Raw genomic sequence first — 57,069 nt, forward strand, 5'->3', positions numbered from 1 at the left:
ACGAGCGGCCCCAGCACGCTCGAGGCGCCGAACACGGCCATGAAGAAGCCCTGGTAGCGGGAGCGCTGCCGCGGCGGCACGACGTCGCCGATGATCGCCAGCGCCAGCGACATCAGGCCGCCGGCGCCGATGCCCTGGACCGCGCGGAAGGCGGCGAGCTGGTACATGGAGCCGGCCATGCCGCAGAGCACCGAGCCGAGGACGAAGACGGCGATGGCGAACAGGTAGAAGGGCCGCCGGCCGTAGACGTCGGAGAGCTTGCCGTACAGCGGTGTCGAGATCGTCGAGGTGATCAGGAACGCCGTCGTCGCCCACGCCTGCAGGTCGTAGGCCCGCAGGTCGTCGGCGATGGTGCGGATGGCGGTGGCGGCGACGGTCTGGTCGAGGGCGGCGAGGAACATCGCGACCATCAGCCCGGCGATGATCGTGAGGATCTGCCGGTGGGTGAAGGCGCCGTCCTCGTCCGGTGCGGCGGCGGCCGCGCGCGTCTCCCGGCGCTCGGCCGCGCTGGGGGAGTGGCCCCGGGTCACGAGCCCGCCTCGGGCGGGGCGGCCGGTCCGCGGCCCGTCGCACCGGTGGGCCGCGTCGCGCGGGCCACGATCGGGGACGGGTGCCGGGTCATGCTGCTCCTCGGTGCGACCGGTTCGCTGGTGACGACGGGCACGCGTCACGGGCGGCGGCCGGCGTGTCGACGATCTCCCTGGCGGATCCGGCTGCTGCTGCCGGACGGGGTCCGTGGGTCGGGACCGGGCCCCACGCTAGGGCCGCTGTGGAGACGACCACATCCGTCGCAGGTCGCGTTCCGGGCATCCGACTCCCGTGTGGGGGAGGACCGCGGTCGCCTGCGACCCGAGGAGCGGGTGGCCGTCAGGTCCGGCGCGGCGCGAGCGGGACGCCGGGCGCCCGGCGACGGCGCGGACGGGACGTCCGGGGAGTGCGGACGACCGCCTGGGACCCGGCTGTGAGGGCCAGGGCCGGTCAGCAGGCGCGGCCGACCTGGGACGTGACCGCGCGCTGGTCCCACTCGGGCGGGGACGGGACGGCACGAGGTGGCGGTCGGTCCCCCCGCGTCGAACGGGTCCCGCCGCAGTCTCGGGGGCGGTGGTCAGCCGATGCGGTGGCGGGTGAGGAAGGGCACGAGCACCCCGAGCAGCGCCTCGGGGTGGGTCAGCGCGACGTCGTGCCCGGCGCCTGCGACCACCACCTGGTCGGCCTGCGGCAGCCACGCGCGGATCAGCTCGCCGACCCCGTCGAAGAGGGAGCCGTGGTCGCTCCCGGCGACGTGCAGCACCGGACAGCGCACCCGGGCGGCGGTGGAGGCGTCGAAGGGCCAGTCGAGCAGCGCCGGGACGTCGACGTCGAGGAAGGTCCCGCCATCGCGCACCACCTGCGCCGAGCTCCCCGGGACGACGCCGTCGAGCTGCCCGCGCCAATCGGGCCCCGTCATGCGGGTGAGGAAGCGGTCGACGGCGGCCTCGACCCCCCGGGCCTGCCGGTCACCCAGGAGGTCGGCACTGGCGGCGCGGAACGCGGCATCCCCCGGGCCGTGCACCGGGGGCGGTTCGACCAGCGTGAGCGTGCGGACCACGTCGGGGTGGTCGGCGGCCACCTGGAGGGCCACCGCGGCGCTGTAGGAGACACCCAGGACGTGCACCCTCTGGAGGCCCAGCGCCGCCAGCAGTCGTGCGCAGTCACCCGCGTCCTGAGCGATGGAACCGGGCGGCGTGGCCGGGCTGCTGCCGGCGTAGCCGCGCCGGTGGTAGTGGACGACCCGGAACCGGTCCCGCAGCCGCTGGGCCAGCGGCAGGAGCTCGTCCGCAGTCAGCGCGGTGGGCACGAGGGCGACCGGGTCGCCGGAGCCGAGGACCACCGTCTCCAGGTGGCCGCTGTCGATCGCGACCCGCGTCATCGGCTCCCTCATGGCGGCGATGGTGGAGCGCCCACGGGCCGCAGTCCAGGCACCGGGCACGCGGGAGCAGGCGTCGGCCGACAGCGACACGTGTCCTCTCGTCACCCCACCGCGCGGTCGATGAGTTCGGAGCTCCCCGCCGGTCCTCTCCTCGTGACCCCCGAGGAAAGGACACCGCGATGTCGGAGCTCCTCGTCGACTTCATCACCTCCCTCGACGGCTACGCCTCGGGAGAGGGATGGCCCGGGTTCTGGGGCCTCGAGGGCCCGGAGTACCTCGCCTGGCTCGGCGAGCAGCCCGAGGTCACCTACCTGATGGGAGCCAACACCTACCGCCTGATGTCGGGCTTCGCCGCCGGCGAGGTCCCGGGTGGCCAGGACGAGTTCAGGCCCGAGGAAGAGGCGTCCGTCGACCAGCTCACGCGCGCGCCGAAGGTGGTGTTCTCCTCCTCGCTCGAGGAACCGCTGACGTGGGCCAACTGCACGCTCGTCCGCGGCGACGCCGTCGAGGCGGTCCGCGCCATGAAGGAGAACGGCTCGGGGCTCCTCAGCACGATCGGCAGCCTCAGCCTGAGCCGGTCGCTGCTCCGGGCCGGACTCGTCGACCGCTTCCGGGTCGGGATCTTCCCGGTGATCACCGGGGCCACGGGCGCGGAACGCATCTACGACGGCTATCCGGACGTCGCCCTCGAGATGATCGGGCACCGCACCCTCGACGGCCGCATCCAGCTGGTCGAGTACAGACCCCGCGTGCTCGAGCACCCGCCGCTCGGCGCCCCTGCGTGAGGTCGCCGCGTCCGCCGGTCCGGACGGCCGGCCGCGAGTACGGACCGCGGTCGACCGGCTCGGTCACGAGACAGCCGAGCGTCTGACCAGCCCGCTCGGGACAGCGCTGCCGGCGCCCCCGGCACCTCCGCGTCGGTCCTGAGGTGACCGTGTGCAGACAGTGGCTGCCGAGGACGCGCCGCCGCACTCCCGCGGACCGCGGCGGCGCTGAGGGCGTGCTCCCCGGTGACCGGGGGAGGTGGACGTGCAGGTCGGCGGCCTGTCGGCCTGGTGCGCCATCAGGGACTCGAACCCCGAACCCGCTGATTAAGAGTCAGCTGCTCTGCCAATTGAGCTAATGGCGCGTGTCTCCGGGCTGCCCCGGTCACGAGGGAGAACGATACCAGCGCCCGGGTCGGGACCGCCGGGGACCACCCCCGCACGGACCCCACCCCTCCGCCGCAGCGGGGACACTGGGCACGCCGGCTCCGACCGGAGCGGCACAGGGGACAGGGGAGACGACGACGGTGCGACGGACAGCGGCGCTGGTCACGGCAGGGGCGATCGCCCTGCTCGGTGGGTGCAGCGGAGGTGACGACGCGCCGGCGACGGCGGCGCCGACCACCGCCACCACCACCGCGGACGCCGCCCCGGCGCAGGTCGCGCTCGCCCCCGCCGACGGCGCGACCGACGTCGCCCCCGCCGACCCGGTGGAGATCTCCGTCACCGACGGCGAGGTCACCGAGGTGACCGTCACCGACGCCGACGGCGCCGAGGTGCCCGGCGAGCTGACCGACGGCGAGACCGAGGGCACCGAGGTGTGGACCCCGGAGGACACCCTGGAGTACGGCACCACCTACACGCTCACCGCCGCGGCGGAGAACGCCGACGCCGAGCCCGCCGAGGCCACCAGCACCTTCACCACCGTCACCCCGGAGGCGTTCACCACCCCCTCGATCGGCCCGCTCGACGGGCAGACCGTCGGCGTGGGCATGCCGATCCGCGTCTACTTCGAGGAGCCGGTGGTCGACCGGGCCGCCGTCGAGCGCCGCCTGCTGGTCACCAGCTCCACGCCCACCGACGGCGTGTGGAGCTGGACCGACGACACCGAGGTGCACTTCCGCCCGTCGGAGTACTGGCCGGAGAACACCGACGTGACCCTGGAGGCCGACCTCTACGGCGTGCAGATCGGCGACGGCGTGTGGGGCGAGCAGGACCGCACCGTGGCCTTCCGCATCGGTGAGCGGCACGTGTCGATCGCCGACACCGCCACCCACACGATGGAGGTCTACGACGGCGACCAGCTGGTGCAGACCTGGCCGATGAGCGCCGGCAGCCCGGACAACCCGAGCTACAACGGCCCGCACGTGGTCACCGAGATGAACGCCGACCGGGTCATGGACTCGAGCACCTACGGCGTGCCGGTCGACAGCCCCGAGGGCTACCGGACGCCGGTGAAGTGGGCCGTGCGGCTCTCCGACAGCGGCGAGTTCGTGCACGCCGCCCCGTGGTCGGAGGCCCAGCAGGGCCGGGAGAACGTCTCGCACGGCTGCATCAACCTCTCCACCGACCGCGCCCGCTGGTTCTTCGAGTTCTCCCAGCCCGGCGACGTCGTCGAGATCCGCAACTCCTCCGCCGGCACGCTCACCTCCGACATCTCCGACTGGACCGTCCCGTGGGAGGAGTGGAAGGCCGGCAGCGCGCTCTCGTGATCGTGGTTTCTGCCGCCGCGACCGCGGGCACCACCTGGGCGTTTCCTGGGGAGGGGAGCGTCGTGGACACCTGGTTGATCGTGCTGGTCGTCGTCGTCGCGCTGGTCGTGCTGGCCCTGGTCGGGCTGGCTGTCGCCAAGCGCAGCCGCGTGGCCTCGGCCCGCCGCCGGGAGCAGCAGCGCGCCCAGGCGCGCGAGCACCTGGAGGAGGCGCGGCTGCGCGGGGCGCAGGCGGAGAAGGAGCAGGCGCTCGCCGAGGAGCAGGCCGCCCGCGCCCGCCGCGAGCGCGCCGAGGTCGAGGAGCGCACCCGCCTGGCCGAGCAGGAGGCACGCCAGCGGGCCGCCACCGCGCAGGAGCACGCCAGCGCCGCCGAGCGGCTGCGCGCCGAGGCCGAGAAGCTCGCCCCGGGGCTCGCCGACGGCCAGCGCGACGGCAACCACGTCGTCGACCGCGACCCGGCGGGGAACCAGGCCGTCGACCCGGACGCCACCCGCCGCATCGACGGGACCCAGGCACCGGTGGCCGGCGACGGCCGCGGAGGCTCCACCCGCCGCTGACGGCGTCCCCTCCGCTCAGTTCCGGCGGCCACATCGGTCTGTCCTCCGGGAGGGGCCGCACCGGCCCCGGGACGACCGGAGGGGACCGTGGCCGACCTGCTCGCCATCGGCACGCGCAAGGGGCTGTGGCTGGCCCGCAGCGACGACGACCGCCGCAGCTGGACCCTCGATGGGCCGCACCTGCTCGCGCAGGAGGTGGCCGCGGTCGCCGTCGACGTCCGCGGGTCGGCGCCCCGGCTGCTCGCCGGTGTCCAGTACGGCCACTGGGGACCCACGGTCACCTGGTCCGACGACCTGGGTGCCAGCTGGTCGGAGACCGACGAGGGCGCCATCCGCTTCCCCGCCGACACCGGGGCCGCGCTCGCCCGCGTGTGGCAGTTGCGGCCCGACACCGCCGCGCGCCCCGGAGTCGTCTGGGCCGGCTGCGAGCCGCACTCCCTGTGGCGCAGCGAGGACGGCGGCCGCTCGTTCACCCTCGTCCGCGGCCTGTGGGACCACCCGCACCGGCCCGACTGGGCGCCCGGCTTCGGCGGCGGTGCCGTGCACACCGTGCTGCCGCACCCCACCGGGGAGCGCCTGGTGGTGGCGATGAGCACCGGCGGCGTCTACGTCAGCGAGGACGGCGGCGGCTCCTGGCAGCCGCGGAACAAGGGCATCGGCGCCGTCTTCCTGCCCGAGCCCGCACCCGAGTACGGCCAGTGCGTGCACAAGGTGGCGGTCGACGCCGGTGACCCCGACCGCCTGTACGCGCAGAACCACTTCGGCGTCTACCGCACCGACGACGCCGGGGGTGTGTGGACCTCGATCGCCGAGGGCCTGCCGGCCGACTTCGGCTTCCCGGTGGTCGCCTCACCGACGACCCCGGGCACGGCCTGGGTGGTACCACTGGTCGCCGACGCGCAGCGGGTGCCCCCCGACGGCCGGCTGCGCGTGCACCGCACCCGGGACGCCGGCGCGACCTGGACCGAGCTCGGCGCCGGGCTGCCCGACGCCACGTGGACCGCGGTGCTCCGCGACGCCGTCTGCGTGGACGAGGCCGACCCGACCGGCGTCCACGTGGGCACGAGGGACGGCTGCGTCTACTCCAGCCGCGACGAGGGGGAGACGTTCACGCTGGTGGCCGACCACCTGCCCGACGTGCTGTGCGTGCGCGCGGCCCGGCTGCCGTGAGCGTCGAGGTGGTCCTGCCGGGCGTGCTCGCCGACCTGGCCGGCGGCGAGCGGCGGCTGCAGGTGGAGCCCGCGGCACCGACGGTCGCCGGCCTCCTCGACGCGCTCGCGACCCGGCACCCGGTCCTCGAGCGGCGGATCCGCGACGAGGCCGGGGCGCTGCGCCGCTTCGTCAACGTCTACGTCGACGGCGACGACGTCCGGTTCGCCGCCGGGCTGGCCACGGCCGTGCCCGCGGGCGCGGTCGTGCAGGTGCTGCCCTCGGTGGCCGGCGGCTGACCGCCGGTCAGAGCCGGGCGAGGGTGGCGCAGTCGGCGCAGAGCTGCTGCTCCTCGTACCCCTCCGGCGGCCACTGGAGCTGCTCGTCGACGGCGACGTAGGCGCCGCACAGCGACTTGCGGCTGCGGCCGGTGACCCGGCCGATCGTCGCGTGCGCCGGGCCGATCTGGCGGGGCTGGAGGCCGTCGGGGCTGCCGACCGAGCCGACCATGACGACCGCGTGCGCGGTCCCGTAGGAGTAGGCGGTGGTCATGCCGCCAGGGTCCGAGCCCGCGCCGGGACGGGCCAGCACCGCCCGGTGCGTGTCGGGCACGGGGCGGTGCAGGCGTCCCAGCCGCCCCACCCGGCACGGGTGCCGCACCCCGATCGGCCGGCGGGCACGATGGCGGGGCCGGGAGGAAGGGGGATCGGGTGCCGCTGCCGCGCGCGCTGGCGCCGCTGCGCTCCCCGGCCTACCGCCGGCTGGCGGCCTCCCTGGCGCTGTCACTGGTCGCCAACGGCTCGTGGGCGGTCACCGTCGTCTGGCAGGTGGTCGCCCTCGGCGGGGGCCCGGCGGAGCTGTCGCTGGTCGGTGGCCTGTCCGCGGCCGGGACCCTGGGCGCGGCCCTGCCCGGCGGGGTGCTGGCCGACCGCGTGCCGCAGCGACACCTGCTGCTCGCGGTGACGCTGCTGTCGGCGGTGCCGGTGGCCGCGGTGGGTGGACTGTCCCTGGCCGGCGCGCTGCCGCTGCCGCTGCTCGCCGTCGCCGGCCTGCTGGGCGGGGTGGCACTGGGCCTGCACTACCCGGCCTACTCGGCGCTGGTGCCCGCGCTGCTGCCACCGGAGCAGGTCCTGGCGGCCAACGGGCTCGAGGGGGCGATGCGCCCGGCGCTGTACCAGGTGGCCGGACCCGCGGCGGCCGGACTGCTCGTGGCCGCGCTGTCCCCGGGCGCCGCCCTGCTGGCCACCGCGGCCGCCTCGCTCGGCGCCACGCTGTGCGTCCTCGGGCTGCCGCTGCTGCCGGTGCGCCGGGGCGTCGCGGCCGGTCACCCCGCCGCGGCGCTGCTGGCCGACCTGCGTGAGGGCCTGGCCTACCTGCGGCGCACCCGCTGGCTGCTGGCCACGCTGCTGTTCGCCTCGCTGGTGCTGCTGCTCACCACCGGGCCGCTGCAGGTGCTCGCGCCCTTCGCCCTGCGTGACCGCGCCGGTGGCGGCCCGCTGCAGCACGCGCTGGTGCTGGCCGCCTTCGGCGTCGGCGGCGCGCTCGGCTCGCTGGTCGTCGCCTCCCGTCCGCTGCCGCGTCGCTACCTGACCACCGTGGTGGCGCTGTGGGCGCTGGGCTGCCTGCCGCTGGCGGTGTTCGGCACCGCGGAGCGCGTCTGGCCGATGGTCGCCGCCGGGGTGGTGGCCGGGGCCGGCATCCACGGCGGCCTGGTGGTCTGGGGCACCCTGCTGCAGCGACGGGTGCCCGCGGCCCTGCTCGGCCGTGTCTCCAGCCTGGACTTCGTCGTCTCCGGCGCGCTGGTGCCGGTGTCGGTGGCGCTCGCGGGTCCGCTGAGCGAGGGGGTCGGGCTGTCGGCGGCCTTCCTGGCCGCCGGTCTCGCGCCGCCGGTGCTCGCCGTCGTGGTCCTGCTGGTGGCGCGGCTGCCCGCCGACGAGCGCGCCTCCCCGCTGGACGACGGGGCGCCGCCGCGACCCGGCGAGCAGGCGCCCGCCGGACGGTGAGCCGGGCACTCAGCGCGAGGTCGACCGGCAGCCCCGGCCGGCCGACGGCCGCGACCGAGCGCGGGACCCCTTGCCCACGCCGGGCCGGGGCGAGCAGGCTGGACGCGTTCCGGGCCGGGTCGTCAGCCGGGAGGCCGCCGTGGAGGCGCACGTCGGGGACAGGATCGTCGTCCGTTCCACGCACCAGGGGGAGCCGGAGCGCACCGGCGTCGTCCTCGAGTGCCACGAGCCCGACGGCGGGCCGCCGTACCGGGTGCGGTGGGAGCCCGACGGGCACACCGGGCTCTTCTACCCGGCCGGGACCGCGGCCGTCGTCGAGGCGGACCCCTCGCGCCGCTGACGCGCCGCCGTCACCGGGGCCGGGGGATCGCGACGGCGGTGCCGCTGACGCGGATGCCGCTGCCCGGGTCCTCGGGGACGTCGACGGTCAGCCGTCCGGGCCGGCCCATGTCCGCGCCCTGCAGCACGGTGACGGTGACCGGCGGGGTCACGAGCTGCAGCTCGCGCAGGTAGCCGCCCAGCGCGGCGGCGGCCGCCCCGGTCGCCGGGTCCTCGACCACGCCACCGGGCGGGAAGGGGTTGCGCGCGTGGAAGGTGGTGGCGTCCTCGCGCCAGACCAGGTCGACGGTCGTCCAGTCCCGCGCCGCCATGAGTGCCGCGAGGGCGTCCCCGTCGTAGTCGAGGGCGGCGAGCCGGGCCCGTGTCCCGGCGGCGAGGACGGGGTGCCAGGCGCCGGCGTAGGCGACCCGCGGGGGCAGGGCGGGGTCGAGGTCGGCGTCGGACCAGCGCAGCGCGCGCAGCAGGTCGCGGAGGTCGCCGGGCTCGAGGGGGACGGTCCGCGGCGCGACGCTGGTCAGCGTCGCCCGCCAGGACCCGTCGCCGGCCCGGCTGGTGAGCACCTCGACCGGCCCGGCGGGGGTGCGGTACAGCAGCCGGCCGGCCCCGTGGCGCTCGGCGTGCGCGACGGCGGAGGCGATGGTCGCGTGGCCGCAGAAGCTCACCTCGGCGCGCGGACTGAAGTACCGGACGTCGAGGCCGTCCCCGCGGGGCAGCAGGAAGGCGGTCTCGGAGTACCCGACCGCGGCGGCGGTGGCCAGCATCTGGTCGGGGGTCATCGCGGTCGCGTCCAGCACGACCCCGGCGGGGTTGCCCCCACCGGGGTCGGAGCTGAAGGCGGTGTAGCGCAGCACCTCGGGGCCGGGGGAGGTGCCGTCGGTGGGGCTCCGGTGCTCGCTGGTCGCCATCGGGGACTCCTCGGGGCTCGGGAGGCGGGGGCCGGGGAGCCGCCGCCGGGTGGAGGATGCCGGGCCGGCCGTGGTCACGGGAGGACCTCCTGGCGGGCGTCGATCCAGTACTGCGTGATGCGGCCGTCCTCGACCAGGTAGGTGGCGCGTCCGTGCTCGACGACCCGCCGCCCCGGACTCCCGCCGGTCCCGGCCGCGCCGCTCTGCCGCCAGGCCGCCTCGACCCGGCCGGCCGCGGCGGCGGTGACGCCGAGCACCTCGAACGTCCACGGCCCGACGGCGCGCTGCATCTCCTGCACGTGCGCGGCGTACTGGCCGGGGCTGCGCTCCACCACCGCGTGCACCGCTCCCGGGGGTCCCTGGTGCGCCTGCACCCGGGGAGCGAGGTAGCGGTGCACGCGGTCCGGGCGGGCGCCGGACCGGACGTCGAGCAGGAACCCCCGGACGACGTCCTCGGGAGCGCCCGGCTCGCGGGGTGGGGTCACAGCTTGGCCGCCAGCCTGCGGGCCTCCTCGTGCGCGCGCTCCCGGGCGGCGTCGGCGTCGCCGGTCGCCAGGTTGGGGCGGAAGGAGACCTCCTCGACGTCGGTGACCCCCGCCCAGTTCAGCCAGTCGCGCAGGTAGGGGCCCTGGAAGTCCGACCCGAAGGCGGGACCGCGGCCCGGGCCGTAGACCGCGCTGGTGAGCAGCAGGACGGCCTTCTTGCCGGTCAGCAGGCCGGTGTAGCCGTCGGTGGGGTCGAAGCCGAAGACCATCCCGGGCTGGCTGACCACGTCGATGAACTGCTTGAGGACGTAGGGGATGCCGGCGTTCCACATCGGGACGCTGAACAGGTAGCGGTCGTAGGAGTCGAACCGCCGGAAGGTCGCCGTGGCCCGCTCCCACGCCTGCGCCGCGGCCCCCTCGGGCTGCTCGCCGGCGAAGATCGCCATCTTCGCGGCCGCCGCGGCGGGCCCGAACTCCGGCAGCGTGCCGTCCCACAGGTCGAGGGTGTCGACGGTGGCCAGCGGGTCGAGCTCGCGGTAGGTGTCGAGGAACGTGGCCGCCAGGGCCAGCGACTCGGACCGGGCGCCACGGGGTGACGCGGAGACGTGCAGCAGACGGGACATCGTTCCTCCTCGGGTGGACCGCGGCCCTGCGCCGCGTCGGTCCCGACCCTCGGGCCCGGCTCTGTCGCCGCTCTGTCGCGCGGGTGTCACCAGCCGCGACGGCGCCACTCCTCCAGGGAGGGCCGCTCCCGCCCGATCGTGGTCGCCGGCCCGTGCCCCGGGTGCACGCGCACCGCGCCGGGCAGGCGGAGGAGCCGGTGCTCGACCGAGGCCAGCACGGTGGCGAAGTCCGACAGCGGCCAGCCGGTCAGGCCCGGACCGCCGGGGAACAGGGTGTCGCCGGTGAGCAGGTCGGCCCCGGCGCGCAGGCACACCGATCCCGGCGTGTGCCCCGGGGTGTGCAGCACGTCGACGGACAGCCGCCCGAGCTCGAGGGGGACGCCGTCGACGAGCTCGGCGTCGAGGTGCCCGTCCCAGCCGGGGACCGGCACCGGCGCACCGGCGGGCGGCTGCTCCTGGGCCCAGTCCCACTGCCCGTGCGCCCGCAGGTGCGCCAGCTCGTGCGCCCACACCGCGGACTCCGCCGGGTGGGCGAGCACCAGGCAGCCGTGCCGGGCGCGGAGGGCGTCGGCGGCCTGCACGTGGTCCCAGTGGGCGTGGGTGAGGACGGCGGCGACGACGCGGCGGCCGGCCAGGGCCGCGGTGATCCGCGGCTCGTCGTCCCCGGGGTCGACGACGGCGGTGTCCCCGGTCCGTGCGCAGCCGAGCAGGTAGGTGTTGGTCCGCAGCGGCCCGACCACCACGCGGGACAGGACGACGTCGTCGTCGCACCGCAGGACCTCGGCGCTCACCGCTCCGCGTGCCGGGCGTGCGGCGGGTGGGTGTACACGCGCTCGCACCGCACGAGCACGGCGGTGCGGCGCTCGGCCGCCATGACCCGGTCGTGCTCGTCGAGGTCGTCGTGGGTGCCGCCCGCCGCGGCGAGGACGCGCCGCAGCAGCAGCCGCTGCTCCTCGGCGGTCAGGCCCAGGCCGGGGTCGTCCGGGCCGGCGAGGTCGACGTCGCCCTCCACCGCGACCCACTCCCACCCGTGCCGCAGCACGAGGGGAAGCCGGCCGTGCCGGCGCAGGCCGGTGAGCTCGCGCGTGCGGCCGGGCGCGACGAAGGCGACGACCACCGCGGGGCCGTGCTCGGCGGCGGCCAGCCGTCGTACGAGGTCCAGATCGGCGTCCATGCCGGGTAGCTTCGCGCCGTCGCTGTCACGGTCCTGTCGGGGGGAGGCGCCGCGGGTGGACCTCCTCGTGCTCGGCCCGCTGGAGGTGCGGCGCGAGGGGCGGCCGGTCGAGGTGCGCCGGGGCCGGCCGCGCCGGCTGCTGCTGTCGCTGCTGCTGCGCCGCGGCGACCCGGTGCCGCAGGAGACCCTCGTCGACCAGCTCTGGGGGGACGAACCGCCGGTCAACGCCGACAACGCGCTGCACATCCTGATCAGCTACCTCCGCAAGACCGTCGCCGGGGAGCGGCTCCGGATCGACCGCGCCCCGACCGGCTACCGGCTCGTCGTCGACCCCGGTGCCGTCGATGCCTTCCGGTTCGAGGAGCTGGTCGCGCGGGCCGCCGCGACGGAGGGGGACCCGGCCGCACAGCTGCGCCTGACGTCGGAGGCGCTGTCGCTGTGGCGGGGGCCCGCGCTGGCGGAGGCCGCCGACGACGCCTTCGCGCAGGGCGACGTCGCCCGGCTCGACGAGCTGCGGGTGCAGGCGCACGAGCTCCGCGGCGCCGCGCTGCTCGCCCTGGGCCGGCACGACGAGGCGCTGCCCGACCTGGGCCGGCTCGTCCGGGAGCACCCCTTCCGGGAGCGGCTGCACGGCCAGCTGGCCCTCGCGCTGTACCGCGCCGGGCGGCAGGCCGACGCGCTGGCGGCGCTGGACCGGGCGCGCGCGGCGCTGGCCGAGGAGCTCGGTCTCGACCCGGGCCCGCAGCTGCAGGAGCTCGGCCGGCAGATCCTGCGCCAGGACCCGGCCCTGGACGCCGTGCCGGCCCGGCGCGAGGTGCCGGCCGTGGTGGCGGGCCCGCCGTCCGCCGCGGCGGTGCCCCCGCCGGAGGTGCCGGTGGTGCCGGTGGCGCTCACCTCGCTGGTCGGGCGCGGGGACGAGGTGACCGCGGTGCGCGACGCCCTGGCGGCGCACCGGCTGGTGACCCTGACCGGCCCCGGCGGGGCGGGCAAGACCCGCCTGGCCGCGGAGGCCGTCCGCGCACCGGCCCGAGGAGTGGCGGTGTGGTGGGCCGACCTGGGCGCCGTGCCCGCCGGGTCGGGGGTCGAGGGCGCGGTCGCCGCCGCCACCGGCACCGGTCTGGCCTCGGCCGAGGACGCCGCGGTCGAGCTGCGCCGCTGGATCGGCGCGCGCGAGGCGGTGCTCGTCCTCGACACCTGCGAGCACGTGGTCGACGCGGTCGGCCGGCTGGCCGCCGTCCTGCTCGCCGGGTGCCCGGGGCTGCGGGTGCTGGCGACCAGCCGCCGGCCGCTGGGGCTGCCCGGTGAGCTGGTCCGGCCGGTGCCCCCGCTGTCCCTGCCCGACCCCGCCGGCGGACCGGCCGCCGTCGCCGCCTCGCCCGCCGTGCGGCTGTTCCGCGACCGGGCGGCCGCCGTCCGGCCCGGCTTCGTCCTGGACGGCACCAACGCCGCGGACGTCGCCCGGGTGTGCCGGCTGCTCGACGGCCTGCCGCTCGCGATCGAGCTCGCCGCCGGTCACGCCGCGGCGCTGAGCCCACGCAAGATCGCCGAGCTGCTGGACGACCGCCTGCGGCTGCTCGGGGAGGGGGAGGGGAGCGGCCGGCACGCCGGGCTGCGCGCGGCCGTGGACTGGAGCTACGGCCTGCTGTCCGGGGACGAGGCGCGCTTCCTCGACCGGCTCTCGGTGTTCGCCGGGCCCTTCCCCCTCGAGGCCGGCGTCGAGGTGGCCGGCGCCGGTCTGCCGACCGACGGCCTCCGGCTGCTGCTGAGCCTCGTGCGCCAGTCCCTCGTCGCCGCGGACGACGACCACTTCCGGCTCCTGGACACCATCCGGGCCTCCGCCGCCGCCCGGCTGGCCGCCGAGCCCGACGACGCCCTGGCCGCCGCCGACCGGCACGCCGGCTGGTACGCCCGGTTCGCCGAGGACGCCGACCGCGCCATCCGCGGTGCCGACCAGGCCGGCTGGCTCCCCGAGTTGCGCACCGCGCGGGCCGATCTGCGCGCCGCGCTGCAGCACTGCCTGCACGGTGCCCGGCCGCGACCCGCGCTGGGCGCGCGGATCGCGTGCTCGCTGTCGTGGTGGTGGTCCTACGAGGGCTCCTTCGCCGAGGCGCGGACCTGGATCGCCGCGGCCCGGGCCGCCGGGCCGCACGAGCCGCGCACCGACGCCCGGCTGCACCTGGCGGCCGGGATGCACGCCGAGTCCGTCGGCGAGCTCCACGTCGCGGAGCAGGAGTGCGCCGAGGCGGCCGCCGGCTTCGCCGCGATCGGCGACGTCCGCGGGGAGGCGCGCAGCCTCCTGCACCTGGGCACCGCCCGGTGGGCCCTGGGCCGTCCGGGCGAGGCGGCCGCGGCCCAGGACCGGTCCATCGCCCTGTTCCGGTCGGCCCGGCACGACAGCGGTGCCGGACTCGGTCTGGTGCTCCGCGCCCGCACCGCGCTGGACCAGGGGGACACCGCGCTGGCCCGCGACCTGCTCCTCGACGCCCGGCACGTCCTCCGGCGCGCCGGTGACCCGCACCTGGTCGCGCTCTGCCTCGACCAGCTCGCCCGCACCTGCCTGGCCGACGGGGCCGTGGCCGAGGCGGCGGCAACGGCACAGGAGGGCCTCGACGTCTTCGAGACGGTGGCCCACCCCGAGGGCGTCGCCGCGTCGCTGCAGACCCTGGGCCAGGTCCGGCTCGCCCTCGACGACCCGGCGGGCGCGACCCGGTTCCTCCTGCGGGCCGCGACGACGGCGGCCGACCTCGGGCACCGAGCCGCCCTGACCGAGAGTCTCGAGCTCCTCGCCGAGGCGACGGCCGGCCCGGACCCCGTGCTCGCGGCCCGGCTGCTCGGCTCCGCCGAGCACCTGCGGACCACGGCCGGCCTCGCCCGCACGACGGCGCAGCGGAGCCGGCTGGACGGGTGGCAGCCCCGGCTGCGCCGGACGCTCGCGGACCGGTACGCCGCGGAGGTGACCGCCGGCAGCCTGGAGCCGGTCGAGGACCTGCTCGACGCGGCGGGCCGAGACCGCGGGGTCGCCTCCGGCACCGGTCCGGCCGCCTGACCGGTGCCGGGACGGCGTCGCCCGGCCTCAGCGCAGCAGCCGCTCCGCGTCGGCCCACGACCCGGCGACGGCGGACACCCCGGCCTCCCGCAGGGCCTCGGCGCGCTCCCGCCGGTGGGTCTCGGGCACGAACTGCAGGAGGCCGATGGTCGGGTACCCGGCGGCCACCGCCGAGCGCGCCCCGTTCAGCGAGTCCTCGACGGCGACCGCCTCGGCCGGACCCACGCCGAGGGTGGCGCCGGCGTACGCGTACACGGCGGGGTCGGGCTTGCTGGTCGGCTCGGTCAGCGAGTCCTCGGCGCTGAACCGGCGTCCCGGGTCGAACAGCGCGGCGAGGCCGGTGACCTCGAGGCAGGCGGCCAGCCGGGAGGAGGCGCTGGACGTGACCGCGGCCAGCGCGAACCGGCCGGACAGGCGCTCCAGCGGACCGCGCACCTCGGGGTCGGGTCGCAGGACCCTCCGCAGGTGGGCGGTGACGACGTCCTTCTCCTCGGCCACCCAGTCCTCGAGGTCGGCGCGGGTGAGCTCCCGGCCGTGCGCGGTGGCCAGGTCGCCGGCCGCGGCCCGGAAGTTCTTGCCGTTGGTCATCCGCTGCAGTTCGTCGGGTGCGTAGCTGCGCCCGGCGCCCAGGCCGGCGAGGAAGCGGTTGGTGACGTCGGCCGACGCCGCGTACGCCGGCTCCTCGGAGGGGAACAGGGTGCCGTCGGCGTCGCAGAGCAGGGTCGTCACCGCGGCGGGGTCCAGCGGGAGGAACCGCTCGGCGCTCACGACGGCGCCCCGTCGGCGAGGTACTGCTCGACGACCTCCCGGGGTCCCTGCCGGTCGAGGGCGGACAGGGCCTCCTGCACGCAGTCGGCGAAGCGCGGGTCCTGCCCGACGTGGTCGAACACCGACCGCTCCGACAGCAGCGGCGCGGCGTCGCCCCCCGCCTCCTGGGCGATCGGCACCAGGTCGAGGCGCGGCCCCTGCACCGGGACCTCGTCCCCGGCGTAGTCGTGGCCCCGGAGGAAGCGCAGCCAGCCCGCCACCGCCACGCACAGCAGCCGGTGCGGGCGTCCGGCCTCCATCGCCGCCCGCACGGACGGCAGCAGGTAGTTGGGGATCTTGGTCGAGCCGCGCCGGCCCAGCCGGGACAGCTGGTCGGCCATCCGGGGGTTGGCCAGGCGGCCGAGCAGCGTGGCCTGGTACTCGTCCAGGTCGACGCCGGGGACCTCGGGCAGGTGCGGCGCGATCTCCTCGGCCATGAGCCTCGTCAGGTAGTCGCGGAACACCGGGTCGGCCATGACGTCGGCGGTGGTGCGGTAGCCGGCGAGGTAGCCCAGGTAGGCGATGGCGCTGTGCCCGGCGTTGAGCAGCCGGGTCTTCACCGTCTCGTACGGCGACACGTCGTCGACGAAGCGGACGCCGACCTGCTCCAGCGGCGGCCGGCCGTTGCAGAAGGAGTCCTCCACGACCCACTGCCGGAACGGCTCGGTGACCACCGGCCACCGGTCGTCGACGCCGGTCCCGGCCGCGACGGCGTCCCGGTCCTCGGGGGAGGTGTTGGGCGTGATCCGGTCGACCATGCTGCTGGGGAAGGCGACGTGCTCGTCGATCCACTCCGCCAGGCCGTCGTCGCCGGTCCCGTCGCGCAGCCGGGCGAAGGACACCACCGCGGTGCGGGCCGCCGAGCCGTTGGACTGCATGTTGTCGCAGGAGAGCACGGTGAACGGCGGCTGCCCGGCCTCCCGCCGCCGGTGGAGGGCCTCGACGAGGTAGCCGAAGACCGTCTCGGGCGAGCCGGGGTCCTCCAGGTCGCGGGCGACGTGCGGGTCGTCGGCGTCGAACTCGCCGGTGTGCGCGTCGACGCGGTAGCCGGTGCCGGTGATGGTCAGCGTCACCACGCGCGTGCGCTCGTCGGTCAGGGCGGCGAGCACGGCCTCCGGGTCGTCGGGGGCGTAGAGGTACCGGGTCAGCACACCGACGACGGTGGCGCGGTCGCCGTCGGCGCCCCGCTCGACCACGGTCCAGAGGCCGTCCTGGCCGGCGAGGACCTCGCCGATCTCGCGGCTGTGCAGGCCGACGCCGACCACGCCCCAGCCGGTCTCACCGGCGCGGGCGAGCTCGTCGAGGTAGACGGCCTGGTGGGCGCGGTGGAAGCCGCCGACGCCGATGTGCACGATTCCGGGGCGCAGCGCCGCGCGGTCGTAGGTGGGGACCGAGACCTCGGGCGGGAGGTCGGGGAGGGTCCGGTCGGACAGGGGGACGGCAGGAGCCGCGGCCCGGGTCTGGGCAGGCGTCATGAGGGTCTCTCGAGCAGGAGCGGCGGCACGGGGACTCTGTTCACCCCTCGCCGCTCCCGCCCTGTGCCCAGCCGCGGGCTGCGCCAACCGGCGGCGGGTGGATGTGGTGCCCGCCCCGGTGGTGGGTAGGGGACCACGGCCTCGAGCAACCGGGGACGTCCCGCCGCCCCCCGGAGGCACCGTGCCCCTCCCGCCCTCCCTCCGCCCACCCGGTCCCGCCCCTCGCCGGGTGCGCACCGACGTGCCCACCCTCGGCGTCCGGGTCCACGCCCGGACGTGGCCCTCCGGCCAGGGGAGGGACCGGGTGCCCGTCGTCCTGCTGCACGGCCTGGGCCTGTCCAGTCGGTACCTGGTCCCGCTGGGCCGCCGGCTGGCCGCCCTCGGCCACGACGTGCTGGCGCCGGACCTGCCCGGCTTCGGCCGCTCACCCCGTGACCCGCACACCCGCTGGCCGGGAGGTCCCGACGTCGCCCGGCAGACCGAGCACCTGGTGGCCTGGCTGGACGCCGCCGGCATCACCCGGGCCACCTTCTTCGGCAACTCCATCGGCTCCCAGGTCGCCGTCGAGCTCGCCGTCCGCCACCCGGAGCGGGTGGAGCGGCTGGTCCTGTCCGGACCCACCCCGGACCCGCGGTACCGACGGCCGTGGAAGCAGTACCCCCAGGTGCTCCGGAACATGGCCTTCGAGGTGCCCACGCTGCAGGCGCTGTTCCAGGTGGAGTACCTGTCCACCGGCGTCGCCCGGATGGTGCAGCAGCTCGTCCGCAGTGCGGACGACCCGGTCGAGCTGCGGCTGCCCGACGTCAAGGCGTCGACCCTGGTGGTGCGGGGCCGGCACGACCGGACGCTGTCCCAGGAGTGGGCCGAGCAGGTCACCCGGCTGCTGCCCGACGGTCGGCTGGCCGTGGTCGAGGGCGCCGCGCACAACGCCCACTACTCCGCGCCCGACGTGTCCGCCCGGCTCGTGGCGGCGTTCCTCGCCGGCGAGCTGGACGCCGCCGGTGCCGCGGGCGACCCCGTCGTCCCGCGGTCGCAGCCCGGCGACCCGCTGGCCGCGCGTCGCCCGGTGCCGGCGCGGGCGCACGCGGCGCTCGACGTGCTCACCACCGCGGCGCTGCTCACCGTCCCGCGGACCCGGCCCTGGGGACCGCGGACCCGGGCGCTGCTCACCGCCTTCGGCGCGGCGGGCCTGGCCGACACCCTGCTCACCGACCACCCGGCGGGGCTGGTGCGCAGGATCCCGCTGCCGGTGCACCTCAACCTCGAGGCGTCGGCCGGCCTGCAGCTGCTGCTGGCCGCTGCCACCTGGCTGCGTGGGGAACCGGCGGCCGGGCGCCGGGCGGTCGCCGCGCAGGGCCTGTTCGAGCTCCTCCGGGCCGGCGCGTCTTACGCACCCGCGGGACCGGCCCGACTGGTCCCGGTGACCGCGGTCGCGCCGTGACGCCGGACCCGGGCGTTCCGGGTGCGTTTCGTCCGCTCCAGGGCGGGCATGTCCCCCCGGCACGGCAGGGTGCAACACGACGCCCACCGGCCGGCCACGACTCCGGGTGGCGTGCATCGTGTTGATCACCACGTTCCGTGAGACCTCCTGCCCGCGAGGGCCACGGCGGAGCGGGGAGGCGTCCCGTGGTCGCCCGGCCTGACGTGCGCCGGCGGCCGCTGGCGGCGGTCCCGACGATCACCGGTACTCCCTGGCAGCAGCCGTCACAGCACCAGCTGCGCGGCATGGACACCGAGGCCACCCTCGACCTCGGCTGGGGCCGGCTGGTGTTCGGCCAGACGTTCGCCGACCCGCAGCGGCTGGTGGAGGTGCTGCGCGGCGAGGCCGAGGGCCGCCGGGACATCTGCATCTACCCGCGCGACCCGCAGGTGCTGCTCGGCCTGGCGCCCGGCGAGCTGTTCCTGGACCCCTCGCTCACCTTCCGGCTGGACCTGCACCGGTACCGCCCGCGTCGCGAGCTGGTCGAGCACGTCTTCGTGCGCACGGTCACCTGCCCGGACGACGTCGCCGAGATGGGTCGTGTCCTCCGGCGCGCCGGCATGCTGCCCGGGGACCCCGCCACGGTGTGGCACGACCACTCCACCGGCACGGTCCGCTACCTGGTGGCGGAGGACCGGCGCACCGGACGGGTCGTCGGCACGGTCACGGGGGTCGACCACGTCCGCGCGTTCGGTGACCCCGAGGGCGGCAGCAGCCTGTGGTGTCTCGCCGCCGATCCCGACGCGGCCCCGCCGGGCACGGGTGAGGCGCTGGTGCGCGTGCTCGCCGAGCGCCACCTCGCCCGGGGGCGCGCCTACCTCGACCTCTCGGTGCTGCACGACAACGCCCCGGCGATCGCGCTCTACCGCAAGCTCGGCTTCCGCCAGGTGCCCGCGCTGGTGGTCAAGCGCTGCAACGCGAGGAACGCGCCGCTGTTCGTCCCCGGCCCGCCCGGGCTCGACCGGCTCGCCCCCTCCGCCCGGGTGATCGCCGACGAGGCCCTGCGCCGCGGCATCCGGGTCGAGGTGACCGACGCCGCCTCCGGCGAGATGCGGTTCACCCTCGGCGCCCGCAGCGTGCTGACCCGCGAGTCCCTCTCCGAGCTGACCACGGCGGTGGGGCTGGGCCGCTGCGAGGACGGGCGGGTCACGCGCCGGGTCGTCGCGGGGGCCGGCGTCCGCGTCCCCGTCACGGCCGAGGCGCCGGAGGACGACCTGGCACCGGCCCTGGCCCTGCTCGGGCGGTTCGGGGAGCTGGTGGTGCGGCCGGCCCGCGGGGATCCGGGGAGGGGGGTCACCGCCGGGGTGCGCGACCGGGCAGGCCTGCTGTCGGCGGTCGCGCGGGCGCGGCGGCACTGCACGGACGTGCTGCTCGAGGAACCGGTGGCGGGCGAGGAGGTGCGGGTGGTCGTCGTCGACGCCGAGGTGGTCGCCGCTGCCGTGCGCCGGCCGGCCACGGTGGTCGGCGACGGCGTCTCCGACGTCACGACGCTGGTCCGCCGGACCGGCCGGCGCCGGGAGCGGGCGACCGCCGGGCGGTCACGGATCCCGCTGGACGACGCGACGGTGGCTGCCGTCGCCGAGGCGGGCTGGGCGATGGACGACGTGCCGCCGGCCGGAGAGCGGATCCGCGTGCGGCCCACGGCGGACCTGCGCTCGGGCGGGACCGTCGAGGACGTCACCGACCGGCTGCACCCCGAGATCGCCGCGGCCGCCGTCCGGGCCGCCCGGGCCATCGGCGTCCCCGTGGCCGGCCTGGACCTGCTCGTCCCCGACCTCGACGGACCCGGGTGCGTCCTCCTCGGCGCCGACGCGCAGCCGGGGCTGGCCGACCACGGGGCCCGGCCGACCGCTGCCCGCTTCGTCGACCTGCTGTTCCCCGAGACCCGCTCCCGCTGACCCCGCCGTCACGGCCGACGGCCGTGGTCGGTCGAGAGGTGGTCGTCACGTGCGGGTCGGCGCGGTCCTCGACGTCGTCGGCGGCGGACCCCGGCGACCGTCCGGCGGGCCGGACGAGCGAGAGGCCCCGGTCAGTTCCCTGACCGGGGCCTCTCGGGGTGGGGTGAGTGACGGGGCTCGAACCCGCGACACCCAGGATCACAACCTGGTGCTCTACCAGCTGAGCTACACCCACCGCGTGCCCGCCCGGAGCGCGCGGCGCCGGGGAGCAGGGACGAGGATACCGGAGCCGGTCAGCTGCCCGACGCGGCCGGGGGGTCCTCGCCGGCCCCGGTGGCCGGAGGGGTGGCGTCGGCGGCGGCGAGGACGTCGGCGAAGCTGCCCGCCACCTCGCCGGCCGCGCGCTGGGCCTGCGACGTCGAGGGGCCGGGGGCGTCGACGAACAGCGTCCGCCGGTAGTAGGCCAGCTCGCGGACCGACTCGATGATGTCGGCCAGCGCCCGGTGCGCCAGGCCCTTGGACGGCTGGGCGAAGTAGACCCGCGGGAACCAGCGGCGGGCCAGCTCCTTGATCGAGCTGACGTCGACCATCCGGTAGTGCAGGTGGTCGTCGAGCTCGGGCATGTCGCGGGCCAGGAAGCCGCGGTCGGTGCCGATCGAGTTGCCGCACAGCGGAGCGGTGCGGCGCTCGGGCACCCACCGCTTCACGTAGGCCAGCACCTGCTGCTCGGCCTCGGCCACCGTCAGCGTCGAGGCGCGGACGGCCTCGGTGAGCCCCGACTTGGCGTGCATCTCGGTGACCACGTCGGCCATGCCCTCGAGGTCGGCGTCGTCGGCGGAGATCACCAGGTCCAGGCCCGGGTCGAGGACCCGCAGCTCGGAGTCGGTCACGACCACCGCGACCTCGATCAGCTTGTCCCTGGTGAGGTCCAGCCCGGTCATCTCGCAGTCGATCCAGACCAGGTGCCCGCCGCTGTCCGCCACGACGGTCGACCCTACGTCCCGTCCGTCGGGCCCGCCTCGGGGAACCGTCCTCTACCGCACCCGCCACACCGGCGCCACTCAAGGGGTCGGCCGGAGCGGTCCGCGCCGCTACCCTCGGCCCGGTCCCACCCCGCACCCCTGGAGCACCCGTGCCGCAGCCCGTCGTCCCCGCCCGAGCGGTGCCCGCGGCACCGGTCCCGCCGGCCGCCGGGTTCCGGCACCCCGTCGCCCTGGTGCGCTGGCTGTGGTCGGCCTACGGGACGCCGGGCCGGCCCGGGCGACCGACCGGCCAGACCGAGCTGCGGTGGATCTACACCGCGTGGCTCGGGGCCTTCGCGCTCAAGATGCTCGGCTCGTCCTGGGACGTGTCCTGGCACTTCAAGTGGCTGCGCGACGACCTGGCGCCGCCGCACCTGCTGAACTCGGCGGGCACGGCCGTCGTCATCGCGCTCGTGGTGTTCCACAGCTACAGCGGCTACGGCGTCGACCGCCGGGCGCTGCGGCTCATGCAGTGGGGGATCGGCACCTTCCTGGTCGCCGTCCCGGTCGACATCGTCAACCACCGGGTCAACGGGCTGGACATCACCAGCTGGAGCCCCAGCCACGCGCTGCTCTACCTCGGGACGGCGATCATGCTCGCCGGCGCGGTCCGCGGCTGGTGGCTCTACGCCGCCCCGGGCCGGGTGCGCGAACTCGTCTCGCTGGGCCTGTGGCTGTTCTTCGTCGAGAACGTGCTGTTCCCCAACCAGCACCAGGAGTACGGCGTCCTGTCGCTGCGCGCCTACGAGGCCGGGCGGACGACGGCCGAGCCGCAGCTGCTCGACTTCGCCGTCGCCCAGGGCCAGACGCCGACGACGTTCATGCTGCCCGTGCCCTCGTGGGTGCACCCCGCGTGGCTGGTCTGCGCGGGCCTGCTGTCGCTGGTCGCCGCCCGCCGGGTCGTCGGTCTGCGGTGGACGGCCACCGCGATCGCGGGCAGCTACCTCGCCTACCGCGCCGTCGTGTGGGTCGGCCTGGTGGCGCTGGACTTCCCGCCGTCGGTGCTGCCGTTCGTGCTGCTCGTCGGCGCGGTCTGCGTCGACCTGGCGGTCACCCTCCGGCTGCCGGGCTGGGTCGCCGCCCCGGTCACCGCGGCCGCCGTCTACGCCGCCGGCGGGCTGCAGGAGGCCGCCGGGCTGCTGCCACCGTGGGACCTCGGCTGGTGGTCGATCGGTCTGGTCGTCCTCGGCTTCACGGTGCTGTGGACGGGGCTGGACCTGGTGGCCCGCAGCTCCTCCTCCGCCCGCTGGCGCCGGCCGCTCGAGCCGGGCCGGCCGGACGACGTCCTCCCCGCCGGCGCGTCCGCGGCCGACGGCGCGTCGCCGCGTCGAGGACCGGGACCGGACCGTCACATGTCGTAACGTCGGCCCCGGCCGACACCGTCGCCGGCCCCCGGGCCCCGACGAGCCCTCCTGCGCGCCCCGAGGCGCCTGCCCCCTGCACCCGACCCCCGGAGGACGACGTGCTGGCCCTGACCCCGGCGCCGCTGCAGACGGCAGGGGAGCACGCGCTCTTCGCCGAGCTGACCCGCTGGGACCGCGGCGGCACCGTCCGCGGCGCGGTCGTCGCGTCGATCCCCGTGGTCGACGGACCCGTGGACCGGCGGGTCGCCGACGCCGTGCTGTTCGTGCCCGAGGGCCTGGCCGTGGTGCGCGTCGTCGAGGTGGTCCGCCAGAGCGGCGTGGTCACCGCGACCCCCGAGGGGTCCTGGACCATCGGCCCCGGCGCCGGTCCCGGCGAGGTGCTGCAGCTGGCCGGTGGCGGGTCGACCACGCTCGACGGGCTGATGCGCGCCGGCATGGACGCCGCCGTCCGGCTGCGCCGCGCCGGTCTCGAACCCGGCCGGATCGCCCGGCTCACCGTCCTCGTCGGGGACCTCACCGGCCTGGTGCCGGCCGACGGCGACCTCGGCGAGGGCGACCAGGTCGCGCTGCTGGAGTCCCGCTCGCTGCTGCTCGGCATCGCCCGGTCGGCCCGCTACGCCGGCGTGGACAACCCGCGGCTGTGGACCACCGCCGACGTCCGGGCCGCGCTCACCGCGCTCGGCCTGCCCGGCCGCGGCCCGACGGTCGAGGAGCTCAACGGCGAGGGCTTCCCCTACTCGCCCTACGTGCTGCGCAAGCGCGAGCTGCTCGCCCCGGCGGCCATGGCCGCGAGCCCGGCGATGGGCGGCGGGAGTGCTGCTCCGGCCGCGGTGCCGCTGGTCGACCCGGTCGCGGCCGCCGCGGTCGCCGCCGCCGCGATCCGCGCCGACGAGGAGGCCGCGGCCCGGGCGGCGGCCGGCCTCGTCCCGGCACCCGCCGCGGAACCGGCCCCGGCTGCCGTGGCCGCCGCCGTCCCGGCTGCCGTGCCCGCCGCGGTGCCCGCCGCCGTGCCTGCTCCCGCCCCGCACCCGCCGACCGCCCGGTTCTCCGCACCCGCCGCGCAGTCGGGTGCGCCCGCCGTCCTCGCCCCGGCGCCGGCCCCCGTTCCCCGCGCCCCCGCGGTCGCCGCTCCCGTGGCGCTGGCCGAGGCGCCCGCCGACGAGACCGGCGGCCTCGGCGGGCTCTTCGGCGACCCCGACCCCGGCCCGCCGCCCGCGCCGGAGCACGTCCCGGCGCCGGCCGACGCCGGCCCGCCGGGCCCGCCGATCCCGCTGGTCGGACCCCGGCGACGCTCGCCGGCGGCTCGGCGGCGGCTCGCGCTGCTGGCGGCCGGGTCGGCAGCGGTCATGGGCGCGCTGGTGGCCGGGGTCGCCGGCCTCACCGGGGGCGACGACGACGTCCCGGCCGCCGGGACCGGCCCGGCGGTGGCGAGCGCCAGTCCCGCGGCCCAGGCCTCGGCGCCGCCGCGGCCGGGGGACCGCAGCGTCGTGGGCGGGCGCGACTACGTGCTGCAGCAGGTGCTCACCGAGGACACCTGCACCGGCAACGCCTACGGCGACGTGGCCGACTTCTTCGAGGCCGGTGACTGCGCCGGCCTGTCGCGGGCGCTGTGGTCGACCGACGTCGGCGGCCGCGCGGTCGTCGTCTCCGTCGCCGCCGTCGACATGGGCGACGACGCCGGGGCCCGCGCGCTGCGGGCCCTGACCGACCGCGACGGCAGCGGCAACGTCAGCGACCTGCTGCGCGAGGGGCTCGGCTACCCGGGCGGTCCCGCGGGGCTCTCCGGCGCGGAGTACGCCAGCGCGGTGGAGGGCCCGGTCGTCACCGTCGTGGAGACCGCGTGGGTGGCGCCGGGGGGCACCGGCGGCGTGGCCGACCTCGACGTCGTCGCCGGCGAGGGCCTGTCCCTCCCGATGCCCGCCGCCTGACGCAGGCATGGGAGCCATTCCCCACGTCCCGGGGGCCCGGGACGTGGGGAATGGCTCCTATGCCGTGACGTCGACGAGGACCTTGCCGACCGCGCCCTCCTCGACCGCGCGGTGCGCCTCGGCGGTCTGCGCCAGCGGGTGCACGTGCAGCGGCAGCCCGGCCTCCTCCCCGACCCGCACCGCGCCGTCGAGCACCGCGGCGTTGACGTCCTCGACGGCGAGCACCTTGGCGCGCTCCGGCTCGGTGTAGACCAGCACGAAGTGCCACTGCGCGTTGGGCGTCATCTGGGTGCGCACCGGGAGGGTCACCGCGTCACCGCCGTTGTTGGCGTAGATCGCGACCGCCCCGTGCGGGCCGACCAGCTGCGCGTCGACGGCGGCGTTGGCCGCGGGCGCCACCTCCACGACGACGTCGACGCCCTTCGGCGCCACCTTGCGCACCTCGGTCACGACGTCCTGCTGCCGGTAGTCCACGACGTGCGAGGCGCCGGCCGCCGCGGCCAGCTGCGCCTTGCGCGGGCTGCTCACGGTGGCGACGACGGTGGCGTCGGCCCAGCGGGCGAGCTGGATCGCGGCGTTGCCCACCGCGCCGGCGCCGCCCTGGACCAGCACGGTGCGGCCGGTGAGCGCGCCCGGGCCCAGCCGGTCGGGCAGCGACTCGCCGAGGGTGAGGCAGCGGTGCGCGGTCAGGAAGGGGATGCCCAGCGCCGCACCGAGCTCGAACGGGGTGCCCTCGCCCAGCAGCACCGCCTGCCGGGCGGGTACGACGGTGTACTCGGCGGCGGTGCCCCAGCGCCGCTGCCAGGCCGCCTCCCACACCCACACCCGCTGGCCGGTGACCGCCGGGTCCACGCCCTGGCCCACGGCCTCGACGGTGCCCGCGCCGTCCTGGTTGGGGATCTGGTGGTCGTCGGCCAGCGCGCCGGCGGTGGCGCCCGAGCGGGACTTCCAGTCGGTGGGGTTCACCCCGGAGAAGGCCAGCCGTACCAGCACCTCGCCGGGGCCGGGGTCGGGCACGGGGAGGTCGACCAGCTCGAGGACGTCGGGGCCGCCGGTGCGGCGGTAGCTGATGGCACGCACCCCGCCACCTTGCCCCGCTCAGGCGGTCGGCACGACCTCGGGGCCGGTGGCCACGCGCTCCCGCTGCACCCGCCGCCAGTGGTAGACGTACAGCGGCCCCGCGATGAGCAGCGTCGTCCCGGCGGCGACCACCTCGAGCACCTCGAACCGGCGCTGGGAGGCCAGCGACTGCTCGGCCAGCCGCTGTTCCTCCTCGTCGTCCAGCGTCGGGTCCCCGTAGTAGCCCACACCGGGGTCGGGGTAGGCGATGCCGACCACCCCCCGCACCAGCTGCACGGCGGCGAAGATCGAGATGACCAGGGTCACCAGGCAGACCAGGTAGAGGTAGACGTTGCGGAGGGTCAGGCGCTCGGCCACGGGGGCTCCCGTCGTCGGCCGGCGGGGGCTCACCGGCGGTGACCGTCATCGTCCGCACCCCGGCGTCGCCGCGGCGCCGACGTCCCGCCGTGCGGCCGAACCGTTATCGGGGGGACGCGCTGGTAGGACGGCGCTGCCCGCACGAGATCACCGCTCCCGAGGCGATCGCCCGCCCATGGCCACGGGAGCGCCGATCTCGTCGCCGCGGGCGGCGGGATGATCGGGCGGTGCTCCAGCGCGTCGGGACGGCGGCCGTGGTCGTCGTCGTGCTGGTGAGCGTCCTCGTGGGCCTGCTCTGGACCCTCCAGCGCCGCCTGGTCTACCTGCCCGACGCCGGGCCGGTCGGTCCGGCGGCCGCGGTGCTCCCCGGCGCCCGCGACGCCACGCTGAGCACGGAGGACGGCCTGGAGCTGGCCGCCTGGTACCTGCCCGCGGCCGACCCGGACGCCCCGGCGGTGCTCGTCGCCAACGGCAACGGAGGCCACCGCGGGCTGCGCGCGCCGCTGGCGCGGGCGCTGCACGCCGAGGGGTTGTCGGTGCTGCTCTTCGACTACCGCGGCTACGGCGGCAACCCGGGGAGCCCGACGGAGGCCGGCCTGGCGCTCGACGTGCGGGCCGCCCGCGAGTACCTCGTGGCCGACGCCGGGGTGCCGCCCGCGCGGCTGCTCTACCTCGGCGAGAGCCTCGGCGCGGCGGTGGTGACCGAGCTGGCCGCCGAGCACCCGCCGGCCGGGCTGGTGCTCCGCTCGCCGTTCGTCGACCTCGCCGCGGCGGGGGAGGTGCACTACCCGTTCCTGCCGGTGCGGGCGCTGCTGCGCGACCGCTACCCGGTGGCCGAGCGGATCGCCGGGGTCCGGGTGCCGACCACCGTCGTCCTCGGCAGCCGGGACACGATCGTCCCGCCCGAGCAGAGCCGCGCCGTCGCCGGCGCGGCCGCCGACCTGCACCGGCTGGTCGAGGTGCCGGGCGCCGACCACAACGACGCGGTGCTGCTCGACGGCGAGGAGCTCGTCGCGGCCGTCGTCGAACTCGCCCGTCGCGCCTGAGCGAGGTGAGATCCGTGCGCGGTCGTGCTCTGCCCCCCACCTGGGGGCAGAGCACGAGCGACCGCGGGAGGACTGCCGTCCGCTCCGGTCCGGCACCGCCGACCCCGTGCGGACCGGCTCGTTCAGGCCGGCGCGATGGACAGCGTCAGCCGGCGGCGGCCCTCCTCGGAACGGGCGGTGCGCAGCCGCTCCTCCGACGGGGTGCCGTACTCGGTGGTGCGCTGCCGGGCGGGCCGGCCGATCGCCGCCGCGATGGCCTCGAGCTCGGCGATGGTCTTCAGCGAGCCGTTCTCGCTGCCGGCCATCCGGCTGATCGTCTCCTCCATCAGCGTGCCGCCGAGGTCGTTGGCCCCGCCGGTCAGCACCGCCCTGGTGCCGGCCTCGGCGAGCTTCACCCACGACGTCTGGATGTTGGGGATCCGGCAGTGCAGCAGCAGCCGGGCGACGGCGTGCACCGCCCGGTTCTCCCGCACCGTGGGCCCGGGGCGGGCGACGCCGGCGAGGTAGATGGGCGCGTTGTGGTGCACGAAGGGCAGCAGCACGAACTCGGTGAACCCGCCGGTGGCGTCCTGCTGGGCGGCGATGGTGCGCAGGTGCGCCACCCAGTGGGCGGGGGTGTCGACGTGGCCGTACATCATCGTCGACGTCGTCGGCAGGCCGACCCGGTGCGCGGTGCCGATGATCTCCAGCCACGTCGCCGCCGGCAGCTTGCCCTTGGTGAGCACCCAGCGGACGTCGTCGTCGAGGATCTCCGCGGCCGTCCCGGGCACGCTGTCGAGGCCGGCCTCCTTGGCGGCGGTGAGGAAGTCGGCGAACGACAGCCCGGTGCGGGCCGCGGCGTTGACGATCTCCATCGGGCTGAACGCGTGCAGGTGGATGTCCGGCGCCCGGCGCTTCACCTCGGCGATCAGGTCGAGGTAGGCGGTGCCGGGCAGGTCGGGGTGGATGCCGCCCTGCATGCAGATCTCGGTGGCACCGGCGGCCCAGGCCTGGTCGACGCGGTCGCCGACCTCGCTGAGCGACAGCGTGTAGGCGTCGGCGTCGGTGCGCCGCTGGGCGAAGGCGCAGAACCGGCAGCCGGTGTAGCAGACGTTGGTGAAGTTGACGTTCCGGTTGACCACGTAGGTGACGTCGTCGCCCACCGTGTCGCGGCGGACGGCGTCGGCCAGCGCGCACAGCGCCTCGAGGTCGGCGCCGTCGGCCCCCAGCAGCGCCAGGTACTGCGCGTCGGACAGGCCGGCGGGGTCGGCCTCCGCGGCCCGCAGCGCGGCGTGCACCTCGGGGACGCCGACGGCCAGCGCGGTGGAGTGCCCGTCCCGGGCGGCCGTCGTGCGCTCGCGCAGGTCGGCCCAGTCGCCGTAGACGGCGTCGAAGTCGCTGCGCCGGTCGCTGCTGCGCCCGACGGTGTCGACCTCGACGTGCAGGTCGGTGCGCCCGGTGGAGACCCAGGCCTCGTCGGGCTCCTGCCACGGCAGCCCGGTGGGGACGCGGCCCTCCACCGCCAGTCCGTCGGGCCCGGCGAGGGCGGCGACGTGCGGGCGGACCCGCGGGTCGAGCCACGGCTCGGGCTCGAGGACGTAGCGGGGCTGGGCGGCCAGCCGCTCGCGCAGCGTGAACCCGCCCTCGGCGCTGAGCGCGGCCAGCTTGTCGGTGTTCGGCCAGGGCCGCTCGGGGTTGACGTGGTCGGGGGTGAGGGGGGAGACGCCGCCCCAGTCGTCGACGCCGGCACGCAGCAGCAGGCCCAGCTCGGTGGAGTCCGACAGGTTCGGCGGCGCCTGCACCCGCGCCCTGGGCCCGAGCAGCAGCCGGGTGACGGCGACCGCGGCCACGTACTCCTGCAGCGCGAGGTCGCCCGAGCCGGCCATCGCGGTGCGCGGCTTGGCGCGGAAGTTCTGCACGATGACCTCCTGCACGTGACCGTGCCGCTGCTGCGCGGCGCGGATCTGCAGGACGGCGTCGACCCGCTCCGCCGGCGTCTCGCCGATGCCCAGCAGCACCCCGGTGGTGAACGGGACGGCGGAGCGGCCGGCGTCCTCCAGCACCCGCAGCCGCACGGCGGGCTCCTTGTCGGGGGAGCCGAAGTGCGGGCCGCCGGGCTGGGACCACAGCCGGGTCGCCGTCGTCTCCAGCATCATGCCCATCGACGCCGACACCGGCTTGAGCCGCTGGATCTCCTCCCAGCTCAGCACCCCGGGGTTGAGGTGCGGCAGCAGGCCGGTCTCCTCCAGGACCCGGATCGCCATGGCGCGCAGGTAGGCCAGCGTGGAGTCGAAGCCGTGCGCCTCGAGCCACTCGGCGGCGACCGGCCAGCGGTCCTCCGGGCGGTCGCCGAGGGTGAACAGCGCCTCCTTGCAGCCCAGCGCCGCGCCGTCGCGGGCGATCTGCAGCACCTCGTCGGGGGAGAGGAACGGTGCCTTGCCCTCCCGGCGCAGCTGCCCGGGCGTGGTGACGAACGTGCAGTAGTGGCAGCGGTCGCGGCACAGGTGGGTCAGCGGGATGAACACCTTGCGGCTGTAGGTGACGACCCCCGGCCGCCCCGCGCTGGCCAGCCCGGCGTCGCGGACCCGGGAGGCGGCGGTCAGCAGCCGGTCCAGCGGCTCGCCGTCGTCCAGCCCGCGCGCCGAGAGCAGCACCTCGGCCTCGCCGGCGTCGAGGGTCACACCCCGCTCGGCGCGGACGAGGGCGCGGCGCAGGGCGTGGTCGGGAACGGGCGCGGCAGTCATGGTGCCTGCACGTTATCCCCGGACGCGGTGGTCAGGACCGTGCCGGTCCGGCCGCTCCCCGCCGCCGCGGCGACCGCCGGCTCGGTCCGGTAGTCGAACAGGTCGGCCTCGTGGGTCATCCGCCAGTACTCGACGATCCGCCACGGGAGGACGGCGACGACGCGCCCGTCGGCGTTGCGGTACCAGTTGGTCATGCCCGGATGGGTCCAGACCATCCGTCCGTGTGCCTCGTCGACGGCCCGGTTGTAGGCGTCGTGCACCTCCTGGCGCACCTCCACCGCGCCGAGGTCCTGCTCCACCATCGTGCTGAGCACGTCCATGACGTAGCGGACCTGGCACTCGAGGATGGTGATGAAGCTGCCGCCGTGGCCCAGGGCGGTGTTGGGGCCGGTCAACACGAACAGGTTGGGGAAGTCCGGCACGGTGATGCCCAGGTAGGCGGTCGCGTCGTGCTCGCCCCACACCTCCCGGGTGGTCCGCCCCGAGCGGCCGGTGATCTCCATGGGGTGCAGGTAGCGGTCGGTGTGGAAGCCGGTGGCCATGATCACGACGTCGAACTCCCGGTGCCGGCCCGCGGAGTCGACCAGCCCGGTCTCGGTGACCTCCGTGACCGCCTCGGTGACCAGGTCGACGTCGTCCCGGCGCAGCATCGCGTACCAGCCGTTGTCCAGCAGCATCCGCTTCCCGAAGGGCGGGTAGTCCGGTAGCGACTTGTCGACCAGGTCGGGCCGGCCGGCCAGCTGCTCGGTCAGGTAGCGGGTGTAGAAGCGACGGTGGCCGTGGTTGGCCGCGTTGATCGAGGCGCGTTCCTCTCCCCAGTCCGGATCGACCTGCAGGGTCGGGTGGACCTTGTCGTTGAAGATCCACGACAGCCGGGCCCGGTACCAGGCGGCGTAGTAGGGCACGTGCTCCATGAGCCAGTGCACGTCCTCGCCGACGGGCGAGAAGTAGACGTCGTTGGGAGCGATCCACTGCGGTGAGCGCTGGAACACCGTGAGCGACGCGACCCGGCCGGCGATCGCGGGGCCGATCTGCATGGCACTCGCGCCGGCACCGACCAGGGCGACCCGCTTGCCGGTCAGGTCCAGCCCGGTCGGCCAGCGGGCGGAGTGGAACAGCGGGCCGGAGAAGGAGTCCAGCCCAGGGAGCGGGGGGATCCTCGGCCGGTTGAGGACCCCCACGGCGGAGATGACCGCGTTCGCGGTCAGCGTGTACGGCACGCCGTCCGGGCCGACGGCCGTGACCTGCCAGCGCTGGGTGTCGCCGTCCCAGCGTGCGGCGGTGACCTCCGTGCCGAAGCGGACGTTCGACCGCAGGCCGAAGGCGTCGGCGAAGTCCTCGAGGTAGGCCTGCACCTCGTCGCGCTTGCCGAAGTGGGTCGACCAGTTCCGCGGGAAGAACGAGTAGCTGTACAGGTAGCTCGGGGTGTCGACGCCCGCGCCGGGATAGGTGTTCTCGTACCACCCGCCCCCGACCTCGGAGTTCTTCTCCAGCACGACGTGACCGACGCCGGCCTCGCTCAGTCGCGCGGAGGCCAGCATGCCGGCGACGCCCGCCCCGACGACCACGACGGAGAACCTCCCCGCGTCCCCCGACACGGGGACGCGCGCCGGGGCCGCCGTGAAGCCCATGACCTCGCTCAGCATCGGCGCGAACTCGGGCGGCACCGGCTCACCCATGACGACGTCGATGAGGCCGGAGAGCCGGTCACCTGCCGGCCGGTCGATCGCGGCCGGCCGGCCGGCGGACCACGCCAGGACGGCGTCGACCACGCCGCGGCGGATCTCCTCCTGCACCTCCTCGGGCAGCCCGCCGGTGCGGTTGTCGTCCATGCCGCGACTGCGGGTGGGCCGGTAGCGCTCCGTCAGCCAGCGGGGATCGCCCGTGAGCTGGTGCACGACGGCCAGCAGGGTCGGGACGTTGCCGTGGGCCACGGCGGCGCGCAGCCGGCCGGGGTCCACCGGGTGCGGTGCGATTCCGTCGGTCATGGGACCTCCTCGTCCGTACGAGGCTAACCACGGGTAGTCACATCTGACCAGAGGCCAGGGGTGTTGTCCGGACTCGCGAGGTGACCGTTGACAGCGGGCGCGAACCCTCTCCATGCTGTGGTCCGCGCCATACTAACGGTCGTCAGCCAGTGCGGCCGCGATCCCGGGAGGACGTCATGGAACTCGTCGAGGCGATGCGCACCACCGGCACGTGCCGCTACTTCACCGACGACCCGGTGCCCGACGAGGCCCTCCATGCGGCCTTCGACGCCGCGCGGTTCGGACCGCAGGGTGGCAACCGCCAGCCGGTGCGCTGGATCGTCGTGCGGGACCAGGCCAAGAAGCAGGCGCTCGCGGACCTCTACCTGCCGTACTGGGACGAGTACTTCGGCGCGATCGCGTCGGGAGGGGTCGACGTCGGCGCGCTCCCGGAGACGGTCCGGAGCGCCGACCACTTCGCCCGGCACCTGGCCGAGCACCCCGTGCTGGTGGTCGTCTGTGCCGAGATCGCCGGCCTGCACGTGACCGACGCCGATCTGGACCGGACCCCGGTCGTCGGCGGTGCCTCGATCTACCCGACCGTGCAGAACTTCTGCCTCGCGCTGCGTGACCAGGGGCTCGGCAGCGCGGTCACCACGCTCCTGTGCCACGAGGAGCCGAAGGTCAAGGAGCTGCTGGGCATCCCCGACGGTTTCCTCACCGCCGCTCACCTGGCGGTCGGCTACCCGGCCCGCGGCTTCCCGCGCAAGCTCACCCGCTCGCCCGTGGAGGAGATCGTCGGTCTCGACGACTTCTCGACCCCGATGTTCCGCTGAACCGGGCAGGGCCTGAGGAGATGACCGACGCGATCACGACCACCCCCCTGGGCCGGGCGACGCTGGGCGACCAGCTGCGGCGCCACGCCAGGACGCTGCGCGACAAGCCGGCCTTCGTCGCCTACGGCGCGGACGGCGCCCGCCGGGTCACCACCTACGCCGAGCTGGACGAGCGCGCCAACCGGTTCGCCTCCGTGCTGGTCTCCCACGGCGTGCGCCGTGGTGACCGGGTCGCGGTGATGGCGCGCAACGGGGTGGAGTCGGTGGTGGCCTACTTCGGGGCGCTCAAGGTCGGCGCGGCGTTCTCCGGCGTCAACGTGCTGTTCCGCGAGACCGAGGTCGCCGCCCAGCTGGCCCACCTCGAGCCCGCCGTGGTGGTCGCCGGCGCCGAGTTCGTCCCGGTCGCCGACGCGGTGCGCGCGCAGGTCGACGTCCCCACGTGGCTCGTGCTGGGCGACGCGCCGGAGGGCTGGGAGTCCCTCCCGGAGCTGCTCGCCGGCGCCGACGCCGGCGAGCCGGACACCCAGGTGGACGAGAACGACCTGGCCCTGGTCGTCTACACCTCCGGCACGGAGGCCGCGCCCAAGGGCGTGATGATCACGCACCGCAACTACCTCATCTCGACCGCGCCGGCGTGGGGCTGGGGTCTGCGGACGGGCACCGACGACATCTGGCTCTACGTCATGCCGTTCCACACGATCGCCGGCATCGGGTCGATGACCTCGCTGCTCATGATGGGCGCCACCCTGGTGCTGCCGGCCACCACCGAGGCCGGGGCCTCCCTGGCGATGATCCGTGACGAGGGGGTCACCGTCATCGCCCAGACCCCCACCTTCTACATCGCGCTGGCCGGCCACGAGACGTTCGGTGCGGCCGCGGTCGGCACGGTGCAGCGCTGCATGACCTACGGCGGACAGGTGTCGCCGCACGCGATCAAGGCATGGGCCGAGGCCGCCCCGGGCGTCACTTGGGGGACCTACTGGGGACAGTCCGAGCTCTCCCAGCTGGGCTCGGTGGGCTGGTTCCGCACGCTGGAGGACATCCCCGACGGCGACCCGACCTGGATCGGCAAGCCGGTCTCGCACCTGGAGGTCCGGGTGGTGGGGGCCGACGGCGAGGAGTCGGGGACCGGTCAGCTGCTGTGCCGCTCGCCCTCGGTCATGCGCGGCTACTTCAAGGACCCCGAGCGCACCGCCGAGGTGCTCCGCGACGGCTGGGTGCACACCGGTGACATCGTGCGGCAGGACGAGCAGGGCAACCTGTTCTTCCTCGACCGGCTCAAGGACATGATCAAGACCGGCGGGCTGAACGTGTCCTCGCAGGAGGTGGAGCGTGCGCTGCAGGCCCATCCCGACGTCGTCCGCGCGGCGGTGGTCGGGCTGCCCGACGACTACTGGTCCGAGGCGGTGACCGGGTTCGTGGTCGTGCGCCCCGGGGCGGCGGTGACCGGCGAGGACCTGAGGGGGCACTGCCGGGAGTCGCTGGCCGCCTACAAGGTGCCGAAGGCCGTCCACGTCGTCGACGAGCTCCCCGTCGACCCCCAGGGCAAGCTCCTCAAGCGCGAGCTGCGCCGGGTCCACGGTCGGTGACCGGGGTCCCGGAGCCGGCCGTCCCGGACGGGGACGGCCGGCGCCCCCCGTCCGTGCGTCCGCGGACCGTCCCGGGGCGGCGCAGGGCGGAGATCGCCGAGGCCGCGGCACGGTTCTTCGCCGAGCACGGCTACCACACCGTCGGCATGCGCGAGATCGCCGAGGCGGTCGGCATGCGCGGGGCCAGCCTGTACAACCACTTCTCGTCCAAGGAGGAGATCCTCTACGCCATCGCCCTCGCGATGACGGAGGTGCCCGTCGAGCAGCACATCCCGCTCCTCGACGCGGAGGGCAGCCCGGCCGACCGGCTGGCCGCCCTGCTGCGGGCGCACATCCGGCACCTCGCCGACCACCGGGTCGAGCACCTCGTCGGGCTGCGCGAGCTGGCCGCCCTCACCCCGGAGCACCGCGCGGTGATCACCGACCACCGGCGGTACTACCAGCGGCGGGTGCGCGACGTGGTCGCCGCCGGGGTGCGTGCCGGTCAGTTCGCCGTGGACAGCCCCGGGCGGGCCGCCGTCGCGGTCCTGGACATGGTGAACGGCATCAGCTGGTGGCTGCGGCCCGACACGGACGTCGACGAGCTGGTGGAGACCTACCTCGGTCTCGCGCTCGACGGGGTGCTGCAGCACGCACGGGAGGACCGGGCGTGACGGCCCCCGGGCCGCTGGCGGGGCTCCGCGTCGTGGAGATGGCCGGCATCGGACCCGTGCCGCACGCGGCGATGGTGCTGGCCGACCTGGGGGCCGACGTCGTGCGGGTGGAACGGCCGGGGACGGCGTCCTCGCCGGACGGCGTCGTCGACGCCGACGCGGCGCTGTACCGCAACCGGCAGCGGACCGCCGTCGACCTCCGGAGCGACGCCGGCCGGACGACCGTGCTGCACCTGGTCGCCGCGGCGGACGTGCTGCTCGAGGGCTTCCGCCCGGGGGTCATGGAGCGTCTCGGCCTCGGCCCCGAGGAGTGCCTGGCGGCCAACCCCGGGCTGGTGTACGGCCGGATGACCGGCTGGGGACAGGACGGTCCCTGGGCGCGGACGGCCGGACACGACATCAACTACCTGGCCGTCACCGGCGTCCTGGAGACCATGGGACCGGCCGGTGAGCCCCCGCTGCCGCCGTTGAACCTCGTCGGGGACTTCGGTGGTGGGTCGATGTTCCTGGTCACCGGCGTCCTCGCCGCGCTGCACGACCGCGGCCGAGGGGGTGCCGGCCAGGTGGTCGACGCGGCGATGGTCGACGGTGCCGGGGTGCTGGCACAGCTGCTGTGGTCGTGGCGCGCCGCCGGCCGGTGGTCCGACCACCGCGGCGCCAACCTGCTCGACGGCTCCGCGCCCTTCTACTCGACGTACCGCTGCGCGGACGGGCGGTTCGTCGCCGTCGGTGCCCTCGAGCCGCAGTTCTGGGCGCTGCTGGTGACCGGCCTGGCCCTCGAGGAGGCCGACCTGCCCGACCGCTGGGACCGGCGGCGCTGGCCGGAGCTGCGCGCCGTGCTCGCCGGCCGCTTCGCCGAGCGCACCCGTGACGCCTGGGCCGAGCACTTCGCGGACACGGACGCCTGCGTGACACCCGTGCTCTCCTTCGCGGAGGCGGGCGCCCACCCGGCGGCGCGGGCGCGGGGGACGACGGTGACGGTCGACGGGGTGGAGCAGGCTGCCGCGGCGCCCCGGTTCTCGCGGCACCCCCAGCGACCTCCCTCGAGGGTCCGGGAGGTCGGGCCGGCCGACGTCCTCGCACGGTGGCGGACGGGGCCCGGAGCGGATCAGGACGCCGGGGCGTCGACGTAGCGGCCGCGGAGGCGGAGCAGGGGAGCGGCGTCCTCCCGCAGCACCGGCACGCCGACGACCCGCAGCAGCGCCAGCACGTGGTCGCCGGCCGGCACCAGGCGGTCGACCCGGCAGTCCAGGGCGACGACGCCGCCGTCGAGGACGATCGCCTCGCTGCCCGGCGCCCGCGACCACGGCACCGACTCCAGCAGGTGCCGGGCGCCGGGCCGGCCCGCCGAGGAGAACCGGCTGGCCAGGATCGCCTGCCCGGCGGCGAGCACGGTGAGCGCGCACGACCCCACCGCCTCGAGCACCTCGGCGGGGTAGCCGTCGGCGGCCAGCCCCACGGCCACCAGCGGCGGGTCGGCCGAGACGCTCATCACCGAGGTGACCGTCGTCCCCACGTCGTCGGTGTCGTCGCGGACGGTCATCAGCGCGACCCCCGCGGGGTGCTGGCGCAGCGCGGCGGCGAAGTCGGCGGGCGACACGGACATGGCCGCCAGTCGACCACACCGAGCAGGATGGGCCGGGTGAGCAGCGCAGCGCAGACCTACGACGTCGTCGTGCTGGGAGCCGGGTCGACCGGGGAGAACGTCGCCGACGTCGTCGTCCGCGGCGGCCTGTCCGCGGTGCTGGTGGAGGAGCACCTCGTCGGCGGGGAGTGCTCCTACTACGCGTGCATGCCGAGCAAGGCCCTGCTGCGCGGCACCGAGGCCATCGAGGAGGTGGCGGCGGTCAAGGGCGCGGCGGCCGCGGTGACCGGCGAGCAGGACGTGGCCGCGACCCTCGAGCGCCGCGACTCCGTCACCCACGACTGGGACGACAGCGGCCAGGTCGGCTGGGTGGAGGGCGCCGGCATCGGCCTGCTGCGCGGCACCGCCCGGCTCGACGGCGAGCGCACCGTCGTCGTCACCGGGCCCGACGGCGGGACCACGCGGCTGACGGCGCGGCACGCGGTCGCGGTGTGCACCGGGTCGGAGGCCGCGGTGCCGCCGGTCGAGGGGCTGCCCGACGTGCAGCCGTGGACCCCGCGCGAGGCCACCAGCGCCGAGGCGGCACCGCGCCGGTTGCTCGTGGTGGGCGGCGGCTACGTCGGCTGCGAGATGTCCTTCGCCTGGAACGCGCTCGGCTCGCAGGTCACCCTGTTCCAGCGCGGCGACCGGCTGCTGCCCGGCGCGGAGCCGCAGGCCGGTGACGCGGTGCTCGCGTCGCTGCGCGCCCACGGCGTCGACGTCCGCCTCGGTGCGCACGTGGGCGCCGCCCGCCGCGACGGCGACGAGGTCGTCCTCACCGTCGACGGCGAGGAGGTGCGCGGTGACGAGGTGCTCGTGGCCGTCGGCCGGCGGGCGCGCACCACCGCCGTCGGCGTGGACACCGTGGGCCTCGAGCCGGGCGAGTACCTCGACGTCGACGACACGCTGCAGGTGCGGGGCCTGCCGTGGCTCTACGGCGTGGGCGACGTCAACGGCCGCCGCCAGCTCACCCACATGGGCAAGTACCAGGCGCGCCAGGCCGGGGCGGCCATCGTCGCCCGCGCCCGCGGCGAGGAGGTCCGCGCCGAGGACTGGTCGCCGCACACCGCCACCGCCGACCGCGCCGCCACGCCCTCGGTCGTGTTCACCCTCCCGCAGGTGGCCAGCGTCGGGCTGACCAGCGCCCAGGCGCAGGAGCGGGGCCTGCCGCACCGAGTGGTCGAGTACCCGATCGGCTCGGTCGCCGGCGCCTCGCTGTTCGCCGACGGCTACGAGGGCACCGCGATCGCCGTCGTCGATCCCGAGCGCGAGGTGCTGCTCGGCGTCACCTTCGTCGGCCCGGCGGTGGCCGAGCTGCTGCACGCGGCCACGATCGCCGTCGTGGGGGAGGTGCCGATCAGCCGGCTGTGGCACGCGGTCCCGGCCTACCCGACGGTCAGCGAGATCTGGCTGCGCCTGCTCGAGGCGTTCCGCGGCTGAGCCGGTGCGCGGTGGTCCCGATCACCGTGCTGGAGTGGAGGCGTGCCCGCACCGTCCCGTTCCTCCTGGCGGCGCTACGTCGCCCTCGGCGACTCCTTCACCGAGGGGCTGGCCGACCCCGACCCCGACCGTCCCGGCGAGTACCGCGGCTGGGCCGACCGGCTCGCCGACCACCTCGCCGCCGCCGGTCCCGGCCTGGAGTACGCCAACCTCGCCATCCGCGGCCGGCTGCTGCACCAGGTGCTCGCCGAGCAGGTGCCCGTGGCCCGCGCCGCGCGACCGGACCTGATCAGCCTGGTGGCCGGCGGCAACGACCTGCTGCGGCCCGGCGCCGACCCCGACCGGCTGGCGGCCGCGCTGGAGGAGGCGGTGGCCGGGTTCCGGGCCGACGGCGCCGACGTGCTGCTGGCCACCGGCGTCGACCCGCGGCTGACGCCGATCATCCGGCGCACCCGCGGCCGGGTGGCGGTGTTCAACGCCTCGCTGTGGTCGATCGCCGCGCGGCACGGCGCCGTCGTCCTCGACCAGTGGGGTGCCGGCTGGCTGCTGGACTGGCGGCTGTGGGACGGCGACCGCATCCACCTCACCGCCGAGGGGCACCGCCGCACGGCCCTGGCCGCGGCCGCGGCGCTGGGCGTCCCGGTCGCCGACGACGGCGACTGGCGCACCCCGCTGCCCCCGGCACCGCCGCGGGCGCTGCGGGCGGCGCTGGCCGAGGAGGCCGCGTGGGTGCGCGGCTTCGTCGGGCCGTGGGTCGCCCGCCGGGTGCGCGGGCGCTCCTCCGGTGACGGCCGGTCGCCCAAGCGCCCGGTGCCGCTCGCGCTGCCCTGAGACGTCAGGAGCGGCGGCCGCGTCCCTCACCGGCGGGCGGGTCGTCGTCGACGACCTTGAGGAACATCCGCCGCGAGGGCGGCGGCAGGGTGTCCTCGATCGGGAACAGGTCGATGCCGTCGGCACCGGCCGGGACCGCCGGGACCGCGGGGACCTCGCCCGTCACGGCCTCGAGCTCGCCGGTGACCGCCTCCAGGACGGCGGCGGCCTCCTCGGCGGCCCGCTCGACGAGGGCCTCGGCCGCCCGCGGGCCGGTGCGGCTGGGCAGCGGCGCGGGCCGGCCGAAGGCGTAGCCCTGGGCCATCGCGCAGCCGTGCCGGCGCAGCCAGTTCGCCTGGTCGAGGTCCTCGATGCCCTCCGCGATCACCTGCAGGCCCATGCCCCGGCCCAGCTGCAGCAGGCCGTGCACCAGCGCGGCGGTGGAGGGCTGGGTGACGACGTCGGCGACGAAGGAGCGGTCGATCTTGACGGTGTGGATCGGCAGCCGGTGCAGCGCGGTGATCGCCGAGTAGCCGGTGCCGAAGTCGTCGAGCGCCAGCGTCACGCCGCGCTCGGTCACCTCCGACACCGCCTGGAGGGTGGCCTCGGCGGCGAACAGCGCCGTCGACTCGGTGATCTCCAGCTCCAGCCGCTCGGGCGGCAGGCCGGACTCGTCCAGCGCGGCGGCGACCAGGTCGCTGAACCCGGGCTCGGCCAGGTGGCGGGCCGAGACGTTGACGTGCACCCGCAGCCCGGCCGGCCAGCCCGCGGCGTCGTTGCACGCCTGGTGCAGCACCCAGGCGCCGAGCCGGGAGGTCAGCCGGTTGTTCTCGGCGGCGTCGAGGAAGGCCCCGGGCGGGAGCAGCCCGCGGGTGGGGTGCTGCCAGCGGATGAGCGCCTCGTAGCCCAGCAGCGTCTCGTCGGCCAGGGACACGATGGGCTGGTAGAACAGCCGCAGCTCGTCGCCGTCCAGCGCCCGGCGCAGGTCGGTCTCCAGCTGCAGCAGGTCGACCTCGTCGTCGGTCAGGCCGTCGTCGTGCACCTCGATGCGAGCCCGGCTGCCGTCCCGCTTGGCGCGGGTCAGCGCGTTGTGCGCCTGGCGCAGCAGGTCGTCGGGGCCGACGTCGGAGCCCATGGTCAGCCCCACGCTGGCCGACAGCACGATCTCGCGGCCGCCGAGCTGGAACGGGTCGTCGAGGACGGCGAGCAGCCGGTCGGCCAGCGCGCGCAGCCCGTCGAGGTCCTCGACGTCCTCGGCGAGGATGAGGAACTCGTCGGCGCCCAGCCGGACGGCGGTGTCCTCGACGCGGGTGCTCCAGCGCAGCCGGTCGGCGACCTGGCTGAGCAGCTGGTCGCCGGCCTCGGTGCCGAGGGTGTCGTTCACCGCCTGGAACCGGTCGAGGTCCAGGTGCACCAGGCCGACCTGCAGGCCCCGGCGGCGGGAGAGCGCGAGGGCGTGGTTGAGCCGGTCGGTGAGCGCCCGGCGGTTGGGCAGGCCGGTGAGCGGGTCGGTGAAGGCCCGGCGGACCAGGTCCTCCTCGGCGCGGCGGCGGTCGGTGACGTCGACCAGGGACAGGACGACGAACTGCGGCTCCCCGGTGCTGCGGTGCACCACGTCGTGCGACTGCTGCACCCACAGCTCGCTGCCGTCGGCGCGGCGCAGGCGGCGCTCGCCCTCCTGGCGCAGCCACGGGTCGAGGCCGGGCACGGCGCCGGTCCCGCCGTCGCGGACGGGGGCCTCGTCGGGGTGGGCGAGCAGGTCGACGTGCCGGCCGACCATGTCCTCGACGCCGCGGCCGGACAGCGCGCACAGCGCGTCGTTGACCACGAGCAGGCGCCCGTCGAGGTCGACGAGGGCCTGCGGGACCGGCGAGGACAGGAACAGGGCGCGGAAGAGCTGGCCGCGGTCGGCCAGCAGCGTGTCGATGGCCCGCAGCCTCGAGCCCGCCGGGCTGCCGGGCCGCCCGGGCTGGCCGGCCCTCGGCTGCGGCGTGCGGGGGGCGCTGAGAGTCACCCCGACAGGGTGGCCGACCGGGCGCCGGGAGTGACGGAACCCGTCGTCGGAATGTCGTGGTCGACCGATCACACCGGGTGATGGGAGCGTCCCACCGGGAACACCCGTCCCGGCGGGCGCGCTGGTGCCTGCGTGACCCCTGGCACGGACAAGCGGATCGGGTTCCTGTCGTTCGGCCACTGGCAGCCGATCGCCGGCTCGCAGGTGCGCAGCGCGCGGGACGCGCTGGTGCAGAGCGTCGAGCTCGCGGTGGCCGCCGAGGAGCTCGGCCTGGACGGCGCGTTCGTGCGCGTGCACCACTTCGCCCGCCAGCTCGCCTCGCCGTTCCCGCTGCTGGCCGCCATGGCCGCGCGGACCTCGCGGGTCGAGATCGACACCGGTGTGGTCGACATGCGCTACGAGAACCCCCTGTACATGGCGGAGGAAGCCGCGGCCACCGACCTGATCAGCGGCGGGCGGCTGCAGCTCGGCGTGAGCCGCGGCTCGCCGGAGACGGCGCTGCGCGGCGCGGAGGCCTTCGGCTACGTGCCGCCGGAGGGGTCCTCGGACGCCGACCTGGCGCGGGAGAAGACGGCGCTGTTCCTGGCCGCCGTCCGCGGCGCGACCGTCGTCGACGCCGACCCCGGGATGACCGGTGGCGCGCGCGGCCGGCTGGCCGTGCAGCCGCAGTCGCCGGGCCTGGCCGACCGCGTCTGGTGGGGCGCGGGCACCCGGGCCACGGGGGAGTGGGCGGCCCGCCAGGGGATGAACCTGATGAGCTCCACGCTGCTGGTGGAGGACACCGGCGTCCCCTTCGACGAGCTGCAGGCCGAGCAGATCACCCGGTTCCGCGCCGCGTGGGCCGAGGCCGGGTGGGACCGCCGGCCGCGGGTGTCGGTGAGCCGCAGCGTGATCCCGGTCGTCACCGACCTCGACCGCGCCTACTTCGGCGAGCGCTCCGGGGAGGACCAGGTCGGGCTGCTCGAGGGCGTGCGCGCCCGCTTCGGCAAGAGCTACGTCGGTGAGCCCGACCAGCTGGCCGAGGAGCTGGCCAAGGACGCCGCCGTCCGCGAGGCCGACACGCTGCTGCTCACCGTGCCGAACATGCTCGGCGTGGAGTACAACGCGGCCCTGCTGGAGAACGTCGCCCGGCACGTCGCCCCGGCGATCGGCTGGGCGCCCGCCGGCTCCCGCTGACCGGACGCACGCGAGCGGCCCAGGACCGGATCGGTCCTGGGCCGCTCGTCCTCCGGAGGGAGTGCCCGGGGTCAGGGGGCTCCGCTCAGCTGGCGTCGAAGGAGACGTTGCCCTCGGCGTCGATGAGGGCGGTGACGGTGCCCACGTCGGTCGGGTCGTCGACCAGGGCCGCCTCGCAGGCGATCTCCAGCCCGTCGGCGGCGACCAGGACGGTGCGGTCCCCGGCGTCGCAGGTCGAGGTGACCGTCAGGCCGGCCTCGGTGGCGAACTGCTCGGTCAGCAGCGCCTCCACGTCGGCGACCGAGACGAAGACCCCGGTGCTGTCGATGCGGACGTTGCCCTCGTCGTCGGTCTGCTCGACGGTGTAGCCGACCTCCTGGCCCTCGACCATCGCGGTGCAGGTGGTCACCGTGCCGGCGGCGAGCTCGACGTCCTCGGGGCAGCTGACGTCGGTGACCGTGACGCCGGCCTGCTCCTCGGTGATCGAGACGATCTGCCGCTCGGCCTCGGCGGTGTCGAGGTAGCTCGTGCTGAACAGGAAGAAGGCGCCGACGCCGAGGCCGGCGAGGACCAGCACGGCGACGATGCTGCCGACGATCGCGCCGGTGCGCTTCTTCTGGGTGGGCTGCGGCTGGCCGTAGCCGCCGGGGGCGCCGTGGCCCGGGGCGGGGAAGGGCGGCGGCCCGTAGGGGCCCGGGCCCTGGGGGTTCGGGGTGCCGTAGCGGGGGTCGTGGATCTGGGTCACGTGGGACTCCTCGATCGGTCCCGGGCCGTCCCCGGGTGCTCGGGAGCACCGTGCCGCCGCCCGCTTGCAGTCCTCTGGCAGGCCACTTGCAGGTCCTGTCGGGGCGCTGTCCTGCGCCTTCCCTCCGGTCCGGCGAGCGCGCCCGGCAGGGATCGAACCTGCGACCAAGTGCTTAGAAGGCACCTGCTCTATCCGCTGAGCTACGGGCGCTCGGGCGCCGATGATGACACCTCCCCGCGGCCGGCCGCGCTCCGCCACCGACACAGCGGAGTCGCGTCGTCCACAGGGCCGGCCCCGTCCACAGTCCGCGCCCGGTGCCGCCCGCGGTGCCCACGCCGGGGAAGGGTCGACCCGGGCCGGCGCGGTGCCGGTCCCCGAGGAACCGAGGAGCACCGTGAACGACACCCACGTCACCGTCGTCGGCAACGTCGTCGACTCACCCCGCCGCGTCAGCCTGCAGAACGGCGCGGTCACCAACTTCCGCCTGGCCTCCACCGCCCGGCGCTTCGACAGCCAGACCCAGGCGTTCGTCGACGCCGGCACCTTCTGGGTCGACGTCGAGTGCTGGAACGACCTGTCCGGCAACGTCTCCGGCAGCGTCAGCAAGGGCGACCCGGTGATCGTCCAGGGCACGCTCACCACGCACAGCTGGGAGGGCGAGAGCGGCCGGCGCAGCACCCCGCGCATCCGCGCCCTGGCCGTCGGCCACAACCTGAACCGCGGCACCGGCGTGTTCCGGCGCACCCGGTCGGAGCGGTCGGCCGAGCCGCTGCCCGCCGGGGGCGGCGACCTGCGCGGCGACGACCTGTCCGGCGAGGCCCTGACCGAGCACGAGGCCGGCCTCGTCCGCGGGCGGGACTACGAGACGGCCCCCGAGACGTTGCACGGGGTGGACGCCCGCGACCTCACCGCGGAGCCCGCGCACGTCTAGTCGCCCGGGCTGGGAGGATCGGCGGGGAGAACGCACGCGGGCGGGCCGGCACCCCCGGCCCGCCCGCCACTCGCGAACCGACGGAAGGCCTGCGAAGCCCAGTGGCTCAGTACATCTACTCCATGGTCCGTGCCCGCAAGGCGCACGGCGACAAGGTGATCCTCGACGACGTCACCCTGTCGTTCCTGCCCGGCGCGAAGATCGGCGTCGTCGGGCCCAACGGCGCCGGCAAGTCGACGGTCCTGCAGATCATGGCCGGCCTGCAGCAGCCCTCGAACGGCGACGTCGTGCTGGCGCCCGACGCGACCGTCGGCATCCTGCTGCAGGAGCCGCCGCTCAACGAGGAGCTCGACGTGCGCGGCAACGTCGAGGAGGCGGTCAAGCCGCTGCGCGACGCGCTGACCCGCTTCGAGGAGGTCAGCGCGGCGATGGGGGAGCCCGACGCCGACTTCGACGCACTGCTGGCCGAGCAGGGCGAGCTCATGGAGGTCATCGAGCAGCACGACGGCTGGGAGCTCGACGCCCGCATCGAGCAGGCGATGGACGCACTGCGCTGCCCGCCCGGCGACGCCGACGTCACCGTCCTCTCCGGCGGTGAGCGCCGCCGCGTGGCGCTCTGCCGGCTGCTGCTCGAGGCGCCCGACCTGCTGCTGCTCGACGAGCCCACCAACCACCTCGACGCCGAGAGCGTGGCGTGGCTGGAGCAGCACCTGGAGAAGTACGCCGGCACCGTCGTCGCCGTCACCCACGACCGGTACTTCCTCGACAACGTCGCCCAGTGGATCCTCGAGCTCGACCGCGGCCGGGCCTACCCCTACGAGGGCAACTACTCCACGTACCTGGAGACCAAGGCCGCCCGCCTGAAGGTCGAGGGCGCCAAGGACGCCAAGCGGCAGAAGCGGCTCAAGGAGGAGCTGGAGTGGGTCCGCTCCGGCGCCAAGGCCCGCCAGGCCAAGAGCAAGGCCCGCCTCGCCCGCTACGAGGAGATGGCCGCCGAGGCCGACAAGTTCCGGAAGCTGGACTTCGAGGAGATCCAGATCCCGCCGGGTCCGCGCCTGGGCAACGTCGTCGTCGAGACCGCCGACCTCACCAAGGGCTTCGGCGACCGGCTCCTCATCGACGACCTGACCTTCACGCTGCCGCGCAACGGCATCGTCGGCGTCGTCGGCCCCAACGGTGCCGGCAAGACCACGCTGTTCAAGATGCTGGTCGGCGAGGAGAAGCCCGACGACGGCGACATCAAGGTCGGCGAGACGGTCAAGATCTCCTACGTCGAGCAGAGCCGCGGCGGCATCGACCCCAAGAAGACGCTGTGGGAGGTCGTCTCCGACGGTCTCGACCACATCAAGGTCGGCAACGTCGAGATGCCCTCGCGGGCCTACGTCGCGGCGTTCGGGTTCAAGGGACCCGACCAGCAAAAGCCGGCCGGCGTGCTCTCCGGCGGTGAGCGCAACCGGCTGAACCTGGCGCTGACCCTCAAGCAGGGCGGCAACCTGCTGCTGCTCGACGAGCCGACCAACGACCTCGACGTCGAGACGCTCACCAGCCTGGAGTCGGCACTGCTGGAGTTCCCCGGCTGCGCCGTGGTGGTCAGCCACGACCGGTGGTTCCTCGACCGCGTGGCCACCCACATCCTCGCCTACGAGGGCGAGTCGAAGTGGTTCTGGTTCGAGGGCAACTTCGCCGACTACGAGAAGAACAAGGTCGAGCGGCTGGGGCCGGAGGCGGCGCGGCCGCACCGCGCCACCTACCGCAAGCTGTCCCGCGACTGAGGAAGGACCCCTCCGCCCCCACCGCTCGCGAGCTCGCGGCGGGCTCCTGCGGAGGGGCCGTTCCAGCACGTCGCCAGGCCCCGGCAGCGGGGCCGTTCCAGCACCTCACCGACGGCCGGCCGGAGCACCGCTCCGGCCGGCCGTCGGCGTCTCGTCGGCGTCCCCACGGCGGCTGGTCCGCGCTGTGTGCACATCCCGCGCTTCGACCGCCGCCCGGGGAGCGGTGCGTGCACATCTCGCGCCGTCCGGCGGCGGCGCGGAGCGCGTCGGCCGCCGAACCCACCCTGCAGCGGGCCTGTCGGTCCGGCGTCCCGACGGCAGCACCGCGACGCCGGCTGCGTCGTCCCGGCCGGCCGGGACGGCACCCCGGGCGACCACCGGGCGGGATGCGGCAGGGTGGGCGCCGTGCGGTTCACGGTGCAGGTCCCGATGCGGTGGTCGGACATGGACGCCTACGGCCACGTCAACAACGTCGTCCACCTGCAGTACTTCGAGATGGCGCGCGTCGCGCTGTTCTTCGAGCGCGCCTCGCTGGAGGAGCGCACCGGCCTGCGCCGGGGGACGGTGGTCGCCGCCCACGACATCCAGTACAAGCGGCCGGTCGTCTACTCCGCCCGCCCGCTCGACGTGCAGGTCTGGGTGTCGGGCGTCCGCGCCGCCGCCTTCACCTGCCACTACGAGGTCTTCGACCACGACCAGCTCGCGGTCACCGGCAGCACGCTGCTGGTCCCGTTCGACTTCTCGATCGACCGGCCGCGCCGGCTGACGCCCGACGAGAAGGAGTTCCTCACCCGCTGGACCGACGAGCCCGCCGCCCCGTGACCGCGCAGCCGGGAGCGTCCCCTGCGGTCGTCGACGTCTCCGCCGCCGCGGACCCGGTCGCGGCCTTCCTCGACGCCCACGAGCGCGGCCACCTCGTCGCCCTGCGGACGTCGGGCACCACCGGCCGGGCGCGGGCCGTCGTCCGCACCCCCGCCTCGTGGACCGGCTCCTTCCCGCACGTCTCCCGGCTGGCCGGCCTGGACGCCGGGGCCCGCGTGTGGGTCCCCGGCCCCCTCGCGGCGACGATGAACCTCTTCGCCGTCGTGCACGCCCGCTGGGTCGGCGCCGCGGTCGTGACCGCACCCGAGCAGGCCACGCACGCGCACCTGACCCCCGCCGCGCTCGTCGCCGCGCTGGCCGCGGGGACCGACCTGCGCGGCCGCACCGTCGTCGTCGCCGGTGACCGGCTGGCCCGGCAGGTGGCCGGCCGCGCCGCGGCGGCCGGTGCCGCGGTGCACCACTACTACGGGGCGGCGGAGCTGTCCTTCGTCGCCTGGGGCAGCGCCGAGGACGACCTGCGGCTGTTCCCCGACGTGACGGCGCAGGTGCGGGCCGGCCGGCTGTGGGTGCGCTCCCCCTGGCTCGCGCTCGGCTACGACGGCGCCGACGGCCCGTTCACACGGGACGACGACGGGTTCGCCACCGTCGGCGACCGCGGCAGCCTCGACGGGGCGTCGCTGACCGTCCGCGGCCGCGGCTGCGACGCCGTCGTCACCGCCGGCGCGACGGTGCTGGTCGACGACGTCGAGTCGGTGCTGCGCCGCGCCACCGGCGGCGACGTCGTGGTGGTGGGGGTGCCGCACGCGCGCCTGGGCGCGGTGGTCACCGCCGTGCTCGCCGACCCCGCCCTGCTGCCGGCCGCCCGGGCGGCTGCGCGGGCCGGTCTCGGGCCGGCGGAGCGGCCGCACCGGTGGCTGCACGCACCCGCGTTCCCGCTCACCCCCGGCGGCAAGGTGGACCGGGCCGCGCTCGCCGCGCTGGCGGCCTCGGGGGCCCTCGCGCCGGCGGCCCCGAGGTGAGCGGGTCCGCCGCCGACGCGCCGGTGGTCGTGGACGCGCTGCGGACGCCGATCGGCACGGCCGGCCGGTCGCTGGCCCGCCTTCCCGCCCCGGACCTCGCCGCGCCGCTCGTCGCCGCCCTCGCCGGGCGGCTCGACCGGCGCAGTATCGCCCCGGGAGACATCCGCGACGTCGTCCTCGGCAACTGCACCGGCCCCGGCGGCGACGTGGCCCGGGTGGCCGCGCTGCAGGCCGGCCTGCCCGTCTCCGTCCCCGGTCTCACCGTCGACCGGCAGTGCGGCAGCGGGCTGGCCGCGATCGCCGTGGCGGCGGCACTGGTGCGCAGCGAGCCGGGCGCGGTGCTCGCCGGGGGCGTGGAGTCGGCCTCGACCGCGCCGTGGCGCTCCTGGCCCCCGGAGGACGGCGGCGGGCCGGTGCGCTACGAGCGGGCACCGTTCGCGCCCGCCGCCCTCGGCGACCCGGACATGGGGCCGGCGGCCGACCTGCTCGCCCGCGACTGCGGCGTCTCCCGGGAGGAGCAGGACCGGTACGCGGCCCGGTCGCACGCCCGCGCCGTCACCACCTGGCGTGACGGCGGCTTCGACGCCGAGGTCCTCCCCGTGGCCGGTGTCAGCCGCGACGACCGACCCCGCGCCGGGCTGACCGTCGAGCGGCTGGCCCGGCTGCGCCCCGCCTTCCGGCCCGGCGGCACCGTCACCGCCGGCAACGCCTGCGGCGTCAACGACGGGGCCGCGCTGGTCACCGTGGTCGACGCCGGCACGCACCGCCGGCTCGGCGTGCCGGGCCTGCGGGTGCTCGCCACCGCGACGGCCGGGGTGGACCCGAACCGGCCGGGGCGCGGCCTGGTGCCCGCCACCCGGCTGGCGCTCGACCGGGCCGGGGTGACCCTCGACGAGATCGACGTCGTCGAGCTCAACGAGGCCTTCGCCGGTCAGGTGCTCGCCTGCTGCGCCGAGCTGGGCCTGGACCCCGAGCGGGTCTGCCCCGAGGGAGGAGCGCTCGCCCTCGGCCACCCCTGGGGCGCGTCGGGCGCCGTCCTCGCCGTCCGGCTGTTCTCCCAGCTCGTCCGCCGCCCGGGTGGCCGGCTCGGCCTGGCGGCCGTCGCCGTGGGCGGCGGGCAGGGCGTCGCGATGGTCGTCGAGGCCTGCGGCTGAGGCCGCCGGCTCAGCGGGCCGGCGCCCCCTGGACGACGCCGCCGCCGGCGTGCAGCCAGTCGCGGGGCGGCGTCGTGTCGACCACCCGCTTGCCCAGCGGGAACAGGCCGACCGCGGCGAGCTTGAACGACGCGACACCGAACGGGATGCCGACGACCGTCAGGCAGAAGCCGATGCCGGCCACGACGTGGATGAGTGCCAGCCACCAGCCGGCCACCAGGAACCAGACCAGGTTGCCCAGCGCCGAGGCGACCCCGGCGCCGGGCGCGCGCACCGTCGTCCGCCCGAAGGGCCAGACGACGAAGCCCGCGAGGCGGAACGCCGCGATGCCGAACGGGATGGTGACGACGAAGACGCAGGCGACGACCCCGGCGAGGGCGTAGGCCAGCGCGAGCAGCCAGCCCTGCAGGACCAGCCAGACGAGGTTGAGCAGCGTGCGGAGGGTGTCCACGCCTGTTCCACGGGCCGCGCGGCGGAGAGGTTCCGCCCGGGCACGGTGGCGCCCCCCGGTCAGCCGGGCACCAGGCGGGGGACCGGCCGGCCGGCGCCCGTGGGCGCCCCGCGCCCGGCCGCCTCCTCCTCCGGCACCGGCCGGACGACGGCGCCCTCGGCGACCTCCGCGCCGACGAACACGCCGGCGTTCACCCCGCCGCGGTGCACCATCGCCTTGACCAGCCGCGCGCCGGTCAGCCGCTCGAGGTGGGTGCACGGCGGGCAGCGCTTCGCGCCGAAGAGCAGCGCGTCGCCGACGGCGAACCAGCGGCCCACCAGCGCGGGCAGGTCGATGCCGGTGGTCACCAGGTTCCGGCGGGTGTCGCCCGGCGTGAGGGGGACGCCCGCCTCGGCGGCGACCGCGGCGACGTCGGCGGCGTCGATCAGCGTCAGCTGCTTCTCCAGGTCGGGGTACTGCGCCCACGTGCCCCCGCCCAGGGCGTAGCGGTCGCCCTCCAGCCCCCGGCCGGCCAGCAGCCGCGCGGAGGCCACCCGCCGCATCGGCGCGGCCGCCGTGGGGGTCAGCCAGATCTCGGTGAGCGTGCCGGTCACGGGGCCTCCTGGGCGCGGCGGCGGGGGGACGGGTCGTCGTCGGCGCCGCGGGCGTCGAGCGCCTCGCTGACGTCGTGGGCCATCTGCAGCACCTGCACCAGCAGCGGCGCGACCGTCGTCCGCAGGGCCCGGACCCCGCGTGGCGACCCGCCGCGGGCGGCCTGGGCGGCGCGGATGCGGTCGGCGCGCTCGACGAGCACCGGGATGAACCGCAGCGCCATCGCGACGGCCAGTCCCACCCGGGCCGGCCGCACGCCGACCAGCCGCAGCGGGGCGCACACCGCCTCGACCACCCGGACCATCTCGCTCACCCGGGTCGTCGCCGTCACCACGGCCGCGGCCAGCACCAGCGTCAGCAGCCGTAGCGCGACGTGCGCGCCGGTGCGCAGGTCGGTGGTCAGCGCGTGCACCGCCAGCAGCGCCACCAGCCACCACACCACCGCCCGCGCCTGCCGGGTCAGCACGGCCACCGGCAGCCGGGCGAGGAGCAGCCCGACGGCCACCACCCCCGCGAGCGCCGCGCCGGCCGCCGCCAGCGAGGGCAGCGCGAACAGCGCGACCGCCAGGACGGCGAGGGCGAGCAGCTTGGCCGCGGCCGGCAGCCGGTGGACGACGCCGGTCCCGGGGACGTAGAGCGCGAGGGTCACCGGACCGCCATCAGGGCGCGGTAGGCGGCCACCGCCGGGCCGGGCGCGGCGTCCTCGACCACCCGGCCGCCGTCGACCACCAGCACCCGGTCGAAGCCGTCGAGCAGGTCGAGCTGGTGGGTCACCACGACCACCTGCTGCTCCAGTCCGGCGATCAGCTCGGCCACCCGGCGGGCGTTGACCAGGTCCAGCAGCGTGGTCGGCTCGTCGAAGACGACGCGGGCGGGGCGCATGACCAGCACGCCGGCGATGGCCAGCAGCTGCTTCTGGCCGCCGGAGAGCAGGTGCGCCGGGTGGTCGGCGTGCCCGGCCAGGCCGTAGCGGGCCAGCACCTCGGCGACGCGGGCGGCGCGCTCGTCGGGCGGCACGCCCTGGTTCTCCAGCCCGTAGGCGACGTCCTCGGCCACCGTGGGGTGCACGATCTGCGCGTCGGGGTCCTGGAACACGAAGCCGACCCGGCGCCGCACGGCACGCACCTGGGTGCGGGTGTCCAGCCCGTCGACGAGCACCCGCCCCTCGGTGGGCACGACCAGGCCGTTGAGCAGCCGGGCGAGGGTGCTCTTGCCCGACCCGTTGGCCCCGACCACGCCGACCCGTGCCTCGGTCAGCGTCAGGTCGACGCCGTCGAGCACCACGCGCTGCCCGTAGCGGTGCCCGACGCCGCGCAGCTCGATGCCGCGCGCGGGGTCGGCGACGTCGTCCGCGGCGGGCGCCGCGCCGGGACGGCGGAACCTCACCGGGTGCCGGCGGCCCGCCGGGGACGCTCGATGACCGGGTAGCTGCGCCGGACGACGTCGGCGACGGCCGCGGCGACGAACGCCTTGAACAGGTCGCCCGGGACGAACAGCGCGGCGCCGGTCCAGAACGCCTCGCCCCACGGCAGCCCCACGACGGCCTTGAGCACGGGGACGCCGACGGCGTAGATCACGACGATGCCGCCGACGACGTTGACCAGCGTGCCGACCAGGACGTTGTAGCGGTCCCAGGTGCGCTCGGTCAGCCGGCCGATGACGAACGCGGCGACCGGCCAGCTGAGCAGGTAGCCGGCCGTCGGCCCGGCGAAGGGACCCAGGCCGCCCCGGCCGCCGGCCAGCAGCGGCAGGCCGACCGCCACCAGGACGAGGAAGAGCAGCACCGCCAGGGAGCCGCGGCGGCCGCCCAGGACGGCGCCGGCCAGCATCACGCCGAGCGTCTGGGCGGTGATCGGCACCGGGCCGACGGGGATGGCCGGCAGGGTCCCCAGCACCGCGATGATCGCGGCGAAGAGGGCGACGTAGGCGAGGTCCCGGGTCTTCACGGTGTCTCCTCCACTGGCGGCGGGCGGGCCCGCGCGGACTCGGCGGAAGGTACCCGAGGGCGGCGCGGCAGCGGCGGCCGGGCACGTCCCGGGGTCGCCGGGACGCGGTCGCCGACGGTGGCGGCGCGCTCACCTGCAGACACGCCGGTCGGTTTGCCGGGCCCGTCCGGTCCGTGTTGTCTGGGGTTCCCGAGCCCCTCGGCGAAGGCGGGACACGGCATGGCAACCGGGTGGTGGGCGTCCCTGTGGTCCCGGGGACGCCCCGCACCGCACGAGGCGCCGCGCGAGCTCCCCCCGGGGCCGCCGCGGGGGCCCGACGGCGGGACACCCCCGGCCGCGGTGCCCCGCCCGCCCCCCGCCGACGACGAGGGAGCCGCGCGTCGCGCCCCGGCCGGTGCGACGCGCGCCCCTACGGCAGCGGCGCCGCCGGTGCACACCGCCCGACGACAGACGTCCGGCCCGTCCGGTCGAGCCGGGTCGCCCCGCGACCCGGTCAGCAGCACCCCGCTGCGCTTCCCCCTCCACAGGACAGGAGCTCCATCCGTGGCACAGCTCGACAACGTCATCGCCGACCTGCTCGCCATCGAGGGCGCCAACGGCGCCGCCATCGTCGACATCGACAGCGGCATGGCCCTCGCGACCGGCGGTACGCCCGGCTTCGACCTCAACGTCGCCGCCGCCGGCAACTCCAACGTCGTGCGCGCCAAGCTGCGCACGATCAACGACCTCGAGCTCAAGGACGAGGTGGAGGACATCCTCATCACCCTGCAGAGCCAGTACCACCTGATCAACGTGCTCAAGGGGCAGGGCAACGCCGGCCTGTTCATCTACCTCGTGCTCAACCGCGTGACCGCCAACCTGGCGCTGGCGCGGCACAAGCTGCGCGCGGTCGCGGCCACCGTGGCCGTCTGACGGCCCTCGGCACCCGCCCCGGACCGGACCGGGGCGGGTGCCGGCCGGGCGGACCAGCCGCGGACGGCTAAGCGGCGGCGGTGGCGGCCTCGACGATGCGCTCCCGCACCGAGTCGAGGGCGAGCTCGCCGGTGTCGATCCACCGGGCGACGCGGCCGCCGGCCACGATGCCGACGCGGTCGCAGCACTCGGCCAGCTCGTCGGGGTCCACCGACACCACGACGACCGAGGTGCCGTGCGCGGTGGCGTCGTCCAGCAGCCGGCGCACCTGGCGGCGGGCCCGGACGTCGAGCCCGCGGGTGGGCTCGTGCAGCACGACGACGTCGCGCGCGGAGGACATCCAGCGGGCCAGCGCCAGCTTGTGCTGGTCGCCGCCGGACAGCGCCCCGAAGACGGTGCGGATGCTCAGCGTCTTGACGTCCATCTGGTGCACGGTCCGGATGACCTCGCGCAGCGTCGCGATCTCCTTGCGCAGGTCGGTGAGCGAGCCCCACGCCTCCTGGGTGAGGGTGCGGGCGATCGTCTCGCCGGGGTCGACCCCGTAGGCGTCGTCGTCGGGGCGGTAGGCCGGCAGTCGCAGCGTCCCGGTGTCGGGCGAGGGCTCGCCGTGCAGCTCGATCTCGTCGGTGATCGCCGGCAGCTCCCCGGACAGCGCGTCGGCGATCTCGCGGACGCCGGAGGAGCGGTGCCCGGTCAGCCCGACCACCTCGCCGCGGCGCAGCAGCAGGTCCACGCCCTCGACGCGGCCGGGCACGCGCAGGTTGCGCACCCGCAGGGCCACCTCGTCCGACGGCGCCGGGCGGGCCGGCGCGGGCGCCGCCACCTCCTCGGGCACCGCGCTGTCCTTCAGAGCCGCGGCCGCCGTCTCCCGGCGCACTGGCACCGACACCGGCTCACCCACCGTCTCGGCGGCCAGCCGGACCGGGTCGAGCTCCGCGCTCGGGCTGTCCAGGGCGATCCGCCCGTCGCGCAGCACCAGCACCCGGTCGACCACCTCGAGCATCTCGGGCAGCCGGTGGCTGATGTAGAGCACGCCGCGACCCTGCCTACTCAGCCGGCCGGCGACGGCGTGCAGGCCGGTGACCTCCGAGGGCAGCAGCGCCGCCGACACCTCGTCGAGGACGACCAGCCGGGTGTCCTCGGCCAGCACGCGCGCGGTCTCGATCAGCCCGTGCACGAAGTGCGGCAGCTCGCCGACGAGGGTGTCGGGGTCGACGTCGAGGGTGACCTCGGCCAGCAGCACCTGGGCCTGCCGCCGCAGCTCCTCCTGCGGGCGGCCGGCCTGCGCGGTGCCGCGGAAGACGGCCTGGGCGACGGTGAGCGACGGGTCGATCCGGACCAGCTGCTCGACGACCCCGACGCCGACGTGGCGGGCGTCGGCGGCCGACAGCGGCGCGTAGGGGTGGCCGAGCAGCGTCATGCGCCCGGAGTCGGCCGGGGTGATGCCGGCCACGACGTCGCCCAGGGTCGACTTGCCGGCGCCGTTGGTGCCGACGAGACCGACGATCTCACCCTCGGCGATGCTGAAGGAGACGTCCCTCAGGACGCGGCGGGCGCCGAACGACTTCGTCAGGCCCTCGACCTGCAGCAACGTCATCGACGAGCGGACCTCCCCCGACAGGGTCTCCGAACAGGCGTCGGCCGACCCGTGTGTCAGCGTCCCCCGCGACGCTCTGTCACGGCACGGATGCTACCCGCGGGCCGCCGGGCCGGCTCCGTGATCAGGCCGGCCCGGGCCTAGCGGTTCTGCATGCTGCGGGCGGCCATCTCCATGTACCCCCACAGCGTGGCGTCCTGCTCCTCGGTCAACTCGAGGGAGTCGACGGCGTCGCGCATGTGCCGCAGCCACGCATCGCGCTCGACCGGGCCGATGGCGAACGGCGCGTGCCGCATGCGCAGCCGCGGGTGCCCGCGCTCCTGCTGGTAGGTCGTGGGCCCGCCCCAGTACTGCTCGAGGAACCGGCGCAGCCGGGTCTCGGCGCCTTCCCAGTCGTCCTGGGGGTACAGCGGGGCGAGCACCGGGTCGGACCGGACGCCGGCGTAGAACCGGGCGACCAGCCGCCGGAAGGTCGGCTCACCGCCGACCTCCTCGTAGAAGGTCCGTGCCGAGGGCAGGGACCGGCTCGCCTGGCTCATGACACCGATGGTCCCCCAGCCGGGCCGTCCCCTGCCACGGCGGGCCGGGTCCGGGCGAAGCCCAGCAGCGGCGGGACGACGGCGAGCAGGCCGAGACCGCCGGCCAGCGCGACCACGGCGCCCGGCGGCACCCGCTCGGCGGCCAGGCCCGCGCTCAGCGCGCCCAGGCCCTGGACGCCGTACAGGCCGCTGACGGCGACCCCGAAGGCCCGCCCGCGGTAGGCCGAGGGCACCGCCTGGACGAAGGCGACGTTGAGCGGGATGGACCACGAGGCGCCCAGCCCGGCGACGAACAGCAGCGCGACGACGAGCGCGTAGGCGCCCCGCCCCGGGCCGGCGGCGACGGCGACCAGGCCGGCCAGCAGCAGCGGCGCCAGCGACGCCGCCACCAGCACCGGCATGAGCCGCTCGCTGCGCGCCGTCCCCAGCACGCGGGCGACGACCAGCCCGCCGATCGTGACGCCGAGCGGGTTGGCCGCCAGCAGCACGCCGAGCTGGGCGGCCCCCTCGCCGAGGGAGTCGGTGAGCGGGACGGCGATGCCCTCGGCGGCGTTGGCGAACATGGTGCCGGTCCACAGCAGCCCGATGATCGCCAGCAGCCGCGGGTTGCGGCCGATGAGGCGCAGGCCCTCGGCGGTGTCCTGCCACACCGACGCCGGTTCCGCCGCCTCCCCGGCCGGTGTCGGCCGGCGCTCCAGCGTGGCGGTGAGCCAGACGGCCGAGACGACGAAGGTGGCCGCGTCGAGCAGCAGCACCACCGACGGGCTGAGGACGGTGACCAGCCCGCCGGCGACGACGAAGCCGACCACCTGCGCCACCTGCAGGCTCACGTTGGTCAGCGACGTCGCCACCGCGTAGCGCTCGCCCTCGAGGACGTCGGCCATGAGCGCCGACCGCGCCGACTCGAACGGCGGGGCGAGCAGCGAGACCAGCAGCAGCAGGACCAGCAGCACCGGCAGCGGGGTCCCGGGGACCGCCATCCCGGCGACCAGCACCGCGCGGGCGACGTCGCTGGCGATGAGCACCCGGTGCCGCGGGAACCGGTCGGCGACGGTGGACAGCAGCGGGCCGCCGACCGCCCACGGCAGGAAGCTCATCGCGAACGTCAGTGCGGCCAGCAGCGGCGACTCGGTGCGCTGGTAGACCAGGACGGTCAGCGCGACGCGGGCGAGCTCGTCACCGATCGTCGACAGCGTGTAGGTGCCGAACAGCGGCCGGAACTCGCGGACGGCGAAGACCTCCCGGAAGGTGGCTGGCCGTGGGTCGGGCTCGCTCACCGGGCGCCGGCCGCGGTGCTCGCGGCGCCGATCAGCGGCGGGGGCGTCCGGATGCCCTCGGCGAGGAAGCGCTCCTTGAGGCGCATGCGCAGCTCGCGGGCGACCCGCCACTGGTCGGCGTTGGTCGAGCGCACCTGCAGGCGCATGAACACGCCCTCCGCGGTGATCTGCTCGACGCCCAGGGACTCCGGCTCGGCCAGCAGCACCGCCGCCCACTCCTCCTCGCCGTACATCGCGTCGGCGACCTCCTGCATCGCCCGGCGGCAGCGCTCGAGGTCGGTGTCGTGGGCGACGGGCATGTCGATGACCACCTGGGCGTAGCCCTGGCTCTTGTTGCCCACCCGGAGGACCTCGCCGTTGCGGGCGTACCAGACGACGCCGTTGACGTCGCGCAGCCGGGTGATCCGCAGGCCCACCGCCTCGACGGTGCCGCTGGCCTCGCCGAGGTCGACGACGTCCCCGACGCCGTACTGGTCCTCGAGGATGATCCCGATCCCGGCGATGAAGTCCTTGATGAGGTTCTGCGCGCCGAAGCCCAGGGCCACGCCGACCACGCCGGCGCTGGCCACGATCGGCGCGAGGTTGATGCCCAGCTCGCCGAGCGCGACCACGACCGCGATCCCCATGATCACGAACGAGGCGAAGCTGCGCAGCACCGAGCCGATCGCCTCGGCCCGCTGCGTGCGCCGGGCGGTGAGCTGCTCCAGCGGGTCGACCGCGCCGGCCGAGCGGGTGCGCAGCGGCCGCAGGATCGTCGGCATCGCGCCGGTGGCGGTCCGGTCGGTGAGCCGGCGGATCGCGCGGTGCACGAGGTGGCGGACGCCGACGGCGAGCAGCAGGACCAGCAGGATCTTCGCCGGCTTCTCGATCAGCGCCTCGGCGTTGTTGGCCAGCCAGTCCAGGCCGGACAGCTCGTACACCTTGGCGCACAGCGTCGTCGTGTCCTCGACGCAGTCAGGGACGCTCTCGGCGAGCACGCTGTCGGCGGCCATCACAGACGGTAGAGCACTCATCACTCACCATCGTGTCAGAGGGACGCGCTCCTGCCGGGACCCGCCGCACCCCAGTCGGTCACACCCGTGGCGGCGGCGAGGAAGGCCAGCTGGTCGGCGGCCAGGCCCACCGTGCGGCTGACCGCCCGGGTTCCGTGGCCCACCGACGTCTCCCGGCGCAGCACCACCGGCGCCTCGGCGGAGGTGGCCGCCTGCAGCGCGGCGGCGAGCTTGCGGGCGTGCAGCGGGTCGACGCGGGTGTCGGACTCGAAGGTGGTGAACAGCGTCGCCGGGTAGGCGGTGCCCTCGCGGACCGCGTGGTAGGGCGAGTAGCCGAGCAGCCAGCCGAGCTCGACCGGGTCGTCG

The 57,069-nt window shown here is 76.0% G+C and carries 54 protein-coding genes and 3 tRNA genes (2 of these 57 cut by a window edge); 26 read left to right on the forward strand and 31 right to left on the reverse strand.

The window, feature by feature from the left end:
• Positions 1-530 carry the beginning of an MDR family MFS transporter gene (locus tag LY71_RS23960; RefSeq protein ID WP_245887662.1) on the reverse strand. The gene continues 2,092 nt to the left of window position 1, outside the view, so 530 of the gene's 2,622 nt are visible here — the first part of the coding sequence; the start codon lies at positions 528-530; the stop codon falls past the left edge of the window.
• Positions 531-1,105: 575 nt separating this feature from the next.
• Positions 1,106-1,921 carry an alpha/beta fold hydrolase gene (locus LY71_RS04720; protein WP_146146055.1) on the reverse strand — a complete coding sequence of 272 codons (816 nt, stop codon included), beginning with the start codon at positions 1,919-1,921 and terminating at the stop codon, positions 1,106-1,108.
• Between the two features lie 167 nt (positions 1,922-2,088).
• Here LY71_RS04720 and LY71_RS04725 point away from each other — a divergent pair, with 167 nt between their 5' ends.
• Positions 2,089-2,694 carry a dihydrofolate reductase family protein gene (locus LY71_RS04725; protein WP_106275786.1) on the forward strand — a complete coding sequence of 202 codons (606 nt, stop codon included), beginning with the start codon at positions 2,089-2,091 and terminating at the stop codon, positions 2,692-2,694.
• 268 nt (positions 2,695-2,962) lie between these two features.
• Here the strand turns inward: LY71_RS04725 and LY71_RS04730 are convergent.
• Positions 2,963-3,038, reverse strand: a tRNA-Lys gene (locus LY71_RS04730).
• Between the two features lie 162 nt (positions 3,039-3,200).
• Here LY71_RS04730 and LY71_RS04735 point away from each other — a divergent pair.
• The 4 genes from LY71_RS04735 to LY71_RS04750 all read left to right on the forward strand — a co-directional run bounded on the left by LY71_RS04735 (position 3,201) and on the right by LY71_RS04750 (position 6,390).
• On the forward strand, positions 3,201-4,385 hold the full coding sequence (locus LY71_RS04735) for a L,D-transpeptidase (protein WP_245887663.1): 1,185 nt from the start codon (positions 3,201-3,203) through the stop codon (positions 4,383-4,385).
• Positions 4,382-4,942 (forward strand): hypothetical protein, encoded by a 561-nt coding sequence (locus tag LY71_RS23685; RefSeq protein WP_211297139.1) that lies wholly within the window; start codon positions 4,382-4,384, stop codon positions 4,940-4,942. Before LY71_RS04735 ends, LY71_RS23685 begins: the two co-directional genes overlap by 4 nt.
• Before the next feature lie 87 nt (positions 4,943-5,029).
• Positions 5,030-6,112: a sialidase family protein gene (locus LY71_RS04745; protein WP_106275787.1), complete on the forward strand. Its 1,083-nt coding sequence runs from the start codon at positions 5,030-5,032 to the stop codon at positions 6,110-6,112.
• A complete protein-coding gene (locus tag LY71_RS04750; protein WP_106275910.1) occupies positions 6,109-6,390 on the forward strand; it encodes a ubiquitin-like small modifier protein 1 in 282 nt (93 codons plus the stop codon). Before LY71_RS04745 ends, LY71_RS04750 begins: the two co-directional genes overlap by 4 nt.
• A 7-nt stretch (positions 6,391-6,397) precedes the next feature.
• On the opposite strand, the gene LY71_RS04755 is transcribed toward LY71_RS04750, so the two are convergent.
• Complete coding sequence (locus LY71_RS04755) at positions 6,398-6,643, reverse strand: hypothetical protein (RefSeq protein WP_106275911.1); 246 nt, start codon at positions 6,641-6,643, stop codon at positions 6,398-6,400.
• Between the two features lie 158 nt (positions 6,644-6,801).
• Between LY71_RS04755 and LY71_RS04760 the strand changes: the two genes are divergently transcribed.
• Complete coding sequence (locus tag LY71_RS04760; protein ID WP_106275788.1) at positions 6,802-8,094, forward strand: MFS transporter; 1,293 nt, start codon at positions 6,802-6,804, stop codon at positions 8,092-8,094.
• A gap of 139 nt (positions 8,095-8,233) precedes the next feature.
• Positions 8,234-8,434: a DUF1918 domain-containing protein gene (locus LY71_RS04765; RefSeq protein WP_106275789.1), complete on the forward strand. Its 201-nt coding sequence runs from the start codon at positions 8,234-8,236 to the stop codon at positions 8,432-8,434.
• Positions 8,435-8,444: 10 nt separating this feature from the next.
• Here LY71_RS04765 and LY71_RS04770 read toward each other — a convergent pair whose 3' ends face one another.
• The 5 genes from LY71_RS04770 to LY71_RS04790 form a co-directional block, all read right to left on the reverse strand.
• Positions 8,445-9,338, reverse strand: a complete 894-nt coding sequence (locus LY71_RS04770; RefSeq protein ID WP_106275912.1) for a PhzF family phenazine biosynthesis protein — start codon at positions 9,336-9,338, stop codon at positions 8,445-8,447.
• Between the two features lie 74 nt (positions 9,339-9,412).
• Entirely contained in the window at positions 9,413-9,823 is a 411-nt protein-coding gene (locus tag LY71_RS23330; RefSeq protein ID WP_106275790.1) for a nuclear transport factor 2 family protein, read from the reverse strand.
• Positions 9,820-10,446: an FMN-dependent NADH-azoreductase gene (locus LY71_RS04780; protein ID WP_106275791.1), complete on the reverse strand. Its 627-nt coding sequence runs from the start codon at positions 10,444-10,446 to the stop codon at positions 9,820-9,822. The genes LY71_RS23330 and LY71_RS04780 overlap by 4 nt, the downstream gene beginning before the upstream one ends.
• An 86-nt stretch (positions 10,447-10,532) precedes the next feature.
• Positions 10,533-11,237 carry an MBL fold metallo-hydrolase gene (locus LY71_RS04785; protein WP_170121217.1) on the reverse strand — a complete coding sequence of 235 codons (705 nt, stop codon included), beginning with the start codon at positions 11,235-11,237 and terminating at the stop codon, positions 10,533-10,535.
• Entirely contained in the window at positions 11,234-11,620 is a 387-nt protein-coding gene (locus LY71_RS04790) for a pyridoxamine 5'-phosphate oxidase (RefSeq protein WP_106275793.1), read from the reverse strand. The genes LY71_RS04785 and LY71_RS04790 overlap by 4 nt, the downstream gene beginning before the upstream one ends.
• A gap of 55 nt (positions 11,621-11,675) precedes the next feature.
• On the opposite strand from LY71_RS04790, the gene LY71_RS04795 reads away from it, so the two are divergent.
• The gene (locus LY71_RS04795) at positions 11,676-14,666 is read left to right on the forward strand and encodes an ATP-binding protein (RefSeq protein ID WP_170121218.1); all 2,991 of its coding nucleotides are present in this window, start codon (positions 11,676-11,678) and stop codon (positions 14,664-14,666) included.
• 27 nt (positions 14,667-14,693) lie between these two features.
• Here LY71_RS04795 and LY71_RS04800 read toward each other — a convergent pair whose 3' ends face one another.
• The gene (locus LY71_RS04800; RefSeq protein WP_106275795.1) at positions 14,694-15,434 is read right to left on the reverse strand and encodes an HAD family hydrolase; all 741 of its coding nucleotides are present in this window, start codon (positions 15,432-15,434) and stop codon (positions 14,694-14,696) included.
• Entirely contained in the window at positions 15,431-16,948 is a 1,518-nt protein-coding gene (locus tag LY71_RS04805; protein ID WP_106275796.1) for a mannitol dehydrogenase family protein, read from the reverse strand. The genes LY71_RS04800 and LY71_RS04805 overlap by 4 nt, the downstream gene beginning before the upstream one ends.
• Before the next feature lie 304 nt (positions 16,949-17,252).
• Here LY71_RS04805 and LY71_RS04810 point away from each other — a divergent pair, with 304 nt between their 5' ends.
• Both LY71_RS04810 and ngg read left to right on the forward strand, forming a co-directional pair.
• Positions 17,253-18,389 (forward strand): alpha/beta fold hydrolase, encoded by a 1,137-nt coding sequence (locus tag LY71_RS04810; RefSeq protein WP_170121219.1) that lies wholly within the window; start codon positions 17,253-17,255, stop codon positions 18,387-18,389.
• A 185-nt stretch (positions 18,390-18,574) separates the two neighbouring features.
• Positions 18,575-20,326, forward strand: a complete 1,752-nt coding sequence (gene ngg, locus LY71_RS04815) for an N-acetylglutaminylglutamine synthetase (RefSeq protein ID WP_106275798.1) — start codon at positions 18,575-18,577, stop codon at positions 20,324-20,326.
• A 159-nt stretch (positions 20,327-20,485) separates the two neighbouring features.
• On the opposite strand, the gene LY71_RS04820 is transcribed toward ngg, so the two are convergent.
• Positions 20,486-20,561 (reverse strand) — tRNA-His (locus LY71_RS04820).
• A gap of 58 nt (positions 20,562-20,619) precedes the next feature.
• Complete coding sequence (orn, locus tag LY71_RS04825; protein ID WP_106275799.1) at positions 20,620-21,309, reverse strand: oligoribonuclease; 690 nt, start codon at positions 21,307-21,309, stop codon at positions 20,620-20,622.
• A gap of 149 nt (positions 21,310-21,458) precedes the next feature.
• On the opposite strand from orn, the gene LY71_RS04830 reads away from it, so the two are divergent.
• Positions 21,459-22,709 (forward strand): hypothetical protein, encoded by a 1,251-nt coding sequence (locus tag LY71_RS04830; protein WP_245887664.1) that lies wholly within the window; start codon positions 21,459-21,461, stop codon positions 22,707-22,709.
• A 101-nt stretch (positions 22,710-22,810) separates the two neighbouring features.
• Positions 22,811-24,640 carry a hypothetical protein gene (locus LY71_RS04835; RefSeq protein ID WP_106275800.1) on the forward strand — a complete coding sequence of 610 codons (1,830 nt, stop codon included), beginning with the start codon at positions 22,811-22,813 and terminating at the stop codon, positions 24,638-24,640.
• A 57-nt stretch (positions 24,641-24,697) separates the two neighbouring features.
• On the opposite strand, the gene LY71_RS04840 is transcribed toward LY71_RS04835, so the two are convergent.
• Entirely contained in the window at positions 24,698-25,720 is a 1,023-nt protein-coding gene (locus LY71_RS04840) for an NADPH:quinone reductase (RefSeq protein ID WP_106275801.1), read from the reverse strand.
• An 18-nt stretch (positions 25,721-25,738) separates the two neighbouring features.
• The gene (locus tag LY71_RS04845; protein ID WP_106275802.1) at positions 25,739-26,077 is read right to left on the reverse strand and encodes a hypothetical protein; all 339 of its coding nucleotides are present in this window, start codon (positions 26,075-26,077) and stop codon (positions 25,739-25,741) included.
• A 227-nt stretch (positions 26,078-26,304) separates the two neighbouring features.
• Here LY71_RS04845 and LY71_RS04850 point away from each other — a divergent pair, with 227 nt between their 5' ends.
• On the forward strand, positions 26,305-27,123 hold the full coding sequence (locus LY71_RS04850; RefSeq protein ID WP_245887665.1) for an alpha/beta hydrolase: 819 nt from the start codon (positions 26,305-26,307) through the stop codon (positions 27,121-27,123).
• 122 nt (positions 27,124-27,245) lie between these two features.
• Here the strand turns inward: LY71_RS04850 and LY71_RS04855 are convergent, their stop codons facing one another.
• Together LY71_RS04855 and LY71_RS04860 are read right to left on the reverse strand one after the other, a co-directional pair.
• Entirely contained in the window at positions 27,246-29,846 is a 2,601-nt protein-coding gene (locus LY71_RS04855; protein ID WP_106275803.1) for a bifunctional FO biosynthesis protein CofGH, read from the reverse strand.
• Positions 29,843-31,834 (reverse strand): flavin-containing monooxygenase, encoded by a 1,992-nt coding sequence (locus LY71_RS04860; RefSeq protein WP_106275804.1) that lies wholly within the window; start codon positions 31,832-31,834, stop codon positions 29,843-29,845. The genes LY71_RS04855 and LY71_RS04860 overlap by 4 nt, the downstream gene beginning before the upstream one ends.
• Positions 31,835-32,010: 176 nt before the next feature.
• Here LY71_RS04860 and LY71_RS04865 point away from each other — a divergent pair, with 176 nt between their 5' ends.
• Genes LY71_RS04865 through LY71_RS04880 form a run of 4 tightly spaced genes read left to right on the forward strand, consistent with a single transcriptional unit; the run spans position 32,011 to position 36,024 of the window.
• Entirely contained in the window at positions 32,011-32,649 is a 639-nt protein-coding gene (locus tag LY71_RS04865; protein ID WP_106275805.1) for a nitroreductase family protein, read from the forward strand.
• A 20-nt stretch (positions 32,650-32,669) separates the two neighbouring features.
• The gene (locus LY71_RS04870; RefSeq protein ID WP_106275806.1) at positions 32,670-34,238 is read left to right on the forward strand and encodes a class I adenylate-forming enzyme family protein; all 1,569 of its coding nucleotides are present in this window, start codon (positions 32,670-32,672) and stop codon (positions 34,236-34,238) included.
• A 53-nt stretch (positions 34,239-34,291) separates the two neighbouring features.
• Entirely contained in the window at positions 34,292-34,891 is a 600-nt protein-coding gene (locus LY71_RS04875; protein WP_211297140.1) for a TetR/AcrR family transcriptional regulator, read from the forward strand.
• Positions 34,888-36,024 carry a CaiB/BaiF CoA transferase family protein gene (locus LY71_RS04880; protein ID WP_170121220.1) on the forward strand — a complete coding sequence of 379 codons (1,137 nt, stop codon included), beginning with the start codon at positions 34,888-34,890 and terminating at the stop codon, positions 36,022-36,024. Before LY71_RS04875 ends, LY71_RS04880 begins: the two co-directional genes overlap by 4 nt.
• Here the strand turns inward: LY71_RS04880 and LY71_RS04885 are convergent.
• Entirely contained in the window at positions 36,000-36,497 is a 498-nt protein-coding gene (locus tag LY71_RS04885; RefSeq protein ID WP_106275808.1) for a flavin reductase family protein, read from the reverse strand. The genes LY71_RS04880 and LY71_RS04885 overlap by 25 nt on opposite strands.
• A 27-nt stretch (positions 36,498-36,524) precedes the next feature.
• Here LY71_RS04885 and LY71_RS04890 point away from each other — a divergent pair, with 27 nt between their 5' ends.
• On the forward strand, positions 36,525-37,955 hold the full coding sequence (locus LY71_RS04890) for a dihydrolipoyl dehydrogenase family protein (protein WP_106275809.1): 1,431 nt from the start codon (positions 36,525-36,527) through the stop codon (positions 37,953-37,955).
• Positions 37,956-37,997: 42 nt separating this feature from the next.
• Positions 37,998-38,786, forward strand: coding sequence for an SGNH/GDSL hydrolase family protein (locus tag LY71_RS04895; RefSeq protein ID WP_106275810.1), 789 nt, complete (start codon positions 37,998-38,000; stop codon positions 38,784-38,786).
• A gap of 4 nt (positions 38,787-38,790) precedes the next feature.
• Here LY71_RS04895 and LY71_RS04900 read toward each other — a convergent pair whose 3' ends face one another.
• Entirely contained in the window at positions 38,791-40,779 is a 1,989-nt protein-coding gene (locus tag LY71_RS04900) for a putative bifunctional diguanylate cyclase/phosphodiesterase (RefSeq protein WP_245887666.1), read from the reverse strand.
• 132 nt (positions 40,780-40,911) lie between these two features.
• On the opposite strand from LY71_RS04900, the gene LY71_RS04905 reads away from it, so the two are divergent.
• Entirely contained in the window at positions 40,912-41,955 is a 1,044-nt protein-coding gene (locus tag LY71_RS04905) for an LLM class flavin-dependent oxidoreductase (protein ID WP_106275811.1), read from the forward strand.
• Between the two features lie 85 nt (positions 41,956-42,040).
• Here the strand turns inward: LY71_RS04905 and LY71_RS04910 are convergent, their stop codons facing one another.
• Together LY71_RS04910 and LY71_RS04915 are read right to left on the reverse strand one after the other, a co-directional pair.
• Positions 42,041-42,700 (reverse strand): DUF4333 domain-containing protein, encoded by a 660-nt coding sequence (locus tag LY71_RS04910; RefSeq protein ID WP_106275812.1) that lies wholly within the window; start codon positions 42,698-42,700, stop codon positions 42,041-42,043.
• A 137-nt stretch (positions 42,701-42,837) separates the two neighbouring features.
• Positions 42,838-42,910: transfer RNA gene (locus tag LY71_RS04915), tRNA-Arg, on the reverse strand.
• Between the two features lie 184 nt (positions 42,911-43,094).
• On the opposite strand from LY71_RS04915, the gene LY71_RS04920 reads away from it, so the two are divergent.
• The 5 genes from LY71_RS04920 to LY71_RS04940 all read left to right on the forward strand — a co-directional run bounded on the left by LY71_RS04920 (position 43,095) and on the right by LY71_RS04940 (position 48,398).
• Positions 43,095-43,631, forward strand: coding sequence for a single-stranded DNA-binding protein (locus LY71_RS04920; protein ID WP_106275813.1), 537 nt, complete (start codon positions 43,095-43,097; stop codon positions 43,629-43,631).
• 101 nt (positions 43,632-43,732) lie between these two features.
• The gene (gene ettA, locus LY71_RS04925) at positions 43,733-45,403 is read left to right on the forward strand and encodes an energy-dependent translational throttle protein EttA (protein ID WP_106275814.1); all 1,671 of its coding nucleotides are present in this window, start codon (positions 43,733-43,735) and stop codon (positions 45,401-45,403) included.
• A gap of 405 nt (positions 45,404-45,808) precedes the next feature.
• A complete protein-coding gene (locus tag LY71_RS23335) occupies positions 45,809-46,225 on the forward strand; it encodes an acyl-CoA thioesterase (protein WP_211297141.1) in 417 nt (138 codons plus the stop codon).
• Positions 46,222-47,244 carry an AMP-binding protein gene (locus LY71_RS04935; protein WP_106275815.1) on the forward strand — a complete coding sequence of 341 codons (1,023 nt, stop codon included), beginning with the start codon at positions 46,222-46,224 and terminating at the stop codon, positions 47,242-47,244. Before LY71_RS23335 ends, LY71_RS04935 begins: the two co-directional genes overlap by 4 nt.
• Positions 47,241-48,398, forward strand: coding sequence for a thiolase family protein (locus tag LY71_RS04940; protein WP_106275816.1), 1,158 nt, complete (start codon positions 47,241-47,243; stop codon positions 48,396-48,398). Before LY71_RS04935 ends, LY71_RS04940 begins: the two co-directional genes overlap by 4 nt.
• Before the next feature lie 10 nt (positions 48,399-48,408).
• On the opposite strand, the gene LY71_RS04945 is transcribed toward LY71_RS04940, so the two are convergent.
• From LY71_RS04945 to LY71_RS04965, 5 genes are read right to left on the reverse strand one after another with little or no spacing between them, the layout of a single operon-like run.
• Positions 48,409-48,849, reverse strand: a complete 441-nt coding sequence (locus LY71_RS04945; protein WP_106275817.1) for a YccF domain-containing protein — start codon at positions 48,847-48,849, stop codon at positions 48,409-48,411.
• A 59-nt stretch (positions 48,850-48,908) separates the two neighbouring features.
• On the reverse strand, positions 48,909-49,442 hold the full coding sequence (locus LY71_RS04950) for an MOSC domain-containing protein (RefSeq protein ID WP_170121221.1): 534 nt from the start codon (positions 49,440-49,442) through the stop codon (positions 48,909-48,911).
• Positions 49,439-50,089, reverse strand: coding sequence for an energy-coupling factor transporter transmembrane component T family protein (locus LY71_RS04955; RefSeq protein ID WP_106275818.1), 651 nt, complete (start codon positions 50,087-50,089; stop codon positions 49,439-49,441). Before LY71_RS04955 ends, LY71_RS04950 begins: the two co-directional genes overlap by 4 nt.
• Entirely contained in the window at positions 50,086-50,826 is a 741-nt protein-coding gene (locus LY71_RS04960; RefSeq protein ID WP_211297142.1) for an energy-coupling factor ABC transporter ATP-binding protein, read from the reverse strand. The genes LY71_RS04955 and LY71_RS04960 overlap by 4 nt, the downstream gene beginning before the upstream one ends.
• Positions 50,823-51,386 carry a biotin transporter BioY gene (locus LY71_RS04965; RefSeq protein ID WP_106275819.1) on the reverse strand — a complete coding sequence of 188 codons (564 nt, stop codon included), beginning with the start codon at positions 51,384-51,386 and terminating at the stop codon, positions 50,823-50,825. The genes LY71_RS04960 and LY71_RS04965 overlap by 4 nt, the downstream gene beginning before the upstream one ends.
• A gap of 543 nt (positions 51,387-51,929) precedes the next feature.
• Between LY71_RS04965 and LY71_RS04970 the strand changes: the two genes are divergently transcribed.
• Entirely contained in the window at positions 51,930-52,298 is a 369-nt protein-coding gene (locus LY71_RS04970; RefSeq protein WP_106275820.1) for a hypothetical protein, read from the forward strand.
• A 67-nt stretch (positions 52,299-52,365) separates the two neighbouring features.
• On the opposite strand, the gene LY71_RS04975 is transcribed toward LY71_RS04970, so the two are convergent.
• From LY71_RS04975 to LY71_RS04995, 5 genes are all read right to left on the reverse strand, one after another.
• Positions 52,366-53,895 carry an ATP-binding cassette domain-containing protein gene (locus tag LY71_RS04975; protein WP_106275821.1) on the reverse strand — a complete coding sequence of 510 codons (1,530 nt, stop codon included), beginning with the start codon at positions 53,893-53,895 and terminating at the stop codon, positions 52,366-52,368.
• A 140-nt stretch (positions 53,896-54,035) separates the two neighbouring features.
• The gene (locus tag LY71_RS04980) at positions 54,036-54,434 is read right to left on the reverse strand and encodes a globin (protein WP_106275822.1); all 399 of its coding nucleotides are present in this window, start codon (positions 54,432-54,434) and stop codon (positions 54,036-54,038) included.
• Complete coding sequence (locus tag LY71_RS04985) at positions 54,431-55,711, reverse strand: MFS transporter (protein ID WP_146146058.1); 1,281 nt, start codon at positions 55,709-55,711, stop codon at positions 54,431-54,433. The genes LY71_RS04980 and LY71_RS04985 overlap by 4 nt, the downstream gene beginning before the upstream one ends.
• Positions 55,708-56,703: a mechanosensitive ion channel family protein gene (locus tag LY71_RS04990; RefSeq protein WP_245887667.1), complete on the reverse strand. Its 996-nt coding sequence runs from the start codon at positions 56,701-56,703 to the stop codon at positions 55,708-55,710. Before LY71_RS04990 ends, LY71_RS04985 begins: the two co-directional genes overlap by 4 nt.
• 35 nt (positions 56,704-56,738) lie before the next feature.
• On the reverse strand, positions 56,739-57,069 hold the end of the coding sequence (locus LY71_RS04995) for a prolyl oligopeptidase family serine peptidase (RefSeq protein ID WP_106275919.1). The gene runs 1,775 nt beyond the window's last position; the window shows 331 of its 2,106 coding nt (coding positions 1,776-2,106); its start codon lies beyond the right edge, outside the window; its stop codon occupies positions 56,739-56,741.

It is taken from the genome of Geodermatophilus tzadiensis (assembly GCF_003002915.1).
Classification (GTDB): domain Bacteria; phylum Actinomycetota; class Actinomycetes; order Mycobacteriales; family Geodermatophilaceae; genus Geodermatophilus; species Geodermatophilus tzadiensis.

Bases quoted from the DNA above. Each gene is read 5' to 3' on its own strand.
- LY71_RS04720 (WP_146146055.1), bottom strand. From the start codon at position 1,921: ATGAGGGAGCCGATGACGCGGGTCGCGATCGACAGCGGCCACCTGGAG.
- LY71_RS04725 (WP_106275786.1), top strand. From the start codon at position 2,089: ATGTCGGAGCTCCTCGTCGACTTCATCACCTCCCTCGACGGCTACGCC.
- LY71_RS04755 (WP_106275911.1), bottom strand. From the start codon at position 6,643: ATGACCACCGCCTACTCCTACGGGACCGCGCACGCGGTCGTCATGGTC.
- LY71_RS04770 (WP_106275912.1), bottom strand. From the start codon at position 9,338: ATGGCGACCAGCGAGCACCGGAGCCCCACCGACGGCACCTCCCCCGGC.
- LY71_RS04780 (WP_106275791.1), bottom strand. From the start codon at position 10,446: ATGTCCCGTCTGCTGCACGTCTCCGCGTCACCCCGTGGCGCCCGGTCC.
- LY71_RS04790 (WP_106275793.1), bottom strand. From the start codon at position 11,620: ATGGACGCCGATCTGGACCTCGTACGACGGCTGGCCGCCGCCGAGCAC.
- LY71_RS04805 (WP_106275796.1), bottom strand. From the start codon at position 16,948: ATGACGCCTGCCCAGACCCGGGCCGCGGCTCCTGCCGTCCCCCTGTCC.
- LY71_RS04855 (WP_106275803.1), bottom strand. From the start codon at position 29,846: ATGACTGCCGCGCCCGTTCCCGACCACGCCCTGCGCCGCGCCCTCGTC.
- LY71_RS04860 (WP_106275804.1), bottom strand. From the start codon at position 31,834: ATGACCGACGGAATCGCACCGCACCCGGTGGACCCCGGCCGGCTGCGC.
- LY71_RS04865 (WP_106275805.1), top strand. From the start codon at position 32,011: ATGGAACTCGTCGAGGCGATGCGCACCACCGGCACGTGCCGCTACTTC.
- LY71_RS04870 (WP_106275806.1), top strand. From the start codon at position 32,670: ATGACCGACGCGATCACGACCACCCCCCTGGGCCGGGCGACGCTGGGC.
- LY71_RS04885 (WP_106275808.1), bottom strand. From the start codon at position 36,497: ATGTCCGTGTCGCCCGCCGACTTCGCCGCCGCGCTGCGCCAGCACCCC.
- LY71_RS04890 (WP_106275809.1), top strand. From the start codon at position 36,525: ATGGGCCGGGTGAGCAGCGCAGCGCAGACCTACGACGTCGTCGTGCTG.
- LY71_RS04975 (WP_106275821.1), bottom strand. From the start codon at position 53,895: ATGACGTTGCTGCAGGTCGAGGGCCTGACGAAGTCGTTCGGCGCCCGC.
- LY71_RS04980 (WP_106275822.1), bottom strand. From the start codon at position 54,434: ATGAGCCAGGCGAGCCGGTCCCTGCCCTCGGCACGGACCTTCTACGAG.
- LY71_RS04990 (WP_245887667.1), bottom strand. From the start codon at position 56,703: ATGGCCGCCGACAGCGTGCTCGCCGAGAGCGTCCCTGACTGCGTCGAG.